Below are 57,671 nucleotides of genomic sequence, written 5' to 3' on the forward strand. Positions count from 1 at the left end.
CCGGCGTCGCTCAAGCGGACGACGGCCCGGAATAGAAGCGCCTCCGGTTCCGTCTCCCTCGGCTCCGCCGAGGCCCGCTTGATCAACGCCTCCGGTCGGCCCGGGCGCTTAACGGGGCCAAGATCAAAGTCAAAAGCCAGATCAAGATCAAAAGCACATCAAAAGCCAGATCAAAAGCAGATCAAAAGCAGATCAAAAGCAGATCAAAAGCAGATCAAAAGCTGTTGGATACGAAAAAGCCCCGGGTTCTCATCGAAGCCGGGGCTTTTTCTTGCAGCTTGCAGGTGCTGTTACTTCACCGCCTGCATCCGCATCTGCAGGTAATCCTTCTTGTCCACTTCCTTCGCATCACGCTTGCCCAGGTCCGCCATCGGAATCCGGTAGGTTTCCTTGGCCGCATAAGCCGCGAGGGCCGCGATGATGGTGATGCCGAATGCCATGGCACCCACGGTCATCGGGATGTTGTCCGAGCCGGGCGGGGCGATGGCGGCGAACAGGGCCGGCAGCAGCGCGGTGATCATGGTGCCCACGTTCTGCGAGATGGCCATGGCCGACACACGGTAGCGGGTCTGGAACAGTTCCGGGTAGAAGCTTGGGAAGATCGCGTTGTAGCCCTGGTAGACCACACCCCACATCAGCAGCGACATGGTGAAGGCCAGGGGCACGCTGTGGATGCTGATCGCGTACAGGTAGCCGAAGGCCAACAGGCCCGAGCCCAGGGCGCCACCCATGATCATCGGGCGACGGCCGATCTTGTCCGACCAGTTGCCTACGAACGGGATCACCACCACGGCGACGATGTTGCCGATTACCGGAATCCACAGGTACACGCTTTTCGAGAAGCCGACGCCGTAGGCCGGCTGCACCGCGTACGCCGCACCGAAGATGGTGGCCACCACCGGGATCACGTTCATCAGCGCCATGCAGGTCACCAGGCACATGTTGCGCCAGTTGTGCTGGAAGGCCTCGACGATGGGGGCTTTCGGCAGTTCGGTGCTGGCTTCTTCCTTGACGAAGGCCGGGGTCTCGTGGACCTCTTTACGGATGATGTAGCCGGCGATCAGCACGATGGCGCTGAGCAGGAACGGAATCCGCCAGCCCCAGCTGTTGAAGGCATCGTCGGGCATGAAGTAGGCCAGTGGCAGGAAGATCGCCGCGGCGAAGATCTGCCCCGCCTGCACGCCCTGCAGGGTGTAGCTGGCGTAGTAGCCCCTTCTGCCGAAGGGCGCGTGCTCCATGATCATGGAACTGGCCCCGGAGATCTCACCAGCTACCGCGAAGCCCTGGATCAGGCGCAGTACCACCAGCAGGGCCGGCGCAAGCATGCCAACCTGGCTATAGGTAGGCAGCAGGCCCACGGCCATGGTCGCGAAGCCCATCAGGAACATGCACAACAGCAGCACATTCTTGCGGCCGCGGGTGTCACCCCAGTGGCCCAGGAACGCGGCGCCGATTGGGCGGGCGATATAACCCACGCCATAGGTAGCCAGCGAGGCGACGATAGCGATCTTGGGGTCGGTGGACGGGAAGAAGATTTGCGGGAATATCAGCGCCGCAGCCTGGGCGTAGATAAAGAAGTCATAGTACTCGAGCGCCGAGCCGATCCAGCCGCTGGCGGTCGCTTTTTTGGTTTGCTGAGAGCCGTGGGACTCGGTGGATACTTGATCCATGGGTGTCTCCGTTGTTTTTATTATAGAGCAATATCATTTTAGGTAACGCTGGCCGTCAGCTCGGGTCGGAACCGAAACTAACTGGATAGTTAACAAATATCAGCCGCCATGATCTGTGTCAATACGGCAACCCGGTGGCCCATGCGAACCTGTGCGATTGCCGGTCATTATTATGACATCAGTGAAAAAGTTTGTGCAGCGAATGGCATCAACGGTGCGTCTGGCGCAAGGGTTGGCGCCAGGTTGGTCGGACAGAGCTTGCCTGAAGTAGTGGCACCGCGCTATATCTTCGTCTGGCCCTGCCGATAAGGGGTTCTGCGACTGTCCGTTCTGTTGGAGCACCTTCTTGAACTTCCCCGTTTTGCCCGATGACTCACGCCTGCCGCCGGGCGAACAGACGGCCGCGTCGATTGAAGTGGTGCTGGCCGGCGCGCGCGCCTGGCCCAAAGCTTGCGCGTGGGTGTGGTACCGGGATGGCGAGCCCATGCACCGGGCGGCCCAGGGCGGTGCCTTCTGCCAGTGGCCCACGACCCTGGCAGCCGACGACCTCGACGCGTTCTGCCGCGCCGAGGGCTTGCATCGCTGGCCCACCGGCCAGGGCGAGCGTGCCTTGGGCTGGCTGCTGGCGCCACGCAGCGAGGCGCACAACCTGCAGTTGGCCGAGCTGGCCCGGGAGCTGGGCACGCGGGTGCAGAGCGAGGCCCTGGCGCGGGCGCAGATCACCCAGCGGGTGCTGTACGAAATCACCTACCTGGCCAGTTCCACCCGTGACCGGGCGGCGTTCCTCGAAGGCGTGCACCGGCACCTGGCCACGCTGATCGACGCCGAGAACTTCTACCTGGCGCTGTACGACCCCCAGCACGGCAAGGTCTCGTACCCTTATTACGTGGACATCATCGACGTCGATGCCATCGAGGCCGAGAGCCACGAATACCTGGACCCCGAGTGCCTGTCCCTGACCGGCTACGTGCTGATCAGCGGCCAGCCGCTGATGGTCGACGCCGTGGGCATGCGCCGCGCCGAGCAGGAAGGGCGCTTCGCCCCCCTGGGGCACCGCCCCGAGTTCTGGATGGGCGCGCCGCTGAAGAACGCCTCGGACGAGGTGTTCGGCATGCTTGCCATGCAGGTCTACGAGGTGTCGCGCATTTATAGCGCCGAGGACCGCGAGCTGTTCCTGGTGGTGGCCCGCCACGTGGCCATGGCGCTGGACCGCATCCTGCACCGGGTCGACCTGGAAGAGACGGTGTCGCGGCGCACCCAGGAGCTGTCCGAGCTCAACGATGCCCTGCGCCAGGAAGTGGTCGAGCGCGAGCGCGCCGAGCACCTGCACAGCGCACTGTTCCAGATTGCCGAGTTGTCCAGCCAGCCGGGGGACATGGCCGAGCTGTTCCAGAGCCTGCACAGCATCGTCGGCGACCTGCTGTTCGCGCGCAATTTCTATATCGCGCTGTTCGAGGTGATGACCGGCGAGGTGACCTTCCCCTATTACATCGACGAACAGAGCGCCGCCGTGCCGCCGCCACGCCGTGGCCGCCGTGGCCTGACCGAGTACGTGATCCGCCAGCGCCGGCCGTGCCTGATCGACTACGACGACGCTACCGAGCTGATGGCCAGCGGCGAGATCACCCACAACCCCGGGCCGATCCGCTCGCAGTCGTGGCTGGGCATCCCGCTGTTCGAGGGCACCCAGGTGCGCGGCGTGCTGGTGGTGCAGAGCTATTCGCCGATGATCCGCTACAGCCAGCGCGACCAGGAGCTGTTGACCTTCGTCTCCCGGCACATCGACACCGCGTTGTCGCGGCGCAGCGCCGCCGAGGCGGTGCACGCTGCCAACCTGATGCTCGAGGCGCGGGTGCAGAGCCGCACCCGCGAGCTGGACCACGCCAACGCCAAGCTGCAGCATGAAAACGCCCACGACGCCCTGACCGGGCTGCCCAACCGCAGCCACCTGCAGCAACGCCTGCAGCAGGCCTGGGAGGATTTCTGCCGGCAACAGCGGCCCCTGGTGGTGATGTTCATCGACCTGGACCGCTTCAAGATGGTCAACGACAGCCTCGGCCACCATTTCGGCGACCTGCTGCTGACCCAGGCCGCCACGCGCCTGCGCAACTGCCTGCGCCAGGACGACCTGCTGGCGCGGCTGGGCGGCGACGAGTTCGCGGTGCTGGCGCCCAGCGCCGACCTTGATGTGGCCGTGGACATCGCCGAGCGCATCCTGCTGGCCTTCGACCTGCCGTTCAACATTGACGGCCACGGGGTGTTTTCCTCGTGCAGCATCGGCATCGTCAGCGCCGACGGGCAGTTCCACCATGAGCCGGCGGACCTGCTGCGTGACGCCGACACGGCCATGTACCGGGTCAAGAACGCCGGCCGCGACAGTTTCGCGGTGTTCAACCAGCAGGTGCGCCGCGAGGTCACCGACCAGATGGAGCGCGAGGGCGCGCTGCGCAACGCGCTCAAGCGCGATGACGAACTGCTGGCGTATTTCCAGCCCATCGTCAGCGTCGAGAGCGGCGCGGTGGTGGCTCTGGAGGCGCTGATCCGCTGGCGCCAGGCCGACGGCCGCATCACCGCGCCAGGGCAGTTCCTGCCGGCGCTGGAAGGCCTGCGGCTGATTGGCCGGTTGGACCTGTACATGCTCAACCGCATTGCCGAAATCCTCGCCCGGCCCGAGCACGCGCACTGGCCGCCGGTGCACGTCAACTGTTCCAGCTACAGCATTACCCGGCCCGAGTTCGCCAGCGAAGTGCTGGCGCTGCTGCAGCGCCACGGCATCGACGCCCACCGCCTGTGCCTGGAACTGACCGAAGGCGGCCTGGTGGCCGAGCCCGAGCGCGCCCGGCAGACCATGCAGCAACTGGCCGAACACGGCCTGAGCGTGATGCTCGACGACTTCGGCGCCGGCTTCTCGTCGCTCAGCTACGTGCACCAGTACCGCTTCAGCGGCCTGAAGATCGACAAATCCTTCATCCTCGAACTGACCGCCAGCGAACGCAGCCGCGCCATCGTCCGCGCCATCGTGCGCATGGCCGACTCGCTGGGGCTGCCAGTGGTGGCAGAAGGGGTGGAAGACGAGGCCACCTTGCAGCTGCTCAAGGAGATGGGCGCGTCGCAGGCGCAGGGGTATTACTTCGCGCGGCCGATGGCGATGGAGTTGCTGGAGCTGCCGGGCGGACCTTGAAGCCGACCCACCGGGGTCCCCTGTAGCAGCGGCCGGCGGCCGCGTCAGGTCCACCGGGGACGCAGCCTTCGGCAGCTGCTACGGGGGTTAGATTACCGAACCGGGCACGCTGGCCTTGACGTGGTGGCGGGCGTCCACCGCGCCGGCCACGGTGAGGGCGTCGGCCTCGGCCTCGGTGATGGGCACGCGATGGCCATTGAGCTCGGCGATGGACATGCGCAACTGGTCGTCGGTGGTGATGCGCACGTCGGTCGCCAGGCCTTCGCAACGCATGTCGGCCTCGACCAGGGTGCAACGTTGGGTCTGGGCATTGATTTCCACGGGCATGGCTCCTCTCCTTGTTCTGTTGGGCACTCAAGGCTTTGACAACAGCCGCGCGGCGCGGGCCCTTCGCGCTGATCAACGGTCAGCCGATTAAAGGTTCTTCAGGCTACTCCTCACAAACGTTTGCCGGGCCTACACTGATCCGGCGTGTGCCTGGTGGTGGCGTCCTGTCCTGCGTACGGAACAAACCCGATGCTTGGAATTGTGCGTGTCGCGCTGAACCGGCCCTACACCTTCGTGGTGTTGGCCATTTTCATCCTCATCGTCGGCCCCCTGGCGGCGTGGCGGACGCCTACGGACATTTTTCCGGAAATCCGCATTCCGGTCATCGCCGTGATCTGGCAATACACCGGCCTGCCGCCCGACCAGATGGCCGGGCGCATCACCTCGCCGTTCGAGCGGGTGCTGACCACCACGGTGAACGATGTGCGCCACATCGACGCCGAGTCGCTGAACGGCTTCGGCATCGTCAAGGTGTACTTCCAGCCCAACGTCAACATCAGCACCGCCAACGCCCAGCTGACCTCGGTGGCCCAGGTGATCCTGCGGCAGCTGCCGCCGGGCACCACGCCGCCGCTGATCCTCAATTACAGCGCTTCCACCGTGCCCATCGTGCAGCTGGCGCTGTCGGGCCAGGGCCTGAGCGAGCAGCGCCTGGGCGACCTGGGCCTGAACAGCGTGCGCCTGCTGCTGACCTCGGTGGCCGGCGCTGCCATGCCTTACCCGTTCGGCGGCAAGAGCCGCCAGGTGCAGATCGACATCGACTCCGCCGCCCTGCAGGCCCGCGGCCTGTCGGCCCAGGACGTGGCCAACGCCCTGGCCGGGCAGAACCTGATCACGCCGGTGGGCACCGAGAAAATCGGCCGCTACGAATACGTCATGCAGCTGAACAACGCGCCCTCGGCCATCGCCGACCTGGAAGCCCTGCCTATCAAGGCCGCCGACGGCACCACGGTGCTGATGCGCGACGTGGCCAGCGTGCGCGACGGCGCGCCGCCGCAAACCAACATCGTCCACGTCAACGGCAGCCGCTCGGTGCTGATCACCGTGCTCAAGACCGGGTCGGCGTCGACCCTGGGGGTGATCGCCGGCATCAAGGACAAGCTGGCCGAGTCCAAGGCGGCCTTGCCCGACAACCTCAAGATCGACTTCATCGGCGACCAGTCGCTGTTCGTCCGCGCCGCCATCAGCAGTGTGGCGCGCGAGGCGGTGATCGCCGCGGCGCTGACCAGCCTGATGATTTTGCTGTTCCTGGGCAGCTGGCGCTCGACGGTGATCATCGCCGTGTCGATCCCCCTGGCCATCCTGGCCTCTATCGCCACCCTGGCGGCGCTGGGGGAAACCCTGAACATCATGACCCTGGGCGGCCTGGCCCTGGCCGTGGGTATCCTGGTGGACGATGCAACGGTGACCATTGAAAACATCAACTGGCACCTGGAGCAGGGCAAGCAGGTGCGCGAAGCGATCCTCGACGGCGCGGCGCAGATCGTCACCCCGGCGTTCGTGTCGCTGCTGTGCATCTGCATCGTGTTCGTGCCGATGTTTTTCCTCGACGGCATCGCCCGCTTCCTGTTCGTGCCCATGGCCGAGGCGGTGATGTTCGCCATGATCGCCTCGTTCATCCTGTCGCGCACCCTGGTGCCGACCATGGCCAACTTCCTACTCAAGCCCCATGAAGAGCACGAGGAGGGCGCGCACAAAAAGCCCTCGCGCAACCCGTTGGTACGCTTCCAGCAAGGCTTCGAGGCGCGTTTCGAACAGATCCGCGAGGGCTACCATGGCCTGCTAGAACGGGTGCTGCACCGGCGTGGACTGTTCCTGCTGGCGTTTTTCGCCTTCGTGCTGCTGTCGTTCGGGCTGGCGCCGTTCCTGGGGCGGGACTTCTTCCCCAGCGTCGACTCCGGGCAGATCCTGATGCACGTCCGCGTGCCGGTGGGCACCCGCATCGAAGACACTGCACAGGTGATCTACCGCGTCGAGCAGGCCGTGCGGGGCATCGTGCCCGCCGAGGAGTTGGGCGCGGTGGTGGACAACATCGGGCTGTCGGTGAGCGGCATCAACACCGCCTACAACAACACCGGCACCGTCGGTTCCCAGGACAGCGACGTGCAGATCTCGTTGAACGAGGGCCACCGCGCCACGGCCGACTACATCCGCCAGATGCGCGAGCAACTGCCCCAGGCGTTCCCCGGCGTGGTGTTCTCGTTCCCGCCCTCGGACATCGTCGGGCAGATCCTCAACTTCGGTTCGGCCGCGCCCATCGACCTGCAGGTGTCGGGGGCCAACCTGGCCGGCAACTTCGCCTACGCCAACAGCGTGCTGCGCGAGATTCGCCGGGTGCCGGGGGTGGTGGACGCGCGCCTGCAGCAGTCACGGCAATTGCCCAGCTTCAAGATCAACGTCGACCGCACCCGCGCGCAACTGGTGGGTATCACCGAGCGCGACATCACCAATAGCCTGGTGGTGAACCTGGCCGGTTCCAGCCAGGTGGCGCCCACCTATTGGTTGAACAATGCGAACGGCATTTCCTACCCTATCGTGCTGCAGACGCCGCAGTACAAGTTGGACACCCTGGGCGCGCTGCATGACCTGCCGCTGAGCGCCAGCGGGCAGGGCGCCAACGGGCAACTGCTGGGCGGCCTGGCGACGTTCGAGCGCAGCCAGAGCAACTCGGTGCTGACCCAGTCGGACATCCAGCCGGTGGTGGAGGTGTACGCGTCGATCCAGGGGCGCGACCTGGGCGCGGTGGCGGCGGATATCCAGGCGATCATCGATGCCCACGGCAACGACCTGCCCAAGGGCTCCAAGGCTACGCTGCAGGGCCAGGTGCAAACCATGAACAGCGCGTTCAACGGCATGTTCTTCGGCCTGCTGGGGGCGGTGGTGCTGATCTATCTGCTGATCGTGGTCAACTTCCAGTCCTGGCTCGACCCGTTCGTGATCATCACCGCCCTGCCGGCGGCCCTGGCGGGTATTGTGTGGATGCTGTTCGCCACCCACACCACGCTGTCGGTGCCGGCGCTGACCGGGGCGATCATGTGCATGGGCGTGGCTACCGCCAACTCGATCCTGGTGGTGAGCTTCTGCCGCGAGCGCCTCAACGAACATGGCGACTCGCTGAAAGCCGCGCTGGAGGCCGGCTATACCCGCTTCCGGCCGGTACTGATGACGGCCCTGTCGATGATCATCGGCATGGCGCCCATGGCCCTGAGCCTGGGCGAGGGCGGTGAGCAGAACGCACCCCTGGGCCGGGCGGTGATCGGCGGGCTGGCCTTCGCCACCTGCGCCACGCTGTTCCTGGTGCCGGCCATTTTCAGCATTGTCCATGCCCGTGACGGGCGCGAGGCCGTTGCCCAGCGCAGCGGCCAGGAGGCCTGACATGTCAGCGCAGCAATCGGCAAGCTCCCGGCGCGGCCGCCTGGCATTGATCGTGGGCGTAGTGCTGGTGATTGTGGTGGTGGTCGCCGGGGTCAGCACCCGCGCCACCGAGTCGCGCAACCTCAAGACCTGGACCGACACCCAGGCCATGCCCACGGTGGTGCTGATCGCGCCGAGCCGGCCGGACAAGGGCCCGGTGCTGAACCTGCCGGGGCGCCTTGAAGCCTGGTCGCGGGCCTCGATCTTCGCCCGGGTCAGCGGCTACCTGAAATCCTGGACCGTGGACATTGGCGGCAAGGTCAAGGCCGGGCAGTTGCTGGCCGAGATCGATGCCCCGGAGCTGGACCAGCAGCTGCTGCAGGCCCGGGCCCAGTTGGCCACCAGCCAGGCCAACGCGCAATTGGCGGCCACCACGGCCCATCGCTGGCAGGTGATGCTGGCGTCCGATTCGGTGTCGCGCCAGGACGTCGACCAGCGCGTGGGAGACCTGGCGGCCAAACAGGCCGAAGTCGCCTCCGCCAAGGCCAACGTCGATCGGTTGCTGGCCACCAAGGGCTTCCAGCGGCTGGTGGCGCCCTTCGATGGCGTGGTCACCGCGCGCGCCACCGACGTCGGCGCGCTGATCAACGCCGGCAGCGGCGGCACCGGGCCGGAGCTGTTCGCGGTGTCCGACATCAGCCGCCTGCGCGTGTACGTGCAGGTGCCCCAGGCCTTCGCCGCGCAGGTGCGCGAAGGCACCAGCGTCAGCCTCACCGTGCCCGAATACCCCAAGGACAGCTTCCAGGCCAAGGTGGTGGCCCGTGCGGACGCCATCAACCCGGCCTCGGGCGCCACCCTGGTGCAATTGATGGTCGACAACAAGGCCGCGCGGCTGATGCCCGGGGCGTTCGCCAACGTGCATTTCGATCTGCCGACCCAGGCCGACACCCTGCGCCTGCCGGCCAGCGCGCTGCTGTTTGATGACCAGGGGCTGCGCGTGGCGACCCTGGACGGCAACGACCATGTCAAATTCAAGACCGTGACCATCGCCCGCGACTTCGGCGACACGGTGGAGATCGGCTCGGGCCTGGCGCCGAATGACCGGGTCATCGACACCCCGCCCGATGGCCTGGCCGACAACGACGCAGTGAAGATCAGCCCGCCGCCCCAGCAGGGCAGCAATCATGGTTAAGCGCCTCGCGGCCCTGTGCCTGGCCGTGTTGCCCTGCGCCTGTTCGCTGGCGCCGCCTTATAAAGTGCCACCCATCGACACCGCGGCGCAGTACCGCAACGTCGGGCCCTGGGCGCCGGCGCAACCGGCCGACCAGATGAACCGCGACGGCTGGTGGACGATTTACCACGACAGCCGCCTGAACGCCTTGCAGCAGCAACTGGCCGCCAACAACCCCGACCTCAGCGCCGCCGTCGCCCACTACGCCCAGGCCCAGGCGTTCCTGGCCCAGGTGCGCTCCGACCTGTTCCCCACGCTCAAGGGCTTTGCCAATCCCCAGCGTATCCGCCAATCCGACACCCGCCCACTGCGCGCCACCGGTGGGCCCAGCGAGTACAACTCAGTGACCGTGGGCGTGGAGCTGGACTACGAGGTCGACCTGTGGGGGCGGGTGCGCAACTCGGTCGACGCTGGCGCCGACGAGGCCCAGGCCGCCGCCGCGGACCTGGCGTCGGCACGGCTGAGCCTGCAAACCCAGCTCACCGACGACTACATCCGCCTGCGCGGGCTGGACCAGCAGACCCAGCTGCTCAGCGCCACCACCGACGCCTTCGCCAAGGCCCTGAACCTCACCGAAGGCCTGCATGGCGGCGGCATCGTCTCCGGCCTGGACGTGGCGCGGGCGCGCACCCAGCTGTCGTCGGCCAAGTCGCAGCTGTCGCAGAACCAGGCCCAGCGGGCGCTGATGGAGCACGCCATCGCCGCCCTGGTCGGCGCCCAGCCGGCGCAGTTCAGCGTGCCGGTGGACACCGCGCGCATCGAGCTGCCGGTGGTGCCCGCGGGGGTGCCGTCGGCGCTGCTGCAACGCCGCCCCGACATCGCCGCCGCCGAACGCCGGGTGGCCGAGGCCAACGCCAAGATCGGCATCGCCCGCGCCGCCTATTTCCCCACCATCACCCTCAGCCCGCAAATCGGCTACCAGAGCGACCAGTACGCCGGCCTGCTGGCGGCGCCCAACCTGTTCTGGTCCATCGGCCCCTCGCTGGTGGCCACCCTGCTCGATGGCGGCAAGCGCAAGGCCGGCGTCGACGCCGCCCGCGCCGCCACCGACGAAGCCGCCGGCCACTACCGCAGCACCGTGCTCGGCGCCTTCCAGCAGGTGGAAGACAACCTCACCCTGATCGCCGGCCTGGGCAGCGCCCTGCAGGACCAGCGCGACGCCGCCAGCGCCGCCCACGACTCGGAAAACCTCGCCCTGTCGCGCTACAAGGACGGCGCCGTGGGCTACCTCGACGTGGTCGAGGCCCAGACCGCCGCCTTGCAGGCGCAAAGCGGCGTGCTCGACCTGCAGACACGCCAGTTGAGCGCCAACGTACAGCTGGTAAAAGCCCTCGGCGGCGGTTGGAGCACAACCCTGTAGCAGCAACTGTCTTGAAACGGCGTCGTCTGCATCGCGACTAAAGTCGGCTCCTACGCCGTGCAGGGTAGGAGCCGGCCTTGGCCGCGATGCAGACGACGCGATCGAGGAGCCCCTGTAGCAGCGGCCGCCAGGCCGCGTCCGGGGCTGAACGCGGTGCCCCAGGCATGGCGGCGGTGCCTGTGACGCGGCCTTTGGGCCGCTGCTACGGGGCCGTCCAATCCACAGGCACGGCGAATGCCGGAGAAGCCTTGGTTGCCAAGGCAGGTTGAACCCAACGGCAGTTGCCCCTATCGTTCGGCCCTTCGCTGCACCTGCAGCGGTGCTCAATGGCGGCTGTGCGCGGGAGACCTTCGGGTCTGCCGGGTTTTCTAACTTACCGGTTCGCCAACCTGCGTACAGCTGCCACCCATTCGTTTGGCGACGAAAGGGTGGTTTGTTCAACCAAGTTAGGAATTCACCATGACGCAATTTCTTGCCGTAAAAGCTGACTCCGCCGACTTTCCGGTCCTTCACATCGACACCGACGCCCCCTTAACCGCACTTGCGGATTGTGCAATGCACAGGATCGGCGCTGGCACCGGCCTGCTCGATAGCTTGCTATCCCTGAAGCTGGAGGGTGTCGACGATATTGATCTGAAGCGGATCGGCACCGCAGCGTATCTGTTGTGCCAGGACGGGATGGATGTGCTGGCGGTCATGCGCCACCGTCTCGGCTAGGCCGTCGATCCCGTAGCAGCGGCCGCGGGCCGCGTCAGGTGCCGAACGCGGTGCCCCAGGCGTTGCGGCGGCGCCTGTGACGCGGCCTTCGGGCCGCTGCTAAACGGAGTGTTGCCCGTAGCAGCAACTGTCTTGTGGGAGCTGGCTCGCCAGCGAGCTTTTATTGCCCCAACAGCTCGCTGGCAAGCGAGCTCCCACAAGATGTAGCAGTCTCTGTAGCAGCGGCCGCAGGCCGCGTCCGGGGTTGAATGCGGTGTGCCAGGCATGGCGGCGGCGCCTGTGACGCGGCCTTAGGCCGCTGCTACGGGCACTTCCCGGGCGGGGGGAGGGTCAATAGCTCAAGTTCCCCCGTGAAGGCCCTTGCAATGAACGCCTGGTGGCATGAAGCCTGGAACACCCTGGTCGCCGAATTCGCCGACATTACCGACGCCTCGCAACTGACCCGCGTCGCCGTGCGCCTGCTGATGGCCGGGGTGCTGGGTGGCATTCTCGGTTTTGAACGCGAGCACAAGGGCAAGGCGGCCGGGGTGCGCACGCACATGCTGGTGTCCTTGGGCGCCGCGCTGTTCATCCTGGTGCCGCAAATGGCCGGTGCCGACCCCGCGGCGATCAGCCGGGTGGTGCAGGGGCTGGTGGCGGGCATCGGCTTTCTGGGCGCGGGGACGATTCTCAAGGGCCATGCCGAGGATGCCCATCACGTGAAGGGCCTGACTACTGCAGCGGGGCTGTGGATGACCGCCGCCATCGGCGTGGCCGCCGGCATGGGGCGCGAGGCCACGGCGTTCCTCAGCACGCTGCTGGCGCTGGGCGTGCTGGCGATCATGCCGGTGGTGATTGGACGGTTGGGGCGCAATGGCGAAGACGAACGGTAACCGTGCCCGCTGCTGCCAGGCTGCGCTCGCCCAGTATCACTCCAACAAGGTGCTCTGAAGGGTTGCAGGCGGAGCGGTCAGCGTCTGGCTCCTGGTCTTGAAAAAATAGAGTTTGGTTTTTCTTTCTCTGGCGTAAACCATGTGTGTACGAAGATACTAAGAAATGCTATCCATTTAACAGCTTCGTTATTCTGTAAGGATTCAATGGCGGTGGTTTGGAAAATCGTGTGTCCGTAGGTTGAGACTGAAAGTTGTGATGCGCCCCATGCCACGGAGAGAAGAAGGTAGATCCAGAGCCAGGCTGGTCTGAATTTGGGTCCTGAAAAATGGTATGCATATATTCGAAAAAGCAGGGCGACTGTAAGCGAACCCAGTAGGTAGAGCAGTGCGACCCCCATCTCGTGGCCGCTCATGGTTGATCCACTTCTGACTTCATGGATCGTAACGTTAAAGTGCCAGAGATAGCGTCTATTTGTAATGAGCGTTTGCTCGTTTGGGTGTAAGTCCTGACGTAGTCTGTTCTCATATACCTGAATAAGCGCCAAGTGTCTGGTTTAAGAGTCCATCTTCCTGCACCGTAGATCGACAGGCCAATGTCGACAGCTCCATAAGCCATGTTCCCCTCAAACTCACCACCCCCCATCAATGCGGCCGTATACTGATATACCTTTCTGACTGGCCCCTGTGTGTCCGAGCGCCCCGTCGCTAGGTTTCGCCCGTTCTCATAAATGTTGTTGCCCCCATGCAGCATCAAGGGGATTCCGAAAGAAAGACATAACCAACCTCCAGAGCCGTAGCAAACTCCAGCTCCGGCAGCGATCTAGAAACCGCCTGCGACAACGCCAAATCCTTTCAGGGCGATTTCCCTGGACTGGCTTACCAGGCTCTGTTGCTGTGCCATGGTGCGCTCGTCCTAAGGGAAGTGATTGCATAGATTAGGAAACGAGATTGCTTGGTTCTATCGGCTGATTCCCAAGGGGGTGTGGGATATTTCTGCAAAGCCTATAGCGTTGCCGTCGGTCCGGGGCGCGTTGAGGATAAGAATCCACTACCCCGCGACCCGTAGCAGCTGCCGCAGGCTGCGTCATGGGGCCTCGCGACCTGCGAGGCGGGACGCAGCCTGCGGCAGCTGCTACGGGGGAGCGCGTTATCGGGAAAAATTTCATGACCTGACAGTCACGCTTATTCCCGGCGCATCTATGCTCTCTAGTCGCTATCGCGAAAAAATCCGTTCACGTCCGTTCACAGCTGCGCCGGCGGCTCCTGGCTGGGTGGATCGCCCACGGTAGGCGGCACGGTGGGTTTCACCGGCAGCTCGTCCGGGTCCACGTTGGGGTCGGGCGGCGGCAGGGTCGGGTCGTCGATGTTGGGGTCCGGCGTTTCGGCGGGGATAGGGATATTCATGGGGTTCCTCGCAGTTTTCGGGGTACTCAGGGATCTGGACAGCAGGCAGCCGCCGATGACTCCCGGGCATCACTGCTGCTGAACTTTCAGCACCCCCATGGCTCGGAACTTAAGTCAGGCGTTGGCACCCCTGTGCCGGCGTTAACGGTAATGGATGAGCGTCCTTGGGGCGTGGAGGAGATGCTCGATGACCGCGGATCAACCCTTCGAAACCGGCCAGGCGGCCGAGCAGAGCAATGAACAGGCGCTGAGCCTGTCCCAGGCCCTGCTGTTGCCACGAATCGTGATCGAAAACACCACGCCCGCCATCGACGGCGGCCAGTTTGCGGTGAAGGCCGTCACCGGCCAGACCCTGACGGTGAACAGCAAGGTCTACGCCGACGGCCACGACAAGCTGGCCGTGGTGCTGCGCTGGCGCGCCCTGGGCTCGGACAGCTGGCACAGCGTGGGCATGAAGGACCTGGGCAACGACAGCTGGCAGGGCCACTTCAGCGTCGGCCAGGTGGGCCGTCACGTGTTCAGCATCGAGGCCTGGATCGACCACTTCGCCAGCTACCGCTACGAGTTGGAAAAGAAATACGCCGCCGGCGTGCCCATCGGGCTGGAGCTTGAAGAAGGCCGCCTGCACCTGGTGCACAGCGCCGAGAAAAGCGAGGAGGGCCTGCGCCGCCAACTGCTGCACCTGCACGATCAGTTCCAGGGCCTGGACCCGGACGGCCAGGTGGCGCTGCTGCTGCAGAAAGACACCGCCGCGCTGATGAGTCTGGCCGACCCCCAGGCCTACCTCAGCAAGAGCCAGCTGTTCCCGGTGGAAGTGGAGCGCGAGCGTGCCCAGTTCGCCAGTTGGTACGAGCTGTTCCCGCGCTCGATCACCGATGACCCGGCCCGCCACGGCACCTTCAACGACGTCCACGAACGCCTGCCGATGATCCGCGACATGGGCTTCGACGTGCTGTATTTCCCGCCCATCCACCCCATCGGCCGCAAGCACCGCAAGGGCCGCAACAACTCCCTGGAGGCCGGCCCGGACGACCCCGGCAGCCCGTACGCGATCGGCAGCGCCGACGGCGGCCACGACGCCATTCACCCGCAACTGGGCAGCCGCGAGGACTTCCGCCGGCTGGTGGCCGCTGCCGCCGACCACGGCCTGGAGATTGCCCTGGACTTCGCCATCCAGTGCTCCCAGGACCACCCCTGGCTGGTGGAACACCCGGGCTGGTTCAGCTGGCGCCCGGACGGCACCATTCGCTACGCGGAAAACCCGCCGAAGAAGTACCAGGACATCGTCAACGTCGACTTCTACGCCGCCGACGCCATCCCCAGCCTGTGGCTGGCCCTGCGCGACGTGGTGGTGGGCTGGGTGGAGGAGGGCGTGAAGATCTTCCGCGTCGACAACCCGCACACCAAGCCGCTGCCGTTCTGGCAATGGATGATCGAGGACGTGCGCCGCGACCATCCCGAGGTGATGTTCCTCGCCGAGGCGTTCACCAAGCCGGCGATGATGGCGCGCCTGGGCAAGGTCGGTTACTCGCAGAGCTACACCTACTTCACTTGGCGCAATACCAAGGCCGAGCTGACCGAGTACTTCACCCAGCTCAACCAGCCGCCGTGGTCCGACTGCTACCGGCCGAACTTCTTCGTCAACACGCCGGACATCAACCCGTTCTTCCTGCATGAATCCGGGCGCGCCGGCTTCCTTATCCGCGCTGCCCTGGCCACCATGGGCTCGGGCCTGTGGGGCATGTATTCGGGCTTCGAGCTATGCGAGTCGGCGCCCATCCCCGGCAAGGAAGAGTACCTGGACTCTGAGAAGTACGAGATCCGTCCGCGCGACTACACCGCGCCGGGCAACATCATCGCCGAGATCGCCCAGCTCAACCGCATCCGCCGGCAGAACCCGGCGCTGCAGACGCACCTGGGCCTGCAGGTGCTGCAGTGCTGGAACGACAACATCCTCTATTTCGCCAAGCGCACCGCCGACCGCCGCAACTACATCCTGGTGGCCGTCAGCCTCGACCCGTACAACGTGCAGGAGGCGCACTTCGAACTGCCGCTGTGGGAGCTGGGCCTGGACGACAACGCCGCCACGTCGGGCGAGGACCTGATGACCGGCCACCGCTGGACCTGGTACGGCAAGACCCAATGGATGCGCATCGACCCCGGCTACCAGCCGTTCGGCATCTGGCGCATCAGCGCGGCGCTCTGAAAAGGACCTGACCCATGGCGAAGAAACCCCGCACGGCCGCGTTTATCAACGACCCCCTGTGGTACAAGGACGCGGTGATCTACCAGGTGCACGTGAAGTCGTTCTTCGACTCCAACAACGACGGCATCGGCGACTTTCCCGGCCTGATCGAGAAGCTCGACTACATCGCCGAGCTGGGCGTGAACACCATCTGGCTGCTGCCGTTCTACCCCTCGCCGCGCCGTGACGATGGCTACGACATCGCCGAATACAAGGCCGTGAGCCCCGACTACGGGACCATGGCCGACGCCCGGCGCTTTATCGCCGAGGCCCATGAACGCGGGCTGCGGGTGATCACCGAGCTGGTCATCAACCACACCTCCGACCAGCACCCCTGGTTCCAGCGCGCCCGCCACGCCAAGCCCGGCTCGCGGGCGCGGGACTTCTACGTGTGGTCGGACACCGACGACAAGTACGACGGCACCCGGATCATTTTCCTCGACACCGAAAAGTCCAACTGGACCTGGGACCCGGTGGCCGGCCAGTACTTCTGGCACCGCTTCTACTCGCACCAGCCGGACCTCAACTTCGACAACCCGCAGGTGATGAAAGCGGTGCTGGGGGTGATGCGCTACTGGCTGGACATGGGCATCGACGGCCTGCGCCTGGACGCCATTCCGTACCTGATCGAGCGCGACGGCACCAACAACGAGAACCTGCCCGAGACCCACCAGGTGCTCAAGCAGATCCGCGCCGAGATCGACGCCAATTACCCCGACCGCATGCTGCTGGCCGAGGCCAACCAGTGGCCCGAGGACACCCAGCTGTACTTCGGCGACGTCAAGGGCGACGACGGCGACGAATGCCACATGGCCTTCCACTTCCCGCTGATGCCGCGCATGTACATGGCCGTGGCCCAGGAAGACCGCTTCCCCATCACCGACATCCTGCGCCAGACCCCGGAGATCCCGCGCAACTGCCAGTGGGCGATCTTCCTGCGCAACCACGATGAACTGACCCTGGAAATGGTCACCGACCGCGAGCGCGACTACCTGTGGAACTACTACGCCGCCGACCGCCGCGCGCGCATCAACCTGGGCATCCGCCGGCGCCTGGCGCCACTGCTGGAGCGTGATCGGCGGCGCATCGAACTGCTCAACAGCCTGCTGCTGTCCATGCCCGGCACGCCCACGCTGTACTACGGCGACGAGATCGGCATGGGCGACAACATCTACCTGGGCGACCGCGACGGCGTGCGCACGCCCATGCAGTGGTCCATCGACCGCAACGGCGGCTTCTCGCGCGCCGACCCGGCCAGCCTGGTGCTGCCGCCGATCATGGACCCGCTGTACGGCTACCAGTCGGTGAACGTCGAGACCCAGTCCAACGACCCTCATTCGCTGCTCAACTGGCACCGCCGCCTGCTGGCCGTGCGCAAGCAGCAGAAGGCCTTTGGCCGCGGCACGCTGAAAATGCTGTCGCCCAGCAACCGCCGCATCCTGGCCTATATCCGCGAATACACCGGGCCCGACGGCAAGACCGAGCTGATCCTGTGCGTGGCCAACGTCTCGCGCGCCGCCCAGGCTGCCGAACTGGACCTGTCCCAGTATGCCGGCATGGTGCCGGTGGAAATGCTCGGCGGCAGCGCGTTCCCGCCCATCGGCCAACTGAACTTTCTGCTGACGTTGCCGCCCTATGGTTTCTACTGGTTCTTGCTGGCGTCCGCCGCGCAGATGCCCAGCTGGCATGTGGAACCGGCGCAGCCGTTGCCCGATTTCCTCACCCTGGTGTTGAAGAAACGTATGGAAGAGCTCTTGGAAGAACCGTCGCGCAGCAGCCTGGAGACCAGCGCGCTGCCCCAATACCTGCCTAAACGCCGCTGGTTCGCCGGCAAGGACAGCGCCATCGAACAGGTCCGCATCGCTTACGGCGTGCGCTTCGGCACGCCTTCCGCCCCGGTATTGCTCAGCGAGATTGAAGTGCGCAGCGCCGGCACCGTCAGCCGTTACCAGTTCCCCTTCGGCCTGCTGGGCGAAGACCAGCCCAGCAGCGCGTTGCCGCATCAGCTGGCGCTGTCACGGGTGCGGCGCAACCGCCAGGTGGGTCTGATCACCGACGCCTTCGTGCTGGAAAGTTTCATTCGCGCGGTGGTGCAGGGCCTCAAGGCCAACACCGTGCTCACCTGCGACGAGGGCGAAATCCGCTTCGTGCCCACGCCGGAGCTGGCGCGCCTGAACCTGGCGGACGAGCCGGAGATTCGCTACCTGTCCGCCGAGCAGTCCAACAGCTCGGTGGTGGTGGGCGGCAGCATGGTGCTGAAGATGATCCGCAAGGTCAGCGGCGGTATCCATCCGGAACTGGAGATGGGCGCCTACCTGACGGCCGCCGGCTTCGCCAACATCTCGCCGCTGCTGGGCTCGGTCAGCCGCGTTGACCCCGAGGGCCTGCCGCACCTGCTGATGATTGCCCAGGGCTACCTGAGCAACCAGGGCGACGCCTGGGCCTGGACCCAGAACAACCTGGAACGCGCGGTGCGCGACGACATGGCCATGGCCCGCTCCGACCAGGAACAGCACTACAACGCCCTGGGCGAGCTGGCCGACTTCGCCAGCCTGCTGGGCCAGCGCCTGGGCGAGATGCACCAGGTGCTGGCGGCGCCCACCGACAACCTCGACTTCAAGGCCAGCCCCAGCCGCAAGGCCGACGGCCAGGCCTGGAACGCCAGCGTCGGCGGCCAGTTGAAGCGCGCGCTGCAGCTGCTGGAACAGCATTACGACGAATTGGTGGAAGACGACCGCGGCCTGGTGGACGACCTGCTCAAGCAACGTGAATCCCTGCTGGCGCACATCGAGCACCTCAGCCAGCAAGCCGTGGGCGGCCTGATCATGCGCGTGCATGGCGACCTGCACCTGGGCCAGGTGCTGGTGGTGCAGGGCGACGCCTACCTGATCGACTTCGAGGGCGAACCGGCGCGGCCGCTGGAAGAACGCCGGGGCAAGTACAGCCCCTACAAGGACGTCAGTGGCGTGCTGCGTTCCTTCGACTACGCTGCCGCCATGGCCATGCGCGGCGCCGAGGAAGTGGACGACTCGGTGGAAGCCGAACAGGCCCGCCAGCGCGTCGCCAAGCGTTATTTGCATGAAGCCCGTCACGCCTTTATCGAGGCCTACGGGTTGGCTACCGCCAGCCTTGCCCATGCCTGGCAGCACAGCGACGGCGAACGCGCCGCGCTGGAACTGTTCAGCCTGGAGAAGGCCTGCTACGAAATCGCATACGAAGCCGAGAATCGCCCGAGTTGGCTGGCCGTGCCTTTGCATGGGCTATTCGGGTTACTGAGCACCAGGGGAGAGTAGTCAATGAACGCGCACAAGGAACAGGGCAAGGTCGGGGCTTTTCCGCACAAGGCGGACATCGAGGCGCTGATCCGTGCCGACCACCGCGACCCGTTCGCGGTACTGGGCCCGCACCCGGACGGTGCGGGCGGGCAATATATCCGTGCCTACCTGCCAAATGCCCTTAGCGTGCAAGTGCTCGACAAGGACAGTCAGCAGGAACGTGGCGCGCTGGAACAGGGCGAGGTGCCCGGGTTCTTCGTCGGCCATTTCCACGACCAGCGCCCGTACCTGCTGAAGGTGCAATGGGCCGGCGGCGAACAGGTCGCCGAGGACCCCTACAGCTTTGGCGAGCTGTTGGGCGAGATGGACCTGTACCTGTTTGCCGAGGGCAACCACCGTGATCTGAGCAGCGCGCTGGGCGCCCAGTGCGTCACCGTGGACGGCGTCGACGGCGTGCGTTTCTCGGTGTGGGCGCCGAACGCCCGGCGGGTGTCGGTGGTGGGTGACTTCAACGTCTGGGACGGCCGCCGCCACCCCATGCGCCTGCGTCATCCGTCGGGGGTGTGGGAGATTTTCGTGCCGCGCCTGCAGCCGGGCGAGACCTACAAGTACGAGGTGCTGGGCCACGACGGCGTGCTGCCGCTCAAGGCCGACCCGCTGGCGCTGGCCACCGAGCTGCCGCCGTCCACCGCCTCCAAGGTGGCGCGCCCGCTCAGCTACCACTGGGGCGATGACGACTGGATGCAGCGCCGCGGCGAGCACCATGGGGTCAACAAGCCGCTGTCGATCTACGAGCTGCACGCCGGTTCCTGGCAGTGCGAGGTCAACGAAGAGGGCGCCATTCGTGCCTACAACTGGCACGAGCTGGCCGAGCGCCTGGTGCCTTACGTGCAGCAGCTGGGCTTCACCCATATCGAGCTGATGCCGATCATGGAACACCCCTTCGGCGGTTCCTGGGGCTACCAGCCGCTGTCGCAGTTCGCGCCGTCGTCCCGCTACGGCTCGCCGGAAGACTTCGCAGCCTTCGTCGACGCCTGCCACAAGGGCGGTATCGGTGTGATCCTCGACTGGGTGCCGGCGCATTTCCCCACTGACACCCATGGCCTGGCGCGCTTCGACGGCACCGCGCTGTACGAATACGACAACCCCCTGGAGGGCTTCCACCAGGACTGGGACACGCTGATCTACAACCTGGGCCGCACCGAGGTGCACGGCTTCATGCTGGCCTCGGCGCTGCACTGGCTCAAGCATTTTCACGTCGACGGCCTGCGCGTGGATGCGGTGGCCTCGATGCTGTACCGCGACTATTCGCGCAAGGCCGGGGAGTGGATTCCCAACCGCTACGGCGGCCGCGAGAACCTGGAAGCCATCGACTTCCTGCGCCACCTCAACGACGTGGTGGCCCTGGAGGCCCCCGGCGCCCTGGTGATCGCCGAGGAGTCCACGGCCTGGCCGGGCGTGAGCCAGCCGACCCAGCAGGGGGGTTTGGGCTTCGCCTACAAGTGGAACATGGGCTGGATGCACGACACGCTGCACTATATCCAAAACGACCCGATCCACCGCACCCATCACCACAACGAAATGAGCTTCGGGCTGATCTACGCCTATTCCGAGCATTTCATCCTGCCCATTTCCCACGACGAGGTGGTGCACGGCAAGCACTCGCTGATCGACAAGATGCCCGGCGACCGCTGGCAGAAATTCGCCAACCTGCGCGCCTACCTGACATTCATGTGGGCGCACCCGGGCAAGAAGCTGCTGTTCATGGGCTGTGAGTTCGGCCAGTGGCGCGAGTGGAACCACGACACCGAGCTGGACTGGTACTTGCTCAAGTACACCGAGCACCTGGGGGTGCAGAAGCTGGTGGGCGACCTTAACCGGCTGTACCGCGAGTACCCGGCGCTGCACGAGCAGGACTGCGTGCCCCAGGGCTTCCAGTGGCTGATTGGCGACGACGCGGCCAACAGTGTGTTTGCCTGGTTGCGCTGGAGCAAGGCGGGCGAGCCGCTGCTGGTGGTGGCCAACTTCACCCCGGTGCCGCGCGAGGGCTACCGCATCGGCGTGCCGTTTGCCGAGCGCTGGGAAGAGGTGCTCAACAGCGACGCCGAGATCTACGCCGGTTCCAACGTCGGCAACGGCGGCGCGGTAGCCACCGAGCCGGTGCACAGCCATGGCCAGCCGCTGTCGCTGTCGTTGAATTTGCCACCGCTGGCGGTGCTGATCCTGCGTCCGCAGGTGTCATAGCGTCGACCCCATCGCGGCCAAGGCCGGCTCCTACGCCAATCGTGGTAGGAGCCGACCTTGGTCGCGATGGGCACAACGCGGCATCTCCCGCGTCACCAGCGCACCTTCACCCCCAGGTCACCAATCAACCCGTTCAGGTCATTCTGGTCGCTGGGGCTGCTGTAGTCGGCCGTCACGAACAAGCTCACCGTCGGCGTCATCCGCGCCACCAGCCCCAGGCCCACTTCCACGGTGGACGAATTGCGGCTGCTGCTGATCTTGTCCACCGGCGCCAGGGCCACCGGGCTGTCGTTGCTGAAGGTGTAGGTCAGGCTGGTGCGCACGAACGGCTCGACGCTGGTGCTGCCCAGTTGGTAGTGGCCGGCCAGCCGCGCGCCTACCCGGCCGCTCCAGCTGGGCTCGCTGTCGTCGCTCAGCAGCCGCGGCCCTTGCCCGGCGGCACCGGGCACCAGCTGCTGGTTGATCAACTGCGCCTGGGGCTCGAACGACCAGTTTTCCCCCAGCACGAACGCCACCGTGCCGCCCAGGGCCACGGCCATGGCGCGGGCGTTGTCCGGGCGGCCGCTGTCCTGCACCTGGGAGCTGACGCTCCAGGCCACGCCCATGCCCTTGGCGAACACGGTGTACTGGCCGGCGTTGCTGGCCGGGTTCGACACGCCGGTGCTGGTGAAGGTGCGGTTGCTCAGGTCCAGCGGCCCGAGCGGGTCTTCTGCGGGCTCCGCCGCTATCGCACGGGCGGGGGTGGCCAGCAGCAGGGAGGCGCAGGCGGCGAAGAAGAAACGCTGTTGGAAAGTGTGCATGGCGTGGCTCCAGTGTCGTGGGTCTGGCAGGGGAGTCGCCGTGTGCGTCGCAACAGGGGCAGGGCAGCCGAAGCCAGCGCCCCAGGCTCTGCTGGGCGCGCTGAAAGGCGCGGAACAGAGACCTGGGCCGGTGTTTTTTTGTTGTGTTGTGTTACCTGTAGCTAAGGAGAGGAGGGGGCTAGCGTCAAGAAAGCGGGGTTTTTCCTTAGCCAGCTAATTAGCACTGGCAAGTGTTTGAAAAACAGCCGCTATTGAAATTGCTAAGCAGCTGAATATCTATGCGCGCGCCGCGCTATTCCAAAACAATCCCTACAGATGCACTTCCACCGTCAATGGCAGATGATCGGACAGATGTGTCCAGGGCTTGTTGCCCAGGATTACCGGCTCATGGCTGGTGGCGTTGCGCAGGTACACCCGGTCCAGGCGCAGCAGCGGGAAGCGCGCCGGGTAGGTGCGCGCCAGGCTGCCATGGTGCTGCTCGAACGCCTCGTGCAGGTCCTGGGCGCGGGTGAGGGTAGCGTTGCCGCGCAGCTTCCAGTCGTTGAAGTCACCGGCGATGATCACCGGCGCGTCCTCGGGCAGCGAGTCGAGCAGCTGGCGCAACAGCCCCAGCTGCTGCTGGCGGTGGCTCTCCAGCAGCGACAGGTGCACGCAGATCGCATGCACCTCGTCATGCCCCGGTACCTGCAACACGCAGTGCAGCAGGCCACGGCGCTCGGGGCCGGTGATCGACACGTCGAGGTTGCGGTAGCGCAGAATCGGGTATTTCGACAACAGCGCATTGCCGTGGTGACCGTCGGGGTACACCGCGTTGCGGCCGTAGGCGTAGTCGCTCCACATGCTGTCGGCGAGGAACTCGTACTGCGAGGTCTGCGGCCAGTTGTGGTGGCGCTCGGCGTGGCCGTCGTGCTCGCCCAGCACCTCCTGCAGAAACACCAGGTCGGCGCCGGTGCTGCGCACCGCTTCGCGCAGCTCAGGCAGGATGAAACGACGGTTGAAGGCAGTGAAGCCCTTGTGGGTGTTGACGGTCAGGATACGCATCCGGTGCACCGCCAGCGGCTGCTCGGGGGGGCGGTTGCGGCGGGCCTGGCCGGTGGGGTCGGCGGTCACGGTCACTCCTTGGATCGGTGGGGCTTATTGGTTGGGACCGATGGCATTCCTGCTCGGTTCCCCTTGCGGCACCGCGGCGCCTGCGGCCGCGTTGTTTTACCCGCGTAGCAGCAACTGTCTTGTGGGAGCAACTGTCTTGAAATGGCGTCGTCTGCATCGCGACTAAAGTCGGCTCCTACCCTATTCGTGGTAGGAGCCGGCCTTGGCCGCGATGCAGGCGACGCTGTCCATGGGGTATCCGCATTCGCGTAGCAGCTGCCGAAGGCTGCGTCCGGGCGGGGCCGCGGTGTGTCTAGGTGACTGCGGCGGCTGCAGACGCGGCCTGCGGCCGCTGCTACGTGGGCGCGTTGTTTTACGCGATAGCAGCAACTGTCTATTGGGTTGAACACTGTGGGAGCAAAGCTTGCTCGCGATGACGTCAGTACGGGCTCCATCGCGAGCGAGCTTTGCTCCCACAGTGCGTATCGTAGCAATTGTCTTTTCGCGCAGCGGCTACCGCAGGCTGTATTTGGGCGACGCCGCGGTCCTTCAGGATAACCGCGGCGCCTGTGGACGCGGCCAGGCGGCCGCTGCTACAGGTGGGGTGGGCACGAGGTTCTGTGTAATAGCTGTCGCTCTGCTGCGGAGATTGATGCGGCAATTTCCGCGAAGACATTTGTTGCTAGGCACATAGGGCTTTACGGGATGACCACAGGCCTTCGTACTGAGCGAATGCCCAGCCAACTTTTACCCGTGACTGGCTGGGATGATATCGGACTGATCGGTTAATCCGTCTTGTGGACCGCGGCAATGTCGAGCATCCGCAACACCGCATCCATCTTGTCTCGCGCCATCTCAATCAGATGCACCACTGCAAACGCATGATCCCGTCGATCCCCCAGCAGCTCATCCGCATTCTCATACGCAGTAGCCTTGGCAGATCGAAGCAATCCATCAGCGTCATATAGCAGTTGTTCAACGGTTTTTACTTGAATGTCATGATTCATGGTCTAGCTCCCAGAGTTTTGGAGCTGCCACGGGCCTTCCTACGGGCTTTGGGTGGCAGCTGTACGCGGGGTAGGAATACCGGAACTCTAGGCAACCGGCCACGCGCGAGCGTGCCCGCGCACAGCTGCCATAGCGTGCTGCAGATGCACATGAGCGCTTGCAGTCGATACGGTTGGCACGTGCGCGCCTAGTTTTGTGCCGGGTTCCTACGCCCAGGTCGCTGATTTGGCAGCAACGGCAGGGAGGGTAGCGTGGGACGGGAGGGCGATCAAGGGGAGGGTGCTACGGTGTGTGCTGGAAGGTATCAATAGTGCAGAAGGCGCGAATCACATGAGATTGTCGGAGCGCGAAATCAGCAGAGGGCGTACACCCCCTGCTGATTTTCATAGCGCGTCACTTGCGGGGTTTGCCTGCGTCGCTGCGCTTCTCTCGAATCTGTCCATCTTGATTTCGAGAACGCGGCTGTTCACCGCCGCCAGGCTTGGGAACGTTGACGTCTTTGTTGATAGGACGACGATCTGTCATACGAAATCTCCTTCATACGTTAAGTATCTTACGAAATACGTTGGTAGACAGCAGGCAGCCCAGAAGCCGTTTTACATTATGTGGTGGTTTTTGGTGTGCCTTAGCCCAATATAGTGTGTTTTTTCTTTGCTCGCAAATTTTTTGGATCACATCTTCTCGTGTATTAGCGCGGGCGTCGCGAGAACCGGCGTCGGACTCCAGGCCCTGTGTTTGTTTCAATCAAAAGCACGGTACTCTCCCCAGAATTGGCTGGGCTCGCGACCCTCTCCATCTTGGCGTGGGAATGGGCTCAACGTTGTTCTGGCTTAATACGAGTGCAAGGGGGACAAAATACAGGCGTGCGGAAACGCATTTATCCAAGATGCATCAGATGCAGTAGAGCGCTGTTTACCGCAGGCCTTCGTGCTCGGCTACCGACAACGGGTCGCGGCTCCACAGTTGCAGCACGAAATCCTTTTCGCGGTGTTCCAGCAGCGCGGCCATGCCTAGGCCCTCGTCCAGCTGCCGGTGCACGCCGTCGCCGTCCAGGCTGCAGCCGTCGATGGGTGCGCGCCAGTGGCAGGCCAGCAGCTGGCCGTCGGCGGTGAGGCTGTGGCGGCAGGCGCGGATGAGTTGGGTAAGGTCTGCCGGGTCGAGGTAGTAGCACAGTTCGTTGAGTACGATCAGGTCGAAGCGCTGGGCTGGCCATTGGGCGGGCAGGCGCCATTGTTCGACGCGGGCGTGGGGGGCGTCGGCCAGTTGCTGGCGGGTGAGGGCCACGGCGCGGGCGGCGGTGTCGCAGCACAGCAGGCGGTCGCAGCGGGCGGCCAGCACCTGGCTGGTGGCGCCGTTGGCGCAGCCGGGTTCGAACACGCTGGCGTAGCGGGCGCGTGGCAGGCAGGCGGCCAGCAGGGCGCGCTTGCGCTGTTCGTACCAGCGCTGGTGCATGGCCCAGGGGTCGTCGTTGCCGGCGAACAGCTGGTCGAAGACGCTGTCGTCGACGCTCACAGGAACACCACTTCAAAGGGCTGCAGCAGGCGCTCCAGCACGTCCGGCGGCAGCACCGGCGCCAGGCCGATGGCGGCGTCGCCTTCCAGCTGGCTGGTGAACGCCTGGGCGGCGTGGCGCTTGCGCGCGACCATGGCCGGGCTCAGGGCGATCTTGCGTGCCCGTTGCCAGGGCACTCGCGGGTCCTGGGGGCGGGCCCAGTGCCAGGTCCAGATCGGCACTTCGTGGCAGCACGCGCCCACGGCCTCGGCGGCGGCGCGGCTGGCCTCGCCCACGGCCTCGTGGTCGCAGTGGCCGTCGTGGCGCCAGGTGGCGAACACCACGTCGTCGGGTTGCAGGTGCGCTTGCAGGAAGGCCTGCAGCTGAGCGCGGGCGGCGGGGACCTGGCTGTCGCCCAGGCCCACCCGCAGCCAGCTCAATTGTTCAGTGTCGGCGCCCAGGCGGCGCAGGGCCTCGGCGCTTTCCAGCGGGCGCTCGGTGCCCAGCCGGGCCACCGGCCAGCGCTGCGAGCCGGGGTGGCTGGCGGTGCCGTCGGTGACGGCGACCAGCAGCACCGGCCGGCCCAGGGTGATCAGGTGTTGCAGCAGGCCGCCGCTGCCCAGCACTTCGTCATCGGGGTGCGGGGCGACAATCACGGCGCGGGCGCCGGTCGGCACCAGGCGGTCCACTTCGATGTGCGGCAGTTGCGCCAGCAGTGGGCAGGCCTGCCAGGCGGCCAGCGGCGTGCCGTGGCCGACAATGGGGTTGGCGTTCATAGGTTCCACTCGCTGGACAGGGCGTGGCGGGTCAGTTCGCCCAGGGCCGCCAGGTCACGTTCGGCGTGGCTCTGGCGCAGGAACACCGGCAGGTCGGCGGCCAGCCGGGCGAAGTGGCCGTCCTTGCAATAGGGGCTGGCGCCCAGGGCGCGGCCGACATGACCCAGCACCTGTTCGCAGCCGTGTTCGATGACGGCGCGCGCGCGGCGTGCCAGCCATTGGCAATCGTCGGTGGGGGCAGAGTCGATGGTACTGGCAGCCTGCTGCAGCACCGCGCGCATGGCCGCCAGGGCAGTGTCCACCGCACCCAGGTGCGCCAGCGCATGCGGGTCATCGCGTTGCAGGCAGTGGCCGTGCAGGCGCTGGGCCAGTTGCTGCGCGGCGCCGTACCAGCAGGCAGCAATGCCGATGCCGCCCTGCCAGAAGCCCGGCCGGGCGATGTACTGGCCGGGCGCGCCCACCGGGGTGCCCTCGGCCTGCTCGAACAGCACCTCGACGCTGCCGGTGGCGGCCATGCCCACGGCGTCCCAGCCCAGGTCGGTGACGGTGACCCCCGGTTGCCTGAGGGCCACCGCCACCAGTTGCTGTTCACCGCCTTCGTCCCAGGCCGTGAGCAGCGCGTGGCTGAGCTGGCTGGCGCCCGAACACCAGGCCTTGCGCCCGTCCAGCCAATAGCGCCCCTGATGATGACGCACGCTGAGGCGCGCGCTCGGGGGTTCCGCCGCCCACATGCCCCAGGTGGTGTTGGGCGCCGGCTGCAGCGCCGCCAGCTCGGCCATGATCGCCAGGGCGTCGGTGTGCCCTTCGTACAGCTTGCACAGGCCCAGGTCCTGCCCGGCCACCCAGGCCAGGCAGCGCCAGCGCTCCAGGGTGCGCCCCGTGCCGGGGCGCGGCAGCTGGTCGAGGCCCTCGGCCACCAGGGCGGCGAGGGCGTGGTGCAGGGCACTGGCGTCGGGGTAGCCCCCGGGCGGACGCTTGAGCGTCGCCGCCAGCACCCGGTTCATTCCTCCACGTCCCGGTGCAGTTCGAACAGCAGCAGCGAGCGGCCGGTGACGAGGAAGTCACTGCCGAACGGCAGCTGCTCGCGCTCACGCAGCTCGGGGCGATTGGTGTCGATCAGGCACGTCCAGTATTGCCCTTCCGGCACCTCGGGCAGCACGAAATTGACCACGTCGTGGTGGGCGTTGACGATCAGCAGCAGGGTGGCGTCGGCCCCCGGCTTGCGGATGCCGCTGGGTTGCGCGCGGCCGTCGAGCAGCATGCCCAGGCAGCGGCCATGGCTGTCATGCCACTGCTCGGTGGTCATCTCGCTGGCGTCGGGGGCCAGCCAGGTGACGTCCTTGACGCCGATGTCCTCGTTGTAGGTGCCCACCAGGAAACGGTTGCGGCGCAGGATGGGGTAGGACATGCGCAGGCGGATCAGCCGGCGCACGAAGCGCAGCAGGCCCTTGCCGTCCTCGTCCAGGTCCCAGTTCACCCAGCCGATCTCGCTGTCCTGGCAGTAGGCGTTGTTGTTGCCGTTCTGGGTGCGGGCGAATTCGTCGCCGGCGACGATCATCGGCGTGCCCTGGGAGAACAGCAGCGTGGCGAAGAAGTTGCGCATCTGCCGCAGGCGCAGCTCGACGATCTCGCGGTCGTCAGTGGGGCCTTCGACGCCGTGGTTCCAGGACAGGTTGTTGTTGCTGCCGTCCTGGTTGTTCTCGTCGTTGTCTTCGTTGTGCTTGTCGTTGTACGACACCAGGTCGCGCAGGGTGAAGCCGTCGTGGGCGGTGATGAAGTTCACCGAGGTGTAGGGGCGGCGGCCGCGCTGGTTGAACAGCTCGCCGGAACCGGTCAGGCGCCCGGCGAAATCGGCCAACTGGCCGTCGTCGCCTTTCCAGAAGGCGCGGGCGGTGTCGCGGAAGCGGTCGTTCCATTCCGCCCAGCCGGGGGCGAAGCCGCCCACCTGGTAGCCGCCGGGGCCGCAGTCCCAGGGCTCGGCGATCAGCTTGACCTGGCGCAGCACCGGGTCCTGGCGGCAGGCCACGAGGAAGCTGTGGCGTTCGTCGAAGCCCTCGTGGTAGCGGCCCAGAATGGTCGCCAGGTCGAAGCGGAAGCCGTCCACGTGCATCTCGGTGGCCCAGTAGCGCAGCGAGTCGGTGACCATCTGCAGCACGCAGGGGTGGCTCAGGTCCAGGGTGTTGCCGGTGCCCGAGTCGTTGATGTAGAAGCGCTTGTTGTCGGGCATCAGCCGGTAGTAGCTGGCGTTGTCGATGCCGCGCATGGACAGCGTCGGGCCCTGCTCGTTGCCCTCGGCGGTGTGGTTGTAGACCACGTCGAGGATCACCTCCAGGCCGGCGTCGTGCAGGTGCGCGACCATTTCCTTGAACTCGGCGATCTTGCCGTTGGCCAGGTAGCGCGGGTGCGGGGCGAAGAAGGTGATGGTGTTGTAGCCCCAGTAGTTGTTCAGGCCCTTCTGCAGCAGGTGCTGGTCGTTGACGAAGCCGTGGATGGGCAGCAGCTCGATGGAGGTCACGCCGAGCTTTTTGATGTGCTCCACCACGTCCGGCACCATCAGGCCGGCGAAGGTGCCGCGCACGTCCTCGGGCACCGAGGGGTGGCGCATGCTGATGCCGCGCGTGTGGGTCTCGTAGAAGATGGTCTTGTCCCACGGCACGTTGACGCGCTGGTCGCGGCCCCAGGTGTAGGCGGGGTCGATGACCCGGCACTTGGGCACGAAGGGCGCGCTGTCGCGTTCGTCGAAGCTGAGGTCGCCGTCGGGGTGGCCGATGGTGTAGCCGAACAGCGATTCGGACCATTTCAGCTCGCCGACCATCTGCTTGGCGTAGGGGTCGATCAGCAGTTTGTTGTGGTTGAAGCGGTGGCCGTTTTCCGGGTCGTACGGGCCATACACGCGGTAGCCGTAGGTCAGCCCCGGGTGGGCGTCAGGCAGGTAGCCGTGGAAGATCTCGTCGGTGTATTCGGGCAGCTCGATGCGTTCCAGCTCGTGCTCGCCGCTGGAGTCGAACAGGCACAGCTCGACCTTGGTGGCGTTGGCCGAGAACAGCGCGAAGTTGACCCCCAGGCCGTCCCAGGTGGCGCCGAGCGGGAAGGGCAGGCCTTCACGAATGCGGGTCGGGTCGGTGCCAGGGGCGGGGGTAAAGGCTTTTTGGCGGGTCATGAGAAGGTCCTTGCACTGCGAATTCAGGGCGATAGCGGGCCGTGCCGGTGCAGAGCCCGGTGAACGGGGGCGTTGAAGAGGTGGTGCACACGGGCACCCCGGGCAGCGCGTGGGCGCTAGCCGAGGGCCGGGAGCGTTGGCTGGATCAGCTGGCGGGCGGCTTCTTCGCCGCGGCCCGTGGCTTTTTCTCGGCCGCAGGCTTGTCGGCGGCGGCCTTCACCGCGGGCGCGGGCTTGGCCTTGGGCGCGGCCGCCGGGGCAGGTTTGGCGGCCGCCGGCTTGGCTGCAGCGGCAGGCTTGGCCTTGGCCTCGGTGGCGCTGCCAGCCTTGGGCTTGGCAGTAGCGGCCTTGGCCTTGCCCGGCTTGGTGGGGGCCAGGGCTTCGGCTTCGGCGAGCTTGCGGGCCATTTCCCAGTGGCGCTCTTCATGCCCCTCGGGTTTGCCTTCCGATTCCCATATCTGGTAGGCGAATTCACGTATACGTTTGTCGTCAGCACTCATTTCAACGCTCCTGATCACAAGTCACTTTGTACTAAGAGATTGACCGGAAAATCCTTCAGCGCAGCGTTCAGCCACACTTCCTTATTGGGTGTGACTGCTACGTCCGAAAAAAGTCCCTTAAATGTAGGCAGAGTGTAGTTAGTCGGTAGCACCACGCGGGTATCTCCCCACTTGGCTGCCTCGATGAGCGGCTGGGCAGTGTCCCCCAGCAGCTCGCTGGCCAGGCGTGGCACGATGACGATGGCCAGTTCACCGGCATGAATCCGGGCGAAGGCCAACACGCGGTCGGCCTGTTCGCCCTGCACGGGCAAGGGTTGGTAACGGCCCCGGGCGAACAGCTCGACGTGTTCGGCGCGGCGGCGCAGGGTGCGGGCAATCAGTTGCTGCTTGATATGACCGTTGGCCCACTCCTGCACCAGCTGCGCCGGGCTGGGGTTGGCCTGCAGGGCCTGCTCACGGGCAGCGTAGTCCACCGGGCGGCGGTTGTCCGGGTCCACCAGGCTCAGGTCCCAGAATTCGGCGCCCTGGTACAGGTCGGGAATGCCCGGCACGGTCATGCGCAGCAGGGTCTGCACCAGGCTGTTCAAGGCGCCGGCGGGGCTGATGCGCTGCACCGCGGCCACCAGCGAGGCGCGCAGCTGCTGGCATTGCGGGTCCAGCAGGAGCGTTTCCAGGTAGGCCTTGCAGGCCTGTTCGTAGGGCTCGTTGGGCGCGCTCCAGCTGCTGGCCAGCTTGGCCTCGCGCAGGGCTTTCTGCTGCCACTGGTACAGGCGTTCGGCGTAGGCCTCGAGGCCTTCACGGTCATCGGCAGAGAGCCCCAGCGGCCAGCTGCCGAGCAGCGCCTGGAACAGGATCAGTTCGTCGCCGGGGCTGGGCGCGGGGTTGTCGCCGACGCTGCCACGCAGCGGTTCGGCCAGCTCCAGCCAGTGGTTGACGCGGCCGGGGTACCAGCTGCTGCGCTCGCTGAGCACGGCCAGGCGCGCGCGGCTGTCTTCGCCGCGCTTGTGGTCGTGGGTGGCGGTGGCCAGCAGGTTGTCGGGGAAGTGCGCCAGGCGCTGCTCGCAGGCCTGGTGGAAGGCCTGGGGCGGGGCGCTGAAGTGTTCGGCGTCGAAGCCCACGTCGTTGCGCGACAGCAGCACCGCGGAGCGATAGAACGCGGTGTCTTCCACGGCCTTGGCGGCGGTGGGCGAGGTCAGCTGCTGGAAGCGCACGCAGGCATGGCGCAGCAGCTTGCGTGGGCGCCCCGGCGGCAGGTCGCGCCAGGGCTCGCCGCCAAGCCAGCGCGCCAGGTAATCGAGCACCGGCCAGTCGGCCTCGCTGAGGCTGGCGCGGGCGCCTTCCAGTGCCTGCTGGAAGAAACCCTCGTCCTGCGCGGGGCGCCCGCAGGCGTTGATGTAGGTGCGGTACACCGGGTAGTGCACCACCAGCGCCTGCAGGGCGCGGCGGATGGCGCCCAGGGTCAGGTCGCGGCTCATCAGGTCGCCACGGGCGACCTGCAGCAGGGCCTGGGCCACCGACTCGCAGTCGCCGGCCAGGGTGCCATTGATCACCAGGTGGCGAGCGGCGTGGGCTTCCTCCTCGAACACCGCCGGGCGCCCGCTGAGGCTGCTCCACAGCTCAGCCAGGGGCTCGGCGCCGGCCGGGTCGTGTTGCAGGCGCGAGACCTGGTTCATGAATTCGTAGCCGGTGGTGCCGTCCACCTGCCAGTCGCGGTGCAGCTGTTCGTCGGCGCCGAGGATCTTCTCCACGTAGATGGGGAAGTGTTCGAGTGCGGCCTCCGGCGGGCGCGCCGCCAGCAGCCCGTCGACCCGCCGGCGCAGCTTGCGGCAGTAGCAGCGCGGGTCGGCCAGGCCGTCCACGTGGTCGATGCGCAGGCCGTCGATCAGGCCCTGCTGCACCAGTTCGAAGATTTTCGCGTGGGTGGCGTCGAACACGGCCGCGCGTTCCACGCGCAGGCCGCCCAGCTCGTTGACGTCGAAGAAGCGCCGCCAGTTGATGTCATCGGCGGCGGTGCGCCAGCTGGCCAGGCGGTAGTGCTGTTTCTCCAGCAGCCGGTGCAGGCGCTTGAAGCCGTCCTCGGTGGTGGCGTCGAAGCGTTGCAGCAGGGCGTCCAGCGCGGCCTTGTGGCTGTGGCTCAGGGCCGCCAGTTCGCCGCGCAGCTCGATGGCCTTGTCGTAGGCGTGCGGGTCTTGCTCCAGGGCGCCGAAGCGGCCGCCCAGGCTGCTCAGCACCGGGTCGTCGGCGGGGCTGAGCAGGTCGGCGTAGTCAGGCGGCGACACCGGGAAGCGGTGTTCGTAGTGCTCGATGTAGAACTGCCCCGCGCTGGCATCCAGGCGCACCGGGATCTCGCCGGCCTGCAGGCAGGCGCCGTAGTCGTTGCCCAGGAACGGCAACAGCAGCTGGCCTTCGAGCAGCGGGTCGGGGGAATGCCACTGGATGTCGAAGAACTCGGCGTAGGGGCTGCGCCGGCCCCATTCCAGCAGCTCCAGCCACCAGGGGTTGTGGCCGCCGCCCACGGCCATGTGGTTGGAGACGATGTCCAGCACCAGGCCCATGTCGTGGGCGCGCAGGGTCTGCACCAGCCGCCGCAGCGCCGGCTCGCCACCCAGTTCGGGGTTGATGCGGGTGGGGTCGACCACGTCGTAGCCGTGCATGGAGCCGGGCCGCGCCTTGAGGATGGGCGAGGCGTAGACGTGGCTGATGCCCAGTTGCTTGAAATACGGCACCCGGGCTGCGGCGTCGTCCAGGGTGAAGTCCTTGTGGAACTGCAGGCGAATGCTGCCGGTCATGGCCTTCATCGGTCACGCTCGCTGGCTTGTTGGCGGGCGCAGGCCAGCAGCTCCAGGCGCCGGGCGGCGTCTTCGTCGTCGAGCAGCGCCTGGCTGTCGCCGTTGAAGCGCCGGCGCCAGTTGGGGTGGCTGTCGATGGTGCCAGGCAGGTTGGGCTGTTCCTCCACGCCCAGGGCGTCCTCTACCGGCAGCAGCACCAGCGGCGCGCGGGTGTGGCCGAGGAAGCGCACGCAGGCGTCGATGACCTGGTCGGTTTCTTCGCCTTCCCCGCTGAAGTTCTGGCTGTCCTGGGCCAGCACATGGCGCAGGCCGCGACGCTCGTGCTCGCGGGTTTCGCGCCAGTGGCGCTCGGTGTGTTCGTCGATGAGGTTGAGCTTGTGGTTCCAGTCGATGTCACGGGCCTTCCACCAGCCATGCAGGGTCGACAGGTCGTGGGTGGTGCTGGTGGCCAGGGCGTTGTCGGGCCAGTGCAGCACGGGGTGGAAGTGGCCGGGGTGAGCCTGTTCGAACAGCAGCACGCGCATGCCCAGCATGTGCCGGGCGCTGAGTTTTTCGCGCAGGCCGTCGGGCACGGTGCCCAGGTCTTCGCCGAGGACGATGGCCTGGTGGCGGTGCGATTCCAGGGTCAGCAGGCGCAGCAGGTCGTCGATGGGGTAGTGCAGGTACGCGCCCTCGCTGGGCAAAGAGCCCATGGGGATCACCCACAGGCGCTGCAGGCCCATGACATGGTCGATGCGCAGGCCGCCGGCGTGGGCGAAGTTGGCCCGCAGCATTTCGATGAAGGCGCGGAAGCCGTTGCGCACCAGGCCTTCGGGGCTGAACGCGGAGATACCCCAGCCCTGGCCGGAGCGGTTGAGGATGTCCGGTGGCGCGCCCACGGTGAGGTCGGCCAGCAGCTCGTCCTGGCGGCTCCAGGCCTGGCTGCCGTCGCCGTCGGCGCCCACGGCCAGGTCGGCGATCAGGCCGATGCGCATGCCGCTGGCCCTGGCGGCGTTTTGCGCGCGTTCCAGGCTGCGCGCCACCAGCCATTGGCAGAAGGCGTAGAAACTGACCTGGTCGCTGTGCTCGCGGGCGAACTCGGCGATGGCGGGGCTTTGTGGGTCGTGCCACTCGGCGGGCCACTGGCGCCAGTCCTGGCTGGCACCGCGCGCGGCGCAGTCGGCTTGCAGGGCCTCGAACCGGCAGTGGTTTTCCAGCGCTTCGCCGCCGGCGTGGCGGAAGCTGGCGAAGTCGGCGGTCAGCGGGTGGTCGCCGTGGCTGAAACCGTTGTACAGGGACCGCAGCAGGGCGAACTTGGCATCGGCGGCCGCCGGCCAGTCCACCAGCGGCAGCTGCTCAAGGTGGCCGAGGGTTTCCGCCAGGCCGGTGTCATCCAGCGCCACGCGCAGCGCGCGCTCGCCCAGAATGGCGCCGGGCGCGGCGTACAGGCAGTTGAGGAACAGCCGGCTGGACGGCGAATAGGGGCTGTAGCGGTGGGCGTCGTTGCTGAACATGGCGTGCATGGGGCTGATGGCCAGGGCGTCGCAGCCACGTTCGCCGGCGCTGCGGGCAAAGGCTTCCAGTGCCTGGGTGTCGCCGAAGCCGCCGTCGCCGCTGCGCCGCAGGCTGTACAACTGCACGCTGAGGCCCCAGGCCCGCGGCGCGGCTTCGCTTACAGCGTCGCCGACGCTGTAGCAGCGCTGCGGCGCCACGGCCAGGGTGAACTGCTGGCCTTCGATGCGCACGTCCTGGTAGCCGGGCGGCAGCAGGCCGGGCAGCGCGGCGTGGGCGTCCAGGCGCAGGTCCAGGGTGGCGCCGTCTTCCAGGAACACCTGGCACGGGGTGTGGGCCGGGAAGTAGCGGCCCAGGTCCAGCGGCTGGCCGTGGTCCACGGTCAGCAGCGGCGGCAGGTGTGTGTCGCGGCGCACCCGGTTCAGGTCTTCAAGGCTGGCCGCCACGGCCTCGTCGGTGTCGGCAGGGTGGCCGAGGCCGGCCAGCACCTTGCGCAGCACCGGGTCGGCCACGGTTTGTGGCCGGCCGTTGGCGTCGGTCCAGTGCACGGCCAGGCCAGCGTGTTGCGCCAATGTCCGCAGTCGCTCATCAGTCATGCATCATCTCCGGCAGGGGTCAGGCTGACCAGGGCGCTATAAGGGGGAAGGCGGTGTGCCGGGGCCGATTCGGCGGCCGCCTGGCGGCTGTCGAACAGGCGATGGCGTGGGTCGGGCAGTTCGGCGGCCACGGGCTCGGCGCTCAGGTTGAGGTCGATGCGCAGTTCGCTGCCATCGTTGAGCTGCCAGCGCGCGCTGACCGCGCCTTCGGCGAGCACCTGCGCGCCCAGCGAGCGGCTGCCGGGCAGGTGCTCGGTGAGGTACTCGCGGCGCAGGCCCAGCAGGGTCCGGTAAAGCACCGGCCAGGGCGCGTCCACGTCGGGGAAGCTGGGGCGCGAGGCGGCGAAGGTCTGCTCGGCGTTGGGGTCGGGGATGTGTTCGCGTTTTTCTTCGTCGGCGAATACCGCGAAGCTGGCGAACTCGTTGCGCCGCCCCTCCCGCACGGCCTTGGCCAGTTCGCCGTGGTGGTCGGTGAAGAACAGGAACGGCTCGCTGGCCGCGCCTTCGTCGCCCATGAACAGCAGCGGCACCATGGGCGAGAGCAACAGCAGGGTGGTGGCCGCGCGCAGGGCGTCGGTGCTGCACAGCTGCGACAGGCGTTCGCCGAAGGCGCGGTTGCCGACCTGGTCGTGGTTCTGCAGGAACAGCACGAAGGCGTTGGGCGGCAGGTGGCCGCTGGGTTCGCCGCGCGGCTCGCCATGGCGGTTGCGCTCGCCCTGGTAGATGAAGCCCTCGCTGAGGCAGCGCGCCAGTTTCTGCGTGGGCTGCTCGGCGAAGTCGCCGTAATAGGCCTCGGTCTCGCCGGTCAGCAGCACGTGCAGGGCGTTGTGGCCGTCGTCGTTCCACTGCGCGTCGTAGCCTTCTTCCAACAGGTGCGCCTGGTTCAGCTCGTTCTCCAGGGTCAGCCACACGTGGCGCGGGGCGTCGACCTGCTGGCGAATGCGCGCGGCCATCTGCTTGAGGAAACCGGGGTCTTCGATGGCGTGCACGGCGTCGAAGCGCAGGCCGTCGAAGCGGTATTCCAGCAGCCACATCAGCGCGTTGTCGATGAAGAAGTCACGCACCTGCGGGCGGCGGAAGTCGATGGCGTCGCCCCACGGGGTCTTCTGGTCGTGACGGAAGAAGCCCTTGGCATAACGGCCCAGGTAATTGCCGTCAGGCCCGAAGTGGTTGTACACCACGTCGAGGATCACCATCAGGCCATGGCCGTGGGCGGCGTCGATCAGGTGCTTGAGCTGTTCGGGCGTGCCATAGGAGGACTGCGGCGCGTAGGGCAGCACGCCGTCATAGCCCCAGTTGCGGGTGCCGGGGAACTGCGCCAGGGGCATCAGTTCGATGGCGGTCACGCCCAGCTCGGCCAGGCGCGCCAGGTGTTTCTCCACGCCGGTGAAGCCGCCCAGGGCGCCCACGTGCAGTTCGTAGATCACCGCCTCGTGCCAGGGGCGGCCGGCCCACTCGGTGAACTGCCAGGGGTAGGCGTTGGGGGCGACCACCAGGCTGGGGCCGTGCACGTCGCCCTGCTGGGCGCGGGACGCCGGGTCGGGCACGCGCAGTTCGCCGTCGATCTGGTACTGGTAGGCCGTGCCGGGTGGGCAGTGCGCCTTGATCACGAACCAGCCGTCATCCTGGGGCAGCATGGGCAGTGACTGCCCATCCCCCAGTTCAACGCTGACGTGGAAGGCGTCGGGCGCCCACAGCGCAAAGCGCGTGAGGCCCGAATCCAGAAGCAGTGCACCATGTGACCAGGTTTCAGGTGTCGGTAGCGGCATCGATGAAACCTCTTCCGTTAGTGTCTACCTGATACGGCCACCGATTTGTGCACGAGTTCCGAGTAAAGCTTGGCGTAGGGTTCCACCGCCTGGCTCCAGTTGAACGGCTGGGTCATGGACAGGCAGCGCATGGCGTTGAGCAGGTCGGGCTTGCTGAACACGTAGAAGGCCCGGCTCAGGGCTTCTTCGTAGCTGGCCACGGTGGACTCGTTGAACAGGAAGCCAGTGACGCCGTCCTCGATGGTGTCGGCCAGGCCGCCGGTGTTGCGCGCCACCGGCAGCGAGCCGTAGCGCTGGGCGTACATCTGGCTCAGGCCGCAGGGCTCGTAGCGCGAGGGCATCAGCAGGAAGTCGCTGCCGGCGAACATGCGCCGGGCGTCGGTTTCGTTGAAGCCGATGCGCACGCTGATCTTGCCCGGGAAGCGTTGGGCCAGCTCGCGCATGGCCTGTTCCTCTTCCGGCTCGCCGCGGCCGATGATCGCGATCTGGCCCCCCTGGTTGACGATGTACTCGGCCACGCCCTGGGTCAGGTCCAGGCCTTTCTGGTACACCAGGCGCGAGACCACGGCGAACAGCGGGCCGTCGGAGTCGTCCAGCTCGAACAGCTGGCGCACGTGGTCGGCGTTGACCTGCTTGCCTTCCCAGTCGTTGAGGCTGAAGGGGCAGATCAGGTGCGGGTCGGTGGCCGAGTCCCAGCTGTCGTCGATGCCGTTGGGAATGCCGCCCAGCAGGCCCTGGTAGGCCTTGCTGCTGAGGAAGCCGTCAAGGCCGCAGCCAAATTCGGGGGTGGTGATTTCCTCGGCGTAGGTGGCGCTGACCGTGGTGATATGGCTGGAATAGGCCATGCCCGCCTTGAGGAACGACAGCTTGCCGTAGAACTCCATGCCTTCCTGCTGCAGCGCATGCTCGGGCACGCCCAGCTCGGGGCAGCAGGCACGGCTGACCACGCCCTGGTAGGCCAGGTTGTGGATGGTGAACAGGGTCGGGGTGCTCAGGCCGCGCCAGTGCATATAGGCAGGGGCCATGCCGGCGGGCCAGTCGTGGGCGTGTACCAGGTCGGGCTTCCAGTGCACCATGCCCAGGCCGGCGGCGATGTCGGCGGCGGCCAGGCCCAGGCGGGCGAAGCGGATATGGTTGTCCGGCCAGTCGCGGCCGTTGTTGGCGCCGTAGGGGGTGCCGTCGCGCTCGTACAGCTCGGGGCAGATCAATACGTAGATGACCAGCCCGTCCTTGAGGTCCATGCGCCCGATCTTGCACGGCGGCAGGGCCGCGTGGCCGCCCAGTTCGCCAACGATGTGGATGGGGTTGTCACTGTTGAGCACTTGCGGGTAACCGGGGATCAACACCCGCACATCGTGCAGGGGGCTCATGGCGCGGGGTAGCGCCTGGGAAACGTCACCCAGGCCACCGGTCTTGACCAGATCAGCGATTTCCGACGTGACGAACAATACTTTCTGGCGCTGAGAATCATGACGTGCTTCGGGTAGAAGTACCTTGCCCGTCGATGCGATCTGCGCCAGTTCAGTCGGTTCGCTTTCCTGCTGTTTAAAACGCTCTCCATGGATTTCGACAGCGGCACTGATCATTGTTCTCTCCCGTGCATTAATGCATGTGTGGCAAGCACCTGATTTTGATCCAGCGACCCCACGGCCAAGCGCACAAGCGCGACGCGCGCCGGCTATCCTGCCGGTGGCGAATTGACGGGGTGGGGTTGGCCAGCCGCTGAAATGCACTCCATATCCGCGGCCTACCTTTAACCTGACCTGCCGCTAATACGGAAGTTTCGACTTTTTACGGTCGCGCCTCCCGAGCGGTGTGCGGGCTGAGTTTTGAGTGTAGGAAAAAATTCAGACTCCGTGGTCACGGCACGACTGACGGAAGGTCGGAATGCTGTTGTGGGGTGGGCCGGTTGGGGGCGGGGCCTTGAAATACGCGGGTTGGGCGGGGTGGCGGGGTTAGAATGAAATTTCTAGAAACACATCAGGTCATTGAGTTGGAGGGTGGTGCTGGGGACGCGGCCTTTGGCCGCTGCTACGGACCGTTCGGGTCGCGTCCCTAGCTTTGTCAGCCCTGGGGCATCAGCGACGAATGATGGCTGCCGATCAGCCACTGCTTGCCGTCCCAATCCCAGGTGTAGCTGTAGCGCGCCTGCACGGTTTCGCCGCTGGCGGCGAAGGTGAACTCATACACCCCGGCATCCAGCAGCGTGTCGCACTGGCTGCGCACGCTGCGGCTGATCACGCGGCCGCTGGGGCGTTTCTGCAGGAACTGCTGGAAATATTCCAGCCGTTCGGCCGGGGTCAGGCGCACCTGGTTGGACAGGGTGGGCAGCAGCACCGCGTCGATCTGGTAGGTGGCTGCCACCAGGCCAGGGTCGCCGCTTTGCAGGGCGCTGTTCCAGCGCTCGAACAGCTGCGCAGCGTCCGCCTCGCTGGCGGTCTGGCAGGCCTGGGCGGCAACCGGGGTCAACAGCAGTGCAACCAATGCGAATCCTTTCACGTACCAATCCTCTGCAGCTGGCGGCCGCCGAATGCGGCGCGCCGGGGCCAGGCACTCTAGGTGCGGGGCAGGCAGGGTTGGTAGCGGGAAAGGGTTCCAGCGTTGGCCGGCAGGGCGAAACCCTGCCGGGACGGGGAGGGACAGCGAATCAGGCGATCTTGGCCTGGGCGCCACCGGCAAGGCCGGTGTCCTGCTGGGACTGCAAGAGCATCATGGTCAGGTGGGCGACCTTTTTCTGCAACTGGTCGCGTTCTTCTTTCAATTCGCGCAGTTCGTCACGACGCACCGTGACATAGAGGGTTTGGGGGGGTGTTGCTGGCAGTAAAGTTCCCATTGCTCACCTCGCAAATGGCATGTCTCACAGTGAGGATAGCCGACCTTGAGCGTTTGCTAGGCCTGTCTGTACCTCTGTCGGCGCGGATTCTGATTTCTTTCACGCGCCAAGGGAACTTTTTTATTTTTCATGGTCGGCGTGTCTTTTTCTTCATGTGCCGGCAAGTGCCCGCAGACGTTGAAGAACGCTTGATGACAGTGGGTTTGAAGAAAAAAGTGCAGCGACGAACGGCTAAAGTCGAAACTAACTCTGGCAACCCTGTACTAAGCTTTGAGACCATTAGCGCTTTGAAGGTGTGACACACCTATTTACGCATCAGTGGAGCACCGGCATGCAATTGGGAATCGTGGGACTGGGCCGCATGGGCGGCAATATTTCGAGAAGACTGATGCGCGGAGGCCATCAGACCGTGGTCTGGGACCGCGATCAGTCTTCCGTGGCAAAACTGGGTGAAGAAGGCGCCGTGACGGCGACTGACCTGGCAGACCTGGTGCGTCAGATGGACGCACCTCGTGCCGTCTGGGTCATGCTGCCTGCGGGCGCGCCAACCGAGGACACCATCCAGCAGCTGGCTGACCTGCTGGAGCCCGATGACGTGATCATCGACGGCGGCAACACCTTCTACAAGGACGACATCCGTCGCGCCAAGCAATTGGCCGAGCGCCAGCTGCACTACGTCGACGTCGGCACCTCCGGCGGCGTGTGGGGCCTGGACCGTGGCTTCTGCATGATGATCGGTGGCGAAGCCGCGATCTTCCAGCGCCTGGACCCGCTGTTCGCCTGCCTGGCCCCCGGCGTGGGCGACATCCTGCGCACCAAGGGTCGCGAAGGTGAGCACAACAACGCCGAACATGGCTACATCCACGCAGGCCCGGCCGGTTCCGGCCACTTCGTGAAGATGATCCACAACGGCATCGAATACGGCATGATGCAAGCCTTCGCCGAAGGCTTCGACATTCTGAAGACCAAGAACAGCACCGCGCTGCCGGAAGACCAGCGCTTTGACCTGAACCTGGCCGAGATCGCCGAAGTCTGGCGCCGCGGCAGCGTGGTCTCCTCCTGGCTGCTGGACCTGACCGCCGACGCGCTGGTCGGTGACCCGGCGCTGGACGGCTACTCGGGCTCGGTGTCGGACAGCGGTGAAGGTCGCTGGACCATTGACGCGGCAGTGGAGCAGGCAGTACCGGTACCGGTGCTGGCAGGTTCGCTGTTCGCACGTTTCCGTTCCCGCCAGGAAAGCACCTACGGCGACAAGCTGCTGTCGGCGATGCGCTTTGGTTTCGGCGGTCATATCGAGGTTCCTAAATGACACGGGCAAAGTCCAAGGTAGACGCAGCACCCCCCACTACGCTGTTTCTCTTTGGCGCCCATGGCGACCTGGTCAAGCGCCTGCTCATGCCGGCGCTGTACAACCTGAGTCGCGACGGTCTGCTGGACAATGGCCTGCATATCGTCGGTGTCGACCACAACGAGGTCAGCGATGCTGACTTCGCTGCCAAGCTGCACGATTTCATCATCGAGCAGGCCCGCGCGAAAAACCCGGAGGGGGCCGACAAGGCCCTCGACCCGGCGCTGTGGGCCAAGCTTGCCAAGCGCATCAGCTACATCAGTGGCGATTTTCTCGACGATGGCACCTACCAGGCGATTGGCGAGCGCATAGCCGCCAACCGCACCGGCAATGCCGTGTTCTACCTGGCCACCTCGCCGCGCTTCTTCAGTGAAGTGGCGCAGCGTCTTGGCCACGCCGGGTTGCTCCAGGAGCAACCCGACGCCTTCCGCCGCGTGGTGATCGAAAAACCCTTCGGTTCCGACCTGCCCACCGCCGAGGCCCTCAACGCCTGTCTGTTGAGCGTCATGAGCGAGAAGCAGATCTACCGGATCGACCACTACCTGGGCAAGGAAACCGTCCAGAACATCCTCATCAGCCGTTTTTCCAACGGCATCTTCGAGGCGTTCTGGAACAATCACTACATTGACCACGTGCAGATCACCGCGGCGGAGACCGTCGGGGTGGAGACACGGGGCAATTTCTACGACAGCACCGGCGCCCTGCGCGACATGGTGCCCAACCACCTGTTCCAGCTGCTGGCCATGGTCGCCATGGAGCCGCCGGCCGCCTTCGGCGCCGATGCGGTGCGCGGCGAGAAGGCCAAGGTGGTGGGTGCCATCCGCCCCTGGTCCAAGGCTGACGCGCTGAAGAACTCGGTGCGCGGCCAGTACACGGCGGGCGAGGGCGGCAAGCCCGGCTACCGCCAGGAACCCAAGGTAGACCCGGAAAGCCGCACCGAGACCTTCGTCGCCCTCAAGGTGATGATCGACAACTGGCGCTGGGTGGGCGTGCCGTTCTACCTGCGCACCGGCAAGCGCATGAGCGTGCGCGACACCGAGATAGCCATCTGCTTCAAGCAGGCGCCCTACGCGCAGTTCCGCGACACCGAGGTGGAGCGCCTGGCGCCCAACTACCTGCGCATCCAGATCCAGCCCAACGAGGGTATGTGGTTCGACCTGATGGCCAAACGGCCCGGGCCGGCGCTGGTGATGGAGAACGTCGAGCTGGGCTTCGCCTACAAGGACTTCTTCCAGATGCAGCCGTCCACCGGCTACGAGACGCTGATCTACGACTGCCTGACCGGCGACCAGACCCTGTTCCAGCGCGCCGACAACATCGAGAACGGCTGGCGTGCGGTGCAGCCGTTCCTGGACGCCTGGCGCGACGGCGGCAAGATCGACACCTACGCCGCCGGCGAGGACGGCCCGGAGTCGGCCGAGGAACTGCTGGCCCGTGATGGCCGCTCCTGGCATAGCCTGGGATGAGTGCCGCGCCGAACGACCTCATCCGCCTGGTGCTTAGCGACATGGACGGCACCCTGTTGCTGCCCGACCACAGCGTGGGCGACCGCGTGCTGGCCGCCCTCCGGCAACTGCGCGAGGCGGGCATTGCCTTCAGCCTGGCCAGTGCGCGGCCGCCGCGGGCCATGCTGGCGATCGTCCAGCAGTTGGGCATCGACGTGCCGTTCGCCGCCTTCAACGGCGGCACCCTGGCCAACCCCGACGGCAGCGTGGTGGCGCAGCACTGCGTCGACCGCCGCGCCGTGGAGACCAGCCTGGCGCTGTTCGCCCAGCACCCGGTGGCGGTGTGGCTGTTCGCTGACGACGAGTGGTACCTGACCAACCCCGACACCCAGTACCTGGGCAAGGAACTCGATGCCCTGGGCTACGGCTACGTGCAGGTCGATGACTTCACCCCGTACCTGGACCGCGTCGACAAGATCGTCGCCACCTGCGCCGACTTCGACCTGCTGGCGCGGCTGGAGCAGCAGCTGAGCGGGCTGATCAAGGGCCAGGCCCTGGCCGCCCGCTCGCAGAACTACTACCTGGACGTCACCGCGCTGCTGGCCAACAAGGGCGAGGCCCTGGCCGAACTGGCCGAGCACCTCAAGGTGCCGCTGGCGCAGACGGCGGTGCTGGGTGATGGCGGCAACGACGTGGCGATGTTCAAGCGCGCCGGGCTGTCCGTTGCCATGGGCCAGGCCGAAGACGCGGTCAAGGCCCACGCCGACCACGTCACCGCCAGCAACCGCGAGCAGGGGGTGGCCGACGCTATCCGTGACCTGATCCTGCCGAGGGCGCCGCACACCCGCTGAATTCTCCCGCACAAGGTTGACCCCACCATGGCCGCATTGATTGAAGACTATGCCTTGCTCGGCAATTGCAGGACTGCCGCGCTGGTCGACAAGCAGGGCTCGCTGGACTGGTTGTGTTTCCCCCGTTTCGACGCCCCCGCCTGCTTCGCCGCGCTGCTGGGCGATGAGCACAACGGCCGCTGGCGCCTGGCGCCCAGCGAGCCGTTCGAGGCCAGCCGCGCCTACCGCGACGGCACCCTGGTGCTGGACACCACCTTCACCACTGCCAACGGCCAGGCGCGGCTGATCGATTTCATGCCGCCGGGCGAGCACAGCAGCGTGGTGCGCATCGTCGAGGGGCTGAGCGGCGAGGTGGCGTTCGACATGGAGCTGATCATCCGCTTCGACTACGGCAGCAGCGTGCCGTGGGTGGAGCAGGCCCACGCGCAGATTCTCACCGCGGTGGCGGGCCCGGAAATGCTCGTGCTGCACAGCGCCACGGCGCTGGAGGCGGTGGACCACGCCACCGGCAGCCGCTTCAGCGTGGCGCCTGGCGAGCGTCGGGTGTTCGTGCTGACCTACCAGGACTCGATCCTGCCGGTGCGCGAGGCCTTCGACGGCGAGGCGGCGCTGGCGGAGACCGAGGCGTTCTGGCGCGCGTTCTCCGACCGCTGCCCCGACGTGGGGCCCTACACCGAGCAGGTCAAGCGCTCGCTGATCGTGCTCAAGGCGCTGACCTTTGAGCCCACCGGCGGTATTGTCGCCGCCGTCACTACCTCGCTGCCGGAGTTTCTGGGCGGCGAGCGCAACTGGGACTACCGTTTCTGCTGGCTGCGCGACGCCACCATGACCCTGCTGGCGTTCATGAACCTGGGCTATTTCGAGGAGGCCAGCGCCTGGCGCGAATGGCTGATGCGCTCGGTGGCCGGCAACCCGGAGCAGATGCAGATCATGTACGGCCTGGGTGGCGAGCGCCGCCTGCCCGAATACACCCTGCCATGGCTGGGCGGCTACGAGGGCTCGCAGCCGGTGCGCATCGGCAACGCCGCGGCCACCCAGCTGCAGCTGGACGTGTACGGCGAGGTGGCTGACGCCTTGACCCAGGCCATTCGTGGCGGCCTGCCACGGCACCCGCGCAGCCGGGCGATTTTCCAGGTGGTGATGCCCTACCTGGAAAGCATCTGGCAGCAGCCCGACGAAGGCCTGTGGGAGATCCGCGGCGAGCCGCAGCACTTCGTGCACTCCAAGGTCATGGCCTGGGTGGCGTTCGACCGCTCGGCGAAACTGCAGGCCGGCGACGGCGGCGATGCCGAGCGCAGCCAGCACTACCGGGCGGTGGCCGACCGCATACATGCCGACGTCTGCGCCAAGGGCGTGGACCCGCGGCACGGCGGTTTCGTGCAGGCCTACGGCTCCAGCCAGACCGATGCCAGCCTGTTGCAGATCGCCCTGACCGGCTTCCTGCCGGTGGACGACCCGCGCTTCCTGGCCACCCTGGCGCAGATCGAACAGCGGCTGATGCGCAATGGCCTGCTGCTGCGCTACGACACCGCCACCGGCTGCGACGGGCTGGAGCCGGGCGAGGGGACCTTCCTGGTCTGTTCGTTCTGGCTGGCCGACGTCTACGCCATGCTCGGCCGCATGGATGACGCCCAGGCGCTGTTCGCGCGCCTCAGCGGCCTGTGCAACGACCTGGGCCTGCTGGCCGAGCAGTACGACCCCCATGGCGGGCGCATGCTGGGCAACTTCCCCCAGGCGTTCAGCCACATCGGCATTATCAACACCGCGCTCAACCTGCACCGTGCCCAGTGCCCGGCCCAGGAGCGCGCCAAGGCCTCGTGACGCGGCCTGCGGCCGCTGCTACAGGGGGCGGCGCGTGCGTCCCGGCGCACAGGGCATTTCGGCCAACCTGTGGAGCGCGCTTTTCCTGACGCATTGTCTTGGTATAGTCCTACCCATCAATAACAAAGGACGCCCGCCATGACCGAGTACCAGGCCTTCCACGTCGAACTCAAGGGCCACGTCGCCCACGTGCAGATCAACCGCCCCGACAAGGTCAACGCCATGAACGCGGCGTTCTGGCGCGAGATCATCGAGATCTTCCAGTGGGTCGACGACACCGAGGCCGTGCGCGTGGTGGTGCTCAGCGGCGCCGGCAAGCATTTCTCCGCCGGCATCGACCTGAGCCTGCTGGCCTCGGTGGCCAGCGAACTGGGCAAGGACACCGGCCGCAACGCCCGCGCCCTGCGGCGCAAGATCCTCGAGATGCAGGCCTCGTTCAACGCCGTGGACCGCTGCCGCAAGCCGGTGCTGGCGGCGGTGCAGGGCTACTGCATCGGTGGCGCCATCGACCTGATCGCCGCCTGCGACATGCGCTACGCCGCCGCCGACGCGCACTTCTCGATCAAGGAGGTGGACATGGGCATGGCCGCCGACGTCGGCACGCTGCAACGTTTGCCACGCATCATCGGTGATGGCATCCTCAGGGAATTGGCCTACACCGGGCGCAAGGTCGATGCCGAGGAAGCGCGCAGCATCGGCCTGGTCAACCGCGTGTACCCCGACACCGCGAGCCTGCTCGATGGCGTATTTGCCATCGCTGCCGACATCGCCGGCAAGTCGCCGATCGCCATCGCCGGCACCAAGACCATGATCGGCTACATGCGCGATCACAGCATTGCCGACGGCCTGGAATACATCGCCACCTGGAACGCGGCGATGCTGCAGAGCACTGACCTGCGCGTGGCCATGGCCGCGAGCATGAGCAAACAGACACCGCAGTTCGATGACTGACATTCGATAAGGAGCCCCTGATGTCTCAACGCTGGACCACCGCTGTACTGGATACCAGCCTGCCCGGGGGCTGGGCCGTGGCCCGCTGCGCCCAGGGCTTTGCCTTCGACGCCAACGGCGTGCTGTTCCCCCGTGAATGGCTGAAGAAACAGGGGCTGGACGTGCTGGCCGAGCACGGCATCGGCCACTTCGACGGCGAGCCGGTGTACCTGCTGGAGCTGCACGGCCCCGCCGACATCGACGGCGTGCAGTGGCAGGGCCTGCGCCAGTTCATGCTGCAGGGCGACTTCGACACCTACAAGCTGCTGGCCTACGCCGCGCAGATCGGCACCTGGGCCCGCGAGCACCGCTTCTGCGGCAGCTGCGGCCAGCCCATGAGCCAGATCCACTGGGAACGCGCCATGTACTGCCAGCCGTGCGACCTGCGCAGCTACCCGCGCATCTCGCCGAGCATGATCGTGCTGATCACCCGTGGCGACGAGATCCTGCTGGCGCGCTCACCGCGGTTCGTCACCGGCGTCTACAGCACCCTGGCAGGCTTCGCCGAGCCGGGTGAGTCGGCCGAGGACTGCGTGCGCCGCGAGGTGATGGAAGAGGTGCAGGTCAAGGTTCGGAACATTCGCTACCTGGGCAGCCAGTGCTGGCCGTTCCCGCACTCGATGATGCTGGGCTTCCACGCCGAGTATGAAAGCGGCGAGATCGTGCCCCAGGCCGACGAGATCGAGGATGCGCAGTGGTTCAACGTGCATGAACTGCCGCCGCTGCCGGCGTCGCGGTCGATCGCGCGGTATTTGATCGACCACTACGTGGCAGAGCGTTTAGGCCTGGCTGAACCAGTGCTGCCAGGCTAGGCGCACGGTCAGCCCCAGCACCACGGTAATGAACACCGGGCGAATGAACTTCGCCCCACCGCTGATGGCGCTGCGCGCGCCGAAGAAGGCGCCGACCATCAGGCAGGTGCCCATGCTCAGGCCGATCAGCCAGTCCACGCTGCCATTGATGATGAACACCGCCAGCGCCGCCGCGTTGCTGACGAAGTTCATGGTGCGCGCCACGCCGCTGGCGCGGACCAGGTCGATGGGGTACATCAGCATCGAGCTGACCGTCCAGAACGCGCCCGTGCCCGGGCCCGCCACGCCGTCGTAGAAGCCCAGCGCCAGGCCTTGGGGCACCTGGCGTTTCTGCTTGATCTGCGCGTGGCTGTCCACCGGCCCCTTGGGCGTGCCGCCGAACAGCAGGTACACACCGCAGGCAAAGACGATCACCGGCAGCATCTTGTTCAGCCATTCCGAGGGCATGTAGTGCGCCGCCACGGCGCCCAGCAGCGAGCCCACCAGGGTGAAGATGATCGCGGGCCACCATTCCTTGGGGTGGAACAGCTTGCGGCGGATGAAGGTGAAGCTGGCGGTGGCCGAGCCGAAGGTCGAGCTCAGCTTGTTGGTGCCCAGCACCAGGTGCGGCGGCAGGCCGGCGGTCAGCAGGGCAGGGGTGGTCAGCAGCCCGCCGCCGCCGGCGATGGCGTCGATGAAGCCGGCCACGAAGGCGACCACGGCAAGGATGGCGAGGGTGGTGGGGTCGGTGCTCAGTTCGAAAGGCATGGGGCAGATCGTTGTTTTTGGCAGGGCGCGCATTTTAGCCCGAAGGCCTGCCGAAAAGCTTCCCGCGAAGCGACGGGCGCTTGTAGCCGCTGCCGCCAGGCTGCGCTGGCCCGCCTAAGCCCTGGAGATTTCCAGTGGGGCGCAGGGCCAGCGCAGCCTGGCGGCAGCGGCTACAAAGCGGCAGCCATCAGGCCAGGAAACCGCCGTCCACGTTCAGTGCCACGCCGGTGGTGTAGCTGGAGGCGTCGCTGGCCAGGTACAGCACGGTGCCGGCCATCTCGCTGGGGGCGGCCACGCGCTTGAGCGGGATCTGCGCCAGGGCGGTGTTGAGGATGGCGTCGTTCTTCACCAGCGCCGAGGCGAACTTGGTGTCGGTGAGGCCCGGCAGCAACGCGTTGCAGCGGATGCCGAACGGCGCGCATTCCTTGGCGAACACCTTGGTCATGTTGATGACCGCCGCCTTGGTGACCGAATAGATGCCCTGGAACACGCCCGGCGACACGCCGTTGATGGAGGCGACGTTGATGATGCTGCCACCGCCGTGTTCGCGCATCAGCTTGCCGGCTTCCACCGACATGAAGAAGTAGCCGCGGATGTTGACGTCCACGGTCTTCTGGAACGCGCCCAGGTCGGTGTCCAGCACGTTGCAGAACTGCGGGTTGGTGGCGGCGTTGTTGACCAGGATGTCCAGGCGGCCGAACTCTTCGCGGATGCGGCTGAACACCTGGTGAATCTGTTCCATCTCGCCGATGTGGCAGGCGATGGCGGTGGCCTTGCCGCCGTCGGCGATGATCGCGTCCGCCACCTGCTGGCAGCCGTCCAGCTTGCGGCTGGAGACGATGACGTGGGCGCCCTGTTGGGCCAGCAGTTTGGCGATGGCCTCGCCGATGCCGCGGCTGGCGCCGGAAACGAAGGCGATCTTGCCGTCGAGGTCGAACAATTGCGTCTTGGACATCTCGGTTTCCTTACAGGGTGGAGTGCTTGATGACGTTCAGGCTCATCTGTTCCAGCAGCTTGTTCATGTGGATGAACTGGGCGAAGCGCTTGTCCTGGGTCTGGCCGTGGAAGAAGCGGTAGTAGATCTGCTGCACGATGCCGGCCAGGCGGAACAGGCCATAGGTGTAGTAGAAGTCGAAGTTGTCGATGCGGATGCCCGCGCGCTCGGCGTAGTAGTCGACGAACTCGCGGCGGGTGAGCATGCCCGGCGCGTGGCTGGGCTGGCGGCGCATCAGTTGCACCGGCGCCGGGTCGTCGGCCTGCACCCAGTAGGCCAGGGTGTTGCCCAGGTCCATCAGCGGGTCGCCCAGGGTAGTCAGTTCCCAGTCCAGCACGCCGATGATCTGCATCGGGTCGCGGGCGTCGAGGATGACGTTGTCGAAGCGGTAGTCGTTGTGGACGATGGCCGGCCTGGCGTGGTCGGCCGGCTGCTTGTCGGCCAGCCAGGCCTTGACCGTGTCCCAGGCTGGCGCGTCGGGGGTGCGGGCCTTGTCGTAGCGGTCGCTCCAGCCGCTGATCTGCCGGGCCACGTAGCCCTCGGGCTTGCCCAGGTCGCCCAGGCCGCAGGCCTGGTAGTCCACCTGGTGCAGGTCGACGAACTTGTCGATGAAACTGTGGCACAGGGCGCGGGTCTTGCCGGCGTCCAGGCCCAGCTCGGCGGGGATCTCGGAGCGCAGGATGATGCCGTTGACCCGCTCCATCACGTAGAACTCGGCGCCGATCACCGACTCGTCGGTGCAGTGCACGTAGGCCTTGGGGCAGTACGGGAAGCCGGCGTTGAGCTGGTTGAGGATGCGGTACTCGCGGCCCATGTCGTGGGCCGACTTGGCCTTGTGGCCGAACGGCGGCCGGCGCAGGACGAATTCCTGTTCGGGGTATTTCACCAGGTACGTCAGGTTCGACGCGCCGCCGGGGAACTGGCTGATCACCGGTGTGCCGGCAAGGCCGGGAATGTGCGCCTTGAGGTACGGGTCGATACGTGCGGCATCGAGCTCTTCACCGCTGCGCACGGCAGTGGACTGGTCGGTAAGCGCCATGGTTATCCCTTTTGCTTATTCTGGAGGCGTCAGATCATTGAACAATCTAATGCGCGGCAGGGCAGCGGACAAGGGGAGGAGGGCGTTATAGGCGGGGGTGTTGCAGAGGGATCAACAGCGCGGATTGTAGATCCCCCGTAGCAGCGGCCGCCAGGCCGCGTCCAGCCTTCACGCGGTACATCAGCTGTACCGCGGCGCCTGGGACGCGGCCTGGTGGCCGCTGCTACAGGGGAGGGGCTTAGTTCAGGCCCAGCTTGCCACGCAGGGTGGACAGATCTTCGGCCAGGGTGTTGACCGGGCCGATCAGCGCCTTGCGGTCAGCGTCCTTGACCTTGTCATAGGTCTCGTAGCCGCCGTCCTTGGTCTTGTACTTGGCCAGGATCTTGTCCACGGTGGCGAAGTTCTTGTCGACCTTGCTCACGAAGGCCGCGTCTTTCTTGGCCACTTGTGGGCGGAACAGGTCGAAGATTTTCTTCGCGCCGTCAACGTTGCCCTGGAAGTCGTACAGGTCGGTGTGGCTGTAACGGTCTTCTTCACCGGACACCTTGGTGGCCGCCACTTCTTCCATCAGTGCGGCAGCGCCGCCCACGACTTTCTCAGGCGGGAAGGTCAGGCCGGCCACACGGGCCTGCAGGTCCTTGACGTCGGTGTTCAGCTTGTCGGCCAGGCCTTCCAGGCCCTTGGTGGTCTTTTCCGAGTACAGGCTGTACTCCAGGCGGTGGAAGCCGGTGAAGTCTTCGGCGGTCACGCCTTTCTCGTGGTCGTCGACGCGGGAGTCGATCGAGGCGTCGAGGTCGCTGAACAGCTCGGCGATCGGCTCGATGGACTCATAGTGCACGCGAGTCGGGGCGTACAGCTTCTTGGCCGTTTCCAGGTCGCCTTTCTTGATGGCGTCGGTGAACTTCTGGGTTTCGGCGCCCAGTTTGTCCAGCTCTTCGGTCACGTAGATCTTGTAGTCCGAGATCGGCTGAACCAAGTCCAGCGGGGAGTTGTCGGCGGCGAAGGCCGAGACCGGTGCGTGGAGCAGGCCAAGCGACAGCAGCAAAGCGAGTGGCGACTTCTTCATGAAAGGGATCCCCGATGGTGTCAAAGACTTAAGCGTTTTTGGTTTTGGTAGCTTGCAGCAGCGAACGACCGATGTAGTCCTGGTCGTCTTTTACCCCCGGCAGGGTGAAGAAATAACCGCCGCCCATGGGCTTGAGGTATTCCTCCAGCGGCTCGCCGTTGAGGCGGGTCTGCACGGTGATGAAACCTTTTTCCAGGTTGGCCTGGTAACAGATGAACAGCAGGCCCATGTCCAGCTGGCCGTTCTTGTTCACGCCGTTGGAGTAGTTGAACGGGCGACGCAGGATCAGGTTGGCCTGGGACTCGGGGGTGCGCGGGTTGGCCAGGCGGATGTGCGAGTCCAGGCGCGTGAGCTTGCCGGCCGGGTCCTTGTGGTAGTCGGGCACGTCGTGCTCGGTAGCGCCGTCGAACGGTGCACCGGTGGTCTTCTTGCGGCCGAAGATGCTTTCCTGTTCCTGCAGCGGGGTACGGTCCCAGCGCTCGACGAAGTTGCGGATCAGGCGCACGGCCTGGTAGCTGCCGTTGGCGGCCCAGGCCGGCTCTTCGCTGCCCGGTTGTACCCAGACAATGGCGTCCATGGCCTTGTTATCGTTGGAGTCCGGGTTGGCCGAGCCGTCGCGGAAACCGAGGAAGTTGCGCGCGCTCTCGGCGGGGGCGTCGGCCTTCTTCGGCGCCTGCGCAGGCACGGTGCCTTCCTGCTTCCAGCGCACCAGCAGCAGGTCGGGCATGTTCTTGACGATGTCACGCAGGGCGTGGATGTTGGTGTCCGGCGTGTTGGAGCAGAATTGCAGGGTCAGGTCGCCGTGGCACAGGCCCGGCTCCAGGGCGTCGTTGGGGAAACCGACCATCTGTATCAGGTGCTTGGGCTTGGCGTGTTCCAGGCCGAAGCGCTCGTCGAACAGCGAAGCGCCCACCGACACGGTGATGGTCAGGTTGTCCGGGGTCACGACCGGGCCGAGGATGCCCGAGTCCACCGGCGGCAGCTTGGGGTCTACCTGCTCGACTTCGCCGCCGGTCATCAGGAATTTGATGCGGCTGTCCAGCAGCTTGAACATCCGCTCCAGGTCCTTGCGGTCGCTGGCCAGCACGTCGAAGGCCACCATCATGCCGGCTGCCGGGCGCGGCGTGACGATGCCGCTCTGGTGCTGGCCATGGTAGTCGTGGCGGTCCTGGGTCTTTTCGCTTTTCGGCGCTTCGGCCACCTGCGCCTGGGCGGCGGCCATGGCCGGGCAGCTCAGGGCGCTGCCGGCCAGGGCGACGCCGGCGGCGCCCATGCCCATCAGCACGCGACGGCGTTGCGCGTCGACCGGGGTGTTGCTGTTCTTGGTATCGCTCATCAGTGTCGTCGTCTGTCTTTACAGGGCCGAAAGGCCGAGGGCGGGATCGATTCCGTCGAGTGCGTCGGCCAGTGCCTTGGCCTTGTCGGCGATCTGCTTGCGCTGATCCGGGCCGACCTTGTCATACGAGAGGTAGCTGTCGCCGTCGCGCAGGCTGGTCAGCTGGCTGTCCAGGTCAGCAGAGGCGGCGTCAATCTTCACCAGCAGGTCGGCGGCGGACTTGGCCAGCACCGGGCGCAGCAGGTCGACCACCTTGCGGGCGGCAGCCAGGTTGGCGGCGAAACCGTTCAGGTCGGCGTGGCTGTAGCGCTCTTCCTCGCCGTTGGTGCGCACGTCGGCCAGGCTGTGCAGGTTGCGCGCAACAATCCCGACAAGCTGCTCTGGCGGCAGGTTCTGCGCCAGCAGCTGGGTTTTCAGCTCGGCGACGTCGCTGGCCAGCTTCTGTGCCACCGGCGCCAGGCCGTCCAGGCTCTGCTGCTGGAACAGGCCGTATTCGATGCGGTGGAAGCCGCCGAAGCCTGGGTCCTGCTCGCGTTTCTCGTAGTAGTCGGCGCGGGCGTTGATGCCGTTGTCCAGCTCGGAGAAGCGCTGTGAGGCGGCAGCCAGGCCCTGGTAGGCAACGCGGGCCGGCACATAGGCGGCGCGGGCGGCAGCCAGGTCACCGGCGGTGATGGCCTGGTTCAGGGTGTCCACGGCGCGCACCAGGGCGCTGCCCTGCAGGCTCAGGTACACGCGGAATTCAGACAGCGGGCCGACGAAGGCCACCATCGACGGACGGGCCTTGGCGTTGGCGTCGGACTCGGCGGTAGGGGTGACCTTGAGGGTGCCGCGCGGGTTGCTCAGCAGGCCGCAGGTGATGGCGTAGTCGCCGGGCGCCAGGTTGGCGTTGATCACCTGGCTCATGCCCGGGGTGATGTTCTCGCGCTCTTCCACCACCAGCACGCCGTCGAGGATTTCCCATTCCACGGCGCGTTCCGACTTGTTGACGATGCGGAAGCTGGCACGGCCGGCCGGTACGGTCAGGGCGTTGGGCTCGCAGCTGTGCGGGTGAATGTTGACGACGATTTCGTCATGGTTGGCCTGGCGCTTGGACGAGGCCACCTGGGAGGCGTAGTAGAACAGTGCGCCGGCGGCGAGCATCACCACCACGGAGCCGGCCACGGCCGCGCGCAGGACGCGCGGCGACAGGCCTGGGGCTTGATTGGACATTGACTGAAAAAGCCTTAGGAGTGAGTAGCGGGAGCTGGCTTGCGGCCCACGGGGGCGCTGGCCGGCAGGAAGAAGATCACCAGGGCGAAGACCAGGTAGAACAGGTAGGCGCCCAGCACGCTGACGGTTGGCGCGTCCTGATAGCCGAACATGCCGGCCAGCACCGAGCCGGTCGGGCCGTCCATGGGCAGGATGGCGCTGATGTCGAACACCACGTCCTGCAGGTGGTTCCACAGGCCGGCTTCGTGCAGCGAGCGCACCGAGTTGGCCAGGATGCCGGCGGCCACCACCAGGATGAACAGGCCGGTCCAGCGGAAGAACATGGCCAGGTTCAGGCGCATGCTGCCGCTATAGATGGCCATGCCCACGGCCACGGCGACGATCAGGCCCAGCAGGGCGCCCAGTGGCGCGCCGGCGCCTTCGCTCTGCTGGAACACGGCCAGCAGGAAGAACACGGTTTCCAGCGATTCACGCGCCACGGCGAAGAACACCATGGCGATCAGGGCGAAGACCTGGTTGTTGGAGCCGGCCAGGGCCTGGTCCAGGGACTCGTGCAGGGCGTGCTTGATGGAGCGGGCCACCTTGCGCATCCAGAACACCATGGAGCTGAGGATGGCCACGGCCACCAGGCCGACCACGCCTTCGAACAGCTCCTGCTGCTTCTGCGGGAACTCGGCGCTGACCATTTCCAGGCCGCCGCCGACCAGCAGCGCCAGGGCGGCCGCCAGGAACACGCCGATCCACACGGCAGGCATCCACTGACCGCGACCGGTCTGCTTCAGGTAACTGGCAATGATGCCAACGATGAGCGCGGCTTCAATCCCTTCGCGCAGCATGATCAAAAATGGAACCAGCACTTCGCACCACAATCTTAAGAAGGATGCTAACTTGTAACATAATGAGACTTATTATTGAATACAGGGGCCATCATTTTGGATAGTTTTCCCCGAAAATTTATCTCCGCAATTGGCAAAGCCTTTGCATTGAAATGCGCCCCGTAACAGCTGCCGCCAGGCGGCGTCCGCTGTTTTTCATGCCCGAAATATCGGGGTGGAGTGCTGGAGAGTGACGCAGCCTGCGGCAGCTGCTACGCGGTTGTGGCAGGCAAAAAGAACCCGGCTATTGAGCCGGGTGCTTTTTTGTTACCAGAGATGTATCAGCCTGGAAACAGTTCGCTCAGCTTCATCGCCAGCATCATGTCGCCTTCGGCGCGCAGCTTGCCGCCCATGAAGGCCTGCATGCCGTCGGTCTCGCCGCTGACGATGCCCTTCAGGGTTTCCTCGTCCATCACCAGGGTCACCTGGGCGTCAGGGTTTTCGCCCTGCAGCAGTTGGCAGGTCTTGTCCTTCACCACCAGCGAGAAGTTCTTGGTGTCGTCGATGCGGAAGCCGAAGACCAGGTCCAGGCCGGCAGCGGCGGACGGGTCGAACTTGGCCTGCATTGCTTCTTGGGCTTTCTCTAGGGTGCTCATGCTTCGATCCTTTTTCTCAATGGGGCTAACGACAGGTATTGCAGTGGGCCGGGCTCATCGGTAGGTGATGAACTCCGGCGCCTTCAGCAGTTGCAGGTGAGTGTGACTGTTGAAGGAAGCCAGGGCTACCTCGCGGCCGCGGAATTTCAGCTGGCTGAGCGAGGTGTTGACGATCTGCCAGTTCAGCTCGAAAGCCTGGGCGGCAGACACGCCGGTAATCAGGTGCAGCAGGGCGGCGATGGTGCCGCCCGAGGTGAACACGGCGATGTTGGTGCCGCTGCCAGCCTGGGCCAGCAGGCGCTGCAGGCCGGCTTCGACGCGGGCGACGAAGGCCGCCCAGCTTTCGGTTTCCGGGGTTGGGTGCTGGCCGCCGTGCCAACGCCCCATCAGCAGCGCGAACAGGCGCTGGAACTCGCCGCGGTTGTGCGCCGCGTTGCGCAGGATGTGCAGCGCCTCGGGCTCGTCGGGCAGCAGGTCGGGCAGTAGCGCGCGGATCACCGCCTCGGCGTCGAATTCGTTGAACGCCGGGTCGGTCTCCACCGCCAGGTCGGCCACGCCCATGGCTTCCAGCGCCAGGTGCGCGGTGGCCTGCTGGCGCCGTAGGCTGCCGGCCACGCAGCGGTCCAGGTGCAGGCCCAGGTCAGCCAGGTGCGCGCCCAGGACCTGCGCCTGGCGCATGCCCAGCGGCGACAGCACGTCGTAGTCATCAGCGCCGAAGCTGGCCTGGCCATGTCGAATCAGATAGATGCTGCCCACGTCCGCGTCGTCCCGGTACGTTGAAAGTGCCTTGGAGGTTATGAGGATGCCGGGGGCCTGTCAATGAAAAAACATACGCTTGTTTGAATTGCCATTCTGCAGCCCCTACGCCAGGCAATCGCAGGCGGACAAGGCAATGCCAAGGGCATGACTGGCCCGAAACAAACGGTAGGAGCCGAGCTTGCTCGCGATGCGCCGCGCGGGCGGCGCTCGATCTTGAGATCGCCACCACAACATCGACAGGCACCTCTGGAATCCTCCGTCGACGGTAGCGGCGACAGGCTGCATGTCTTGGGTTTGCTCGGCGCTCTCGAGACCGCGCGCCGCCCGCGCGGGGCATCGCGACCAAGGTCGGCTCCTACGGTCTGTTTCGGGCCAATCCACGCCTGTGGGATCACCTTGTACGCCTTTGATTGTCCGAGCGAAGATTCGCGTCGCGACCACCTGATTCCAAGAGTTAGACACCCGCCAGATCCTCCCCGTAGAATGACCCTTTGAAGCCTTTGAGGTACCCCCCGTGGAGTTTCTCTCCGAGTACGCGAGTTTTCTCGCCAAGACCGTCACCCTGGTCCTGGCGATCATCGTGGTGTTGACCGCCATCGCCGCCCAGCGCGGCAAGGGGCGCCGCAAGACAGCCGGCCAGTTGCAGGTGAGCAAGCTCAACGATTTCTACAAGGGCCTGCGCGAGCGCCTGGAATCGACCCTGCTGGACAAGGACCAGCTCAAGGCCCTGCGCAAGCAGGAAGCCAAGGCCGAGAAAAAGGGCAAGAAGAAAGCCGAGGCCAAGCCGCGGGTGTTCGTGCTCGACTTCGACGGCGACATCAAGGCCTCGGCCACCGAGAGCCTGCGCCACGAGATCACCGCGCTGCTGACCCTGGCCACGGCCAAGGACGAAGTGGTGCTGCGCCTGGAAAGCGGCGGCGGCATGGTGCACAGCTATGGCCTGGCCAGCTCGCAACTGGCGCGCATCCGCCAGGCCGGCGTGCCGCTGACCGTGTGCATCGACAAGGTGGCCGCCAGCGGCGGCTACATGATGGCGTGCATCGGCGAGAAGATCATCAGCGCGCCGTTCGCCATCCTCGGCTCGATCGGCGTCGTGGCCCAGTTGCCCAACGTCAACAAGCTGCTGAAGAAGCATGACATCGACTTTGAAGTGCTGACCGCCGGCGAATACAAGCGCACCCTGACCGTGTTTGGCGAAAACACTGAGAAGGGCCGGGAGAAGTTCCAGGAAGACCTGGACATCACCCACCGCCTGTTCAAGAACTTCGTCGCCCGTTACCGCCCGCAGCTGCCGATCGACGAAGTGGCCACCGGTGAAGTGTGGCTGGGCGTGGCGGCGCTGGAGAAACAGCTGGTGGACGAACTCAAGACCAGCGACGAATACCTGGCCGAGCGCGCCAAACAGGCCGAGGTGTTCCACCTGCACTACGCCGAGCGCAAAAGCCTGCAGGAACGCGTAGGCCTGGCGGCGAGCCATTCGGTCGAGCACGTGGCGGGGAAGGTGTGGGAGAAGGTCAGCCAGCAGCGGTTCTGGTAAACGTCCGCTTGTGGTAGAGCCGGCCTTGGCCGCGATGTGCGCTTACGGGCGTCATCGCGGCCAAG

General features: G+C 66.0%; 44 protein-coding genes. 16 read left to right on the top strand and 28 right to left on the bottom strand.

The genetic code is table 11. From position 1 onward, the window contains the following. Positions 1–290: 290 nt before the first annotated feature. Complete coding sequence (locus AC0Z2B_RS21675) at positions 291–1,670, bottom strand: MFS transporter (protein WP_476299315.1); 1,380 nt, start codon at positions 1,668–1,670, stop codon at positions 291–293. Positions 1,671–2,016: 346 nt separating this feature from the next. Here AC0Z2B_RS21675 and AC0Z2B_RS21680 point away from each other — a divergent pair, with 346 nt between their 5' ends. Next, a complete protein-coding gene (locus AC0Z2B_RS21680; RefSeq protein WP_476299317.1) occupies positions 2,017–4,851 on the top strand; it encodes a bifunctional diguanylate cyclase/phosphodiesterase in 2,835 nt (944 codons plus the stop codon). An 87-nt stretch (positions 4,852–4,938) separates the two neighbouring features. Here the strand turns inward: AC0Z2B_RS21680 and AC0Z2B_RS21685 are convergent, their stop codons facing one another. Next, a complete protein-coding gene (locus AC0Z2B_RS21685) occupies positions 4,939–5,178 on the bottom strand; it encodes a DUF3203 family protein (protein WP_476299319.1) in 240 nt (79 codons plus the stop codon). A gap of 189 nt (positions 5,179–5,367) precedes the next feature. On the opposite strand from AC0Z2B_RS21685, the gene AC0Z2B_RS21690 reads away from it, so the two are divergent. From AC0Z2B_RS21690 to AC0Z2B_RS21710, 5 genes are all read left to right on the top strand, one after another. After that, a complete protein-coding gene (locus AC0Z2B_RS21690) occupies positions 5,368–8,553 on the top strand; it encodes an efflux RND transporter permease subunit (RefSeq protein ID WP_476299320.1) in 3,186 nt (1,061 codons plus the stop codon). Position 8,554: 1 nt separating this feature from the next. Further along, positions 8,555–9,724 (top strand): efflux RND transporter periplasmic adaptor subunit, encoded by a 1,170-nt coding sequence (locus AC0Z2B_RS21695; RefSeq protein WP_476299322.1) that lies wholly within the window; start codon positions 8,555–8,557, stop codon positions 9,722–9,724. Further along, on the top strand, positions 9,717–11,123 hold the full coding sequence (locus AC0Z2B_RS21700; protein WP_476299324.1) for an efflux transporter outer membrane subunit: 1,407 nt from the start codon (positions 9,717–9,719) through the stop codon (positions 11,121–11,123). Before AC0Z2B_RS21695 ends, AC0Z2B_RS21700 begins: the two co-directional genes overlap by 8 nt. A 459-nt stretch (positions 11,124–11,582) precedes the next feature. Continuing rightward, entirely contained in the window at positions 11,583–11,840 is a 258-nt protein-coding gene (locus AC0Z2B_RS21705; RefSeq protein WP_476299326.1) for a hypothetical protein, read from the top strand. Between the two features lie 365 nt (positions 11,841–12,205). After that, positions 12,206–12,712, top strand: a complete 507-nt coding sequence (locus AC0Z2B_RS21710) for an MgtC/SapB family protein (RefSeq protein WP_476299328.1) — start codon at positions 12,206–12,208, stop codon at positions 12,710–12,712. Positions 12,713–13,121: 409 nt separating this feature from the next. On the opposite strand, the gene AC0Z2B_RS21715 is transcribed toward AC0Z2B_RS21710, so the two are convergent. Together AC0Z2B_RS21715 and AC0Z2B_RS21720 are read right to left on the bottom strand one after the other, a co-directional pair. Further along, the gene (locus tag AC0Z2B_RS21715; RefSeq protein ID WP_476299413.1) at positions 13,122–13,532 is read right to left on the bottom strand and encodes a DUF4225 domain-containing protein; all 411 of its coding nucleotides are present in this window, start codon (positions 13,530–13,532) and stop codon (positions 13,122–13,124) included. A gap of 422 nt (positions 13,533–13,954) precedes the next feature. Beyond that, positions 13,955–14,116, bottom strand: a complete 162-nt coding sequence (locus AC0Z2B_RS21720) for a hypothetical protein (protein WP_416425451.1) — start codon at positions 14,114–14,116, stop codon at positions 13,955–13,957. Positions 14,117–14,303: 187 nt separating this feature from the next. Between AC0Z2B_RS21720 and AC0Z2B_RS21725 the strand changes: the two genes are divergently transcribed. From AC0Z2B_RS21725 to glgB, 3 genes are read left to right on the top strand one after another with little or no spacing between them, the layout of a single operon-like run. After that, the gene (locus tag AC0Z2B_RS21725) at positions 14,304–16,322 is read left to right on the top strand and encodes an alpha-1,4-glucan--maltose-1-phosphate maltosyltransferase (RefSeq protein ID WP_476299330.1); all 2,019 of its coding nucleotides are present in this window, start codon (positions 14,304–14,306) and stop codon (positions 16,320–16,322) included. Positions 16,323–16,336: 14 nt separating this feature from the next. Next, complete coding sequence (gene treS, locus AC0Z2B_RS21730) at positions 16,337–19,654, top strand: maltose alpha-D-glucosyltransferase (RefSeq protein WP_476299332.1); 3,318 nt, start codon at positions 16,337–16,339, stop codon at positions 19,652–19,654. A gap of 3 nt (positions 19,655–19,657) precedes the next feature. Beyond that, positions 19,658–21,880: a 1,4-alpha-glucan branching protein GlgB gene (gene glgB, locus AC0Z2B_RS21735; RefSeq protein WP_476299333.1), complete on the top strand. Its 2,223-nt coding sequence runs from the start codon at positions 19,658–19,660 to the stop codon at positions 21,878–21,880. Between the two features lie 92 nt (positions 21,881–21,972). Here glgB and AC0Z2B_RS21740 read toward each other — a convergent pair whose 3' ends face one another. The 15 genes from AC0Z2B_RS21740 to AC0Z2B_RS21810 all read right to left on the bottom strand — a co-directional run bounded on the left by AC0Z2B_RS21740 (position 21,973) and on the right by AC0Z2B_RS21810 (position 40,181). Further along, a complete protein-coding gene (locus AC0Z2B_RS21740) occupies positions 21,973–22,680 on the bottom strand; it encodes an autotransporter domain-containing protein (protein ID WP_476299335.1) in 708 nt (235 codons plus the stop codon). 309 nt (positions 22,681–22,989) lie between these two features. After that, on the bottom strand, positions 22,990–23,721 hold the full coding sequence (locus AC0Z2B_RS21745) for an endonuclease/exonuclease/phosphatase family protein (RefSeq protein ID WP_416427428.1): 732 nt from the start codon (positions 23,719–23,721) through the stop codon (positions 22,990–22,992). An 833-nt stretch (positions 23,722–24,554) separates the two neighbouring features. Next, positions 24,555–24,776 (bottom strand): DUF6124 family protein, encoded by a 222-nt coding sequence (locus tag AC0Z2B_RS21750; RefSeq protein ID WP_476299337.1) that lies wholly within the window; start codon positions 24,774–24,776, stop codon positions 24,555–24,557. Between the two features lie 394 nt (positions 24,777–25,170). Then, positions 25,171–25,302, bottom strand: coding sequence for a hypothetical protein (locus AC0Z2B_RS21755; RefSeq protein WP_476299339.1), 132 nt, complete (start codon positions 25,300–25,302; stop codon positions 25,171–25,173). A gap of 387 nt (positions 25,303–25,689) precedes the next feature. Then, positions 25,690–26,289, bottom strand: coding sequence for an SAM-dependent methyltransferase (locus tag AC0Z2B_RS21760; RefSeq protein WP_476299340.1), 600 nt, complete (start codon positions 26,287–26,289; stop codon positions 25,690–25,692). After that, entirely contained in the window at positions 26,286–27,044 is a 759-nt protein-coding gene (locus AC0Z2B_RS21765; RefSeq protein ID WP_476299342.1) for a PIG-L deacetylase family protein, read from the bottom strand. Before AC0Z2B_RS21765 ends, AC0Z2B_RS21760 begins: the two co-directional genes overlap by 4 nt. Then, positions 27,041–28,048 carry an acyl-CoA dehydrogenase gene (locus AC0Z2B_RS21770; protein WP_476299344.1) on the bottom strand — a complete coding sequence of 336 codons (1,008 nt, stop codon included), beginning with the start codon at positions 28,046–28,048 and terminating at the stop codon, positions 27,041–27,043. The genes AC0Z2B_RS21765 and AC0Z2B_RS21770 overlap by 4 nt, the downstream gene beginning before the upstream one ends. Beyond that, the gene (gene glgX, locus AC0Z2B_RS21775; RefSeq protein WP_416425443.1) at positions 28,045–30,204 is read right to left on the bottom strand and encodes a glycogen debranching protein GlgX; all 2,160 of its coding nucleotides are present in this window, start codon (positions 30,202–30,204) and stop codon (positions 28,045–28,047) included. The genes AC0Z2B_RS21770 and glgX overlap by 4 nt, the downstream gene beginning before the upstream one ends. Before the next feature lie 145 nt (positions 30,205–30,349). Continuing rightward, on the bottom strand, positions 30,350–30,703 hold the full coding sequence (locus tag AC0Z2B_RS21780) for a DUF2934 domain-containing protein (RefSeq protein WP_476299346.1): 354 nt from the start codon (positions 30,701–30,703) through the stop codon (positions 30,350–30,352). A gap of 14 nt (positions 30,704–30,717) precedes the next feature. Further along, positions 30,718–33,501, bottom strand: coding sequence for a malto-oligosyltrehalose synthase (locus AC0Z2B_RS21785; RefSeq protein ID WP_476299348.1), 2,784 nt, complete (start codon positions 33,499–33,501; stop codon positions 30,718–30,720). After that, on the bottom strand, positions 33,498–35,579 hold the full coding sequence (gene malQ / locus AC0Z2B_RS21790) for a 4-alpha-glucanotransferase (RefSeq protein WP_476299350.1): 2,082 nt from the start codon (positions 35,577–35,579) through the stop codon (positions 33,498–33,500). The genes AC0Z2B_RS21785 and malQ overlap by 4 nt, the downstream gene beginning before the upstream one ends. Continuing rightward, a complete protein-coding gene (gene treZ / locus AC0Z2B_RS21795) occupies positions 35,576–37,348 on the bottom strand; it encodes a malto-oligosyltrehalose trehalohydrolase (protein WP_476299352.1) in 1,773 nt (590 codons plus the stop codon). The genes malQ and treZ overlap by 4 nt, the downstream gene beginning before the upstream one ends. 17 nt (positions 37,349–37,365) lie before the next feature. After that, positions 37,366–38,934, bottom strand: coding sequence for a glycogen synthase GlgA (gene glgA / locus AC0Z2B_RS21800; RefSeq protein ID WP_416425438.1), 1,569 nt, complete (start codon positions 38,932–38,934; stop codon positions 37,366–37,368). Positions 38,935–39,412: 478 nt separating this feature from the next. After that, positions 39,413–39,847: a DUF4440 domain-containing protein gene (locus tag AC0Z2B_RS21805; protein WP_473003356.1), complete on the bottom strand. Its 435-nt coding sequence runs from the start codon at positions 39,845–39,847 to the stop codon at positions 39,413–39,415. 148 nt (positions 39,848–39,995) lie between these two features. Then, positions 39,996–40,181 carry a DUF6026 family protein gene (locus AC0Z2B_RS21810; protein ID WP_416425436.1) on the bottom strand — a complete coding sequence of 62 codons (186 nt, stop codon included), beginning with the start codon at positions 40,179–40,181 and terminating at the stop codon, positions 39,996–39,998. A gap of 295 nt (positions 40,182–40,476) precedes the next feature. On the opposite strand from AC0Z2B_RS21810, the gene gnd reads away from it, so the two are divergent. The 6 genes from gnd (at position 40,477) to nudC (ending at position 47,448) form a co-directional block, all read left to right on the top strand. Further along, on the top strand, positions 40,477–41,490 hold the full coding sequence (gnd, locus tag AC0Z2B_RS21815; RefSeq protein WP_416425435.1) for a phosphogluconate dehydrogenase (NAD(+)-dependent, decarboxylating): 1,014 nt from the start codon (positions 40,477–40,479) through the stop codon (positions 41,488–41,490). Next, on the top strand, positions 41,487–42,995 hold the full coding sequence (gene zwf / locus AC0Z2B_RS21820; RefSeq protein WP_416425434.1) for a glucose-6-phosphate dehydrogenase: 1,509 nt from the start codon (positions 41,487–41,489) through the stop codon (positions 42,993–42,995). The genes gnd and zwf overlap by 4 nt, the downstream gene beginning before the upstream one ends. After that, positions 42,992–43,825: an HAD family hydrolase gene (locus tag AC0Z2B_RS21825; protein ID WP_476299354.1), complete on the top strand. Its 834-nt coding sequence runs from the start codon at positions 42,992–42,994 to the stop codon at positions 43,823–43,825. The genes zwf and AC0Z2B_RS21825 overlap by 4 nt, the downstream gene beginning before the upstream one ends. Before the next feature lie 27 nt (positions 43,826–43,852). Further along, entirely contained in the window at positions 43,853–45,646 is a 1,794-nt protein-coding gene (locus tag AC0Z2B_RS21830; RefSeq protein WP_476299356.1) for a glycoside hydrolase family 15 protein, read from the top strand. Between the two features lie 138 nt (positions 45,647–45,784). Beyond that, the gene (locus tag AC0Z2B_RS21835) at positions 45,785–46,597 is read left to right on the top strand and encodes a crotonase/enoyl-CoA hydratase family protein (RefSeq protein WP_416425431.1); all 813 of its coding nucleotides are present in this window, start codon (positions 45,785–45,787) and stop codon (positions 46,595–46,597) included. 20 nt (positions 46,598–46,617) lie between these two features. Beyond that, complete coding sequence (nudC, locus tag AC0Z2B_RS21840; RefSeq protein ID WP_476299358.1) at positions 46,618–47,448, top strand: NAD(+) diphosphatase; 831 nt, start codon at positions 46,618–46,620, stop codon at positions 47,446–47,448. Here nudC and AC0Z2B_RS21845 read toward each other — a convergent pair. The 9 genes from AC0Z2B_RS21845 to AC0Z2B_RS21885 form a co-directional block, all read right to left on the bottom strand. After that, complete coding sequence (locus AC0Z2B_RS21845; RefSeq protein WP_416425429.1) at positions 47,416–48,195, bottom strand: TSUP family transporter; 780 nt, start codon at positions 48,193–48,195, stop codon at positions 47,416–47,418. The two genes, nudC and AC0Z2B_RS21845, sit on opposite strands and share 33 nt — an antisense overlap. 187 nt (positions 48,196–48,382) lie before the next feature. After that, positions 48,383–49,150, bottom strand: coding sequence for an SDR family oxidoreductase (locus tag AC0Z2B_RS21850; protein ID WP_476299360.1), 768 nt, complete (start codon positions 49,148–49,150; stop codon positions 48,383–48,385). Positions 49,151–49,160: 10 nt separating this feature from the next. Then, positions 49,161–50,228, bottom strand: a complete 1,068-nt coding sequence (locus AC0Z2B_RS21855; protein WP_476299362.1) for a phosphotransferase family protein — start codon at positions 50,226–50,228, stop codon at positions 49,161–49,163. Positions 50,229–50,466: 238 nt separating this feature from the next. Continuing rightward, positions 50,467–51,294 carry an iron uptake system protein EfeO gene (gene efeO / locus AC0Z2B_RS21860; RefSeq protein WP_416425425.1) on the bottom strand — a complete coding sequence of 276 codons (828 nt, stop codon included), beginning with the start codon at positions 51,292–51,294 and terminating at the stop codon, positions 50,467–50,469. 28 nt (positions 51,295–51,322) lie between these two features. Then, positions 51,323–52,630: an iron uptake transporter deferrochelatase/peroxidase subunit gene (gene efeB, locus AC0Z2B_RS21865; protein ID WP_416425424.1), complete on the bottom strand. Its 1,308-nt coding sequence runs from the start codon at positions 52,628–52,630 to the stop codon at positions 51,323–51,325. An 18-nt stretch (positions 52,631–52,648) separates the two neighbouring features. Further along, positions 52,649–53,839 carry an iron uptake system protein EfeO gene (gene efeO / locus AC0Z2B_RS21870; RefSeq protein ID WP_476299364.1) on the bottom strand — a complete coding sequence of 397 codons (1,191 nt, stop codon included), beginning with the start codon at positions 53,837–53,839 and terminating at the stop codon, positions 52,649–52,651. Positions 53,840–53,853: 14 nt separating this feature from the next. Beyond that, the gene (gene efeU, locus AC0Z2B_RS21875) at positions 53,854–54,696 is read right to left on the bottom strand and encodes an iron uptake transporter permease EfeU (RefSeq protein WP_416425422.1); all 843 of its coding nucleotides are present in this window, start codon (positions 54,694–54,696) and stop codon (positions 53,854–53,856) included. A 299-nt stretch (positions 54,697–54,995) separates the two neighbouring features. Further along, the gene (locus tag AC0Z2B_RS21880; protein WP_416425421.1) at positions 54,996–55,310 is read right to left on the bottom strand and encodes an SCP2 sterol-binding domain-containing protein; all 315 of its coding nucleotides are present in this window, start codon (positions 55,308–55,310) and stop codon (positions 54,996–54,998) included. 54 nt (positions 55,311–55,364) lie between these two features. Beyond that, positions 55,365–56,066 carry a histidine phosphatase family protein gene (locus AC0Z2B_RS21885; RefSeq protein ID WP_476299366.1) on the bottom strand — a complete coding sequence of 234 codons (702 nt, stop codon included), beginning with the start codon at positions 56,064–56,066 and terminating at the stop codon, positions 55,365–55,367. 517 nt (positions 56,067–56,583) lie between these two features. Between AC0Z2B_RS21885 and sohB the strand changes: the two genes are divergently transcribed. Next, positions 56,584–57,606, top strand: coding sequence for a protease SohB (gene sohB / locus AC0Z2B_RS21890; protein ID WP_416425419.1), 1,023 nt, complete (start codon positions 56,584–56,586; stop codon positions 57,604–57,606). The last annotated feature ends 65 nt before the right edge of the window (positions 57,607–57,671 follow it).

The organism is Pseudomonas sp. GYB4201 (assembly GCF_056312595.1).

What these genes read in the sequence shown, in the direction of transcription:
- malQ (WP_476299350.1), bottom strand. Translation starts at nt 35,579, where the DNA reads ATGACTGATGAGCGACTGCGGACATTGGCGCAACACGCTGGCCTGGCC.
- AC0Z2B_RS21810 (WP_416425436.1), bottom strand. Translation starts at nt 40,181, where the DNA reads ATGGGAACTTTACTGCCAGCAACACCCCCCCAAACCCTCTATGTCACG.
- glgX (WP_416425443.1), bottom strand. Translation starts at nt 30,204, where the DNA reads ATGACCCGCCAAAAAGCCTTTACCCCCGCCCCTGGCACCGACCCGACC.
- AC0Z2B_RS21750 (WP_476299337.1), bottom strand. Translation starts at nt 24,776, where the DNA reads ATGAATCATGACATTCAAGTAAAAACCGTTGAACAACTGCTATATGAC.
- AC0Z2B_RS21695 (WP_476299322.1), top strand. Translation starts at nt 8,555, where the DNA reads ATGTCAGCGCAGCAATCGGCAAGCTCCCGGCGCGGCCGCCTGGCATTG.
- AC0Z2B_RS21685 (WP_476299319.1), bottom strand. Translation starts at nt 5,178, where the DNA reads ATGCCCGTGGAAATCAATGCCCAGACCCAACGTTGCACCCTGGTCGAG.
- AC0Z2B_RS21850 (WP_476299360.1), bottom strand. Translation starts at nt 49,150, where the DNA reads ATGTCCAAGACGCAATTGTTCGACCTCGACGGCAAGATCGCCTTCGTT.
- AC0Z2B_RS21745 (WP_416427428.1), bottom strand. Translation starts at nt 23,721, where the DNA reads ATGCGTATCCTGACCGTCAACACCCACAAGGGCTTCACTGCCTTCAAC.
- AC0Z2B_RS21720 (WP_416425451.1), bottom strand. Translation starts at nt 14,116, where the DNA reads ATGAATATCCCTATCCCCGCCGAAACGCCGGACCCCAACATCGACGAC.
- AC0Z2B_RS21830 (WP_476299356.1), top strand. Translation starts at nt 43,853, where the DNA reads ATGGCCGCATTGATTGAAGACTATGCCTTGCTCGGCAATTGCAGGACT.
- AC0Z2B_RS21845 (WP_416425429.1), bottom strand. Translation starts at nt 48,195, where the DNA reads ATGCCTTTCGAACTGAGCACCGACCCCACCACCCTCGCCATCCTTGCC.
- efeO (WP_476299364.1), bottom strand. Translation starts at nt 53,839, where the DNA reads ATGTCCAATCAAGCCCCAGGCCTGTCGCCGCGCGTCCTGCGCGCGGCC.
- treZ (WP_476299352.1), bottom strand. Translation starts at nt 37,348, where the DNA reads ATGCCGCTACCGACACCTGAAACCTGGTCACATGGTGCACTGCTTCTG.
- AC0Z2B_RS21825 (WP_476299354.1), top strand. Translation starts at nt 42,992, where the DNA reads ATGAGTGCCGCGCCGAACGACCTCATCCGCCTGGTGCTTAGCGACATG.
- AC0Z2B_RS21785 (WP_476299348.1), bottom strand. Translation starts at nt 33,501, where the DNA reads ATGAAGGCCATGACCGGCAGCATTCGCCTGCAGTTCCACAAGGACTTC.
- treS (WP_476299332.1), top strand. Translation starts at nt 16,337, where the DNA reads ATGGCGAAGAAACCCCGCACGGCCGCGTTTATCAACGACCCCCTGTGG.
- AC0Z2B_RS21765 (WP_476299342.1), bottom strand. Translation starts at nt 27,044, where the DNA reads ATGAACGCCAACCCCATTGTCGGCCACGGCACGCCGCTGGCCGCCTGG.
- AC0Z2B_RS21725 (WP_476299330.1), top strand. Translation starts at nt 14,304, where the DNA reads ATGACCGCGGATCAACCCTTCGAAACCGGCCAGGCGGCCGAGCAGAGC.
- AC0Z2B_RS21675 (WP_476299315.1), bottom strand. Translation starts at nt 1,670, where the DNA reads ATGGATCAAGTATCCACCGAGTCCCACGGCTCTCAGCAAACCAAAAAA.
- glgA (WP_416425438.1), bottom strand. Translation starts at nt 38,934, where the DNA reads ATGATCAGTGCCGCTGTCGAAATCCATGGAGAGCGTTTTAAACAGCAG.
- AC0Z2B_RS21755 (WP_476299339.1), bottom strand. Translation starts at nt 25,302, where the DNA reads ATGACAGATCGTCGTCCTATCAACAAAGACGTCAACGTTCCCAAGCCT.
- AC0Z2B_RS21690 (WP_476299320.1), top strand. Translation starts at nt 5,368, where the DNA reads ATGCTTGGAATTGTGCGTGTCGCGCTGAACCGGCCCTACACCTTCGTG.
- AC0Z2B_RS21780 (WP_476299346.1), bottom strand. Translation starts at nt 30,703, where the DNA reads ATGAGTGCTGACGACAAACGTATACGTGAATTCGCCTACCAGATATGG.
- AC0Z2B_RS21880 (WP_416425421.1), bottom strand. Translation starts at nt 55,310, where the DNA reads ATGAGCACCCTAGAGAAAGCCCAAGAAGCAATGCAGGCCAAGTTCGAC.
- AC0Z2B_RS21700 (WP_476299324.1), top strand. Translation starts at nt 9,717, where the DNA reads ATGGTTAAGCGCCTCGCGGCCCTGTGCCTGGCCGTGTTGCCCTGCGCC.
- AC0Z2B_RS21770 (WP_476299344.1), bottom strand. Translation starts at nt 28,048, where the DNA reads ATGAACCGGGTGCTGGCGGCGACGCTCAAGCGTCCGCCCGGGGGCTAC.
- AC0Z2B_RS21855 (WP_476299362.1), bottom strand. Translation starts at nt 50,228, where the DNA reads ATGGCGCTTACCGACCAGTCCACTGCCGTGCGCAGCGGTGAAGAGCTC.
- AC0Z2B_RS21705 (WP_476299326.1), top strand. Translation starts at nt 11,583, where the DNA reads ATGACGCAATTTCTTGCCGTAAAAGCTGACTCCGCCGACTTTCCGGTC.
- nudC (WP_476299358.1), top strand. Translation starts at nt 46,618, where the DNA reads ATGTCTCAACGCTGGACCACCGCTGTACTGGATACCAGCCTGCCCGGG.
- AC0Z2B_RS21835 (WP_416425431.1), top strand. Translation starts at nt 45,785, where the DNA reads ATGACCGAGTACCAGGCCTTCCACGTCGAACTCAAGGGCCACGTCGCC.
- efeB (WP_416425424.1), bottom strand. Translation starts at nt 52,630, where the DNA reads ATGAGCGATACCAAGAACAGCAACACCCCGGTCGACGCGCAACGCCGT.
- zwf (WP_416425434.1), top strand. Translation starts at nt 41,487, where the DNA reads ATGACACGGGCAAAGTCCAAGGTAGACGCAGCACCCCCCACTACGCTG.
- AC0Z2B_RS21740 (WP_476299335.1), bottom strand. Translation starts at nt 22,680, where the DNA reads ATGCACACTTTCCAACAGCGTTTCTTCTTCGCCGCCTGCGCCTCCCTG.
- glgB (WP_476299333.1), top strand. Translation starts at nt 19,658, where the DNA reads ATGAACGCGCACAAGGAACAGGGCAAGGTCGGGGCTTTTCCGCACAAG.
- AC0Z2B_RS21710 (WP_476299328.1), top strand. Translation starts at nt 12,206, where the DNA reads ATGAACGCCTGGTGGCATGAAGCCTGGAACACCCTGGTCGCCGAATTC.
- efeO (WP_416425425.1), bottom strand. Translation starts at nt 51,294, where the DNA reads ATGAAGAAGTCGCCACTCGCTTTGCTGCTGTCGCTTGGCCTGCTCCAC.